This window comes from Phormidium sp. FACHB-1136, assembly GCF_014697375.1.
Classification (GTDB): domain Bacteria; phylum Cyanobacteriota; class Cyanobacteriia; order Phormidesmidales; family Phormidesmidaceae; genus Nodosilinea.
In genome coordinates this window covers 1-56505 of the sequence record NZ_JACJRS010000031.1, presented here as the reverse complement: position 1 = coordinate 56505, position 56505 = coordinate 1, and the positions used below count along the sequence as shown (strand labels likewise).

General features: G+C 57.8%; 56 protein-coding genes. 24 read left to right on the top strand and 32 right to left on the bottom strand.

The features are described 5' to 3' along the window. Nucleotides 1-184, top strand: a 184-nt coding sequence (locus H6G62_RS11580; protein WP_190492888.1) for a hypothetical protein, incomplete at its 5' end; no start/stop codon positions are given. Nucleotides 185-222: 38 nt separating this feature from the next. On the opposite strand, the gene nblB is transcribed toward H6G62_RS11580, so the two are convergent. Next, entirely contained in the window at nt 223-885 is a 663-nt protein-coding gene (gene nblB / locus H6G62_RS11575) for a phycobilisome degradation protein NblB (protein ID WP_190495209.1), read from the bottom strand. Between the two features lie 100 nt (nt 886-985). Beyond that, nucleotides 986-1552: a thioredoxin family protein gene (locus H6G62_RS11570; protein WP_190495207.1), complete on the bottom strand. Its 567-nt coding sequence runs from the start codon at nt 1550-1552 to the stop codon at nt 986-988. A 79-nt stretch (nt 1553-1631) separates the two neighbouring features. Between H6G62_RS11570 and H6G62_RS11565 the strand changes: the two genes are divergently transcribed. Next, nucleotides 1632-2036, top strand: a complete 405-nt coding sequence (locus tag H6G62_RS11565; RefSeq protein ID WP_190495206.1) for an NIL domain-containing protein — start codon at nt 1632-1634, stop codon at nt 2034-2036. A gap of 188 nt (nt 2037-2224) precedes the next feature. On the opposite strand, the gene H6G62_RS11560 is transcribed toward H6G62_RS11565, so the two are convergent. The 3 genes from H6G62_RS11560 to H6G62_RS11550 all read right to left on the bottom strand — a co-directional run bounded on the left by H6G62_RS11560 (nt 2225) and on the right by H6G62_RS11550 (nt 4046). After that, the gene (locus H6G62_RS11560; RefSeq protein ID WP_190495205.1) at nt 2225-2689 is read right to left on the bottom strand and encodes a hypothetical protein; all 465 of its coding nucleotides are present in this window, start codon (nt 2687-2689) and stop codon (nt 2225-2227) included. 112 nt (nt 2690-2801) lie between these two features. Continuing rightward, a complete protein-coding gene (locus tag H6G62_RS11555; RefSeq protein ID WP_190495203.1) occupies nt 2802-3158 on the bottom strand; it encodes a rhodanese-like domain-containing protein in 357 nt (118 codons plus the stop codon). Between the two features lie 6 nt (nt 3159-3164). Further along, a complete protein-coding gene (locus H6G62_RS11550; RefSeq protein WP_190495201.1) occupies nt 3165-4046 on the bottom strand; it encodes a 4-hydroxybenzoate solanesyltransferase in 882 nt (293 codons plus the stop codon). A 162-nt stretch (nt 4047-4208) separates the two neighbouring features. Between H6G62_RS11550 and H6G62_RS11545 the strand changes: the two genes are divergently transcribed. Next, complete coding sequence (locus H6G62_RS11545; RefSeq protein ID WP_347239340.1) at nt 4209-4967, top strand: Uma2 family endonuclease; 759 nt, start codon at nt 4209-4211, stop codon at nt 4965-4967. A 44-nt stretch (nt 4968-5011) separates the two neighbouring features. Here the strand turns inward: H6G62_RS11545 and H6G62_RS11540 are convergent, their stop codons facing one another. Then, complete coding sequence (locus tag H6G62_RS11540; protein WP_190495199.1) at nt 5012-6307, bottom strand: CO2 hydration protein; 1296 nt, start codon at nt 6305-6307, stop codon at nt 5012-5014. Between the two features lie 50 nt (nt 6308-6357). Further along, nucleotides 6358-6957 (bottom strand): hypothetical protein, encoded by a 600-nt coding sequence (locus tag H6G62_RS11535; protein WP_190495197.1) that lies wholly within the window; start codon nt 6955-6957, stop codon nt 6358-6360. Nucleotides 6958-7235: 278 nt separating this feature from the next. On the opposite strand from H6G62_RS11535, the gene H6G62_RS11530 reads away from it, so the two are divergent. Then, complete coding sequence (locus tag H6G62_RS11530; protein ID WP_190495196.1) at nt 7236-7661, top strand: NUDIX hydrolase; 426 nt, start codon at nt 7236-7238, stop codon at nt 7659-7661. Between the two features lie 83 nt (nt 7662-7744). Here H6G62_RS11530 and H6G62_RS11525 read toward each other — a convergent pair whose 3' ends face one another. Together H6G62_RS11525 and H6G62_RS11520 are read right to left on the bottom strand one after the other, a co-directional pair. After that, entirely contained in the window at nt 7745-9304 is a 1560-nt protein-coding gene (locus H6G62_RS11525; protein ID WP_190495223.1) for an NADH-quinone oxidoreductase subunit M, read from the bottom strand. A gap of 130 nt (nt 9305-9434) precedes the next feature. Then, entirely contained in the window at nt 9435-11303 is a 1869-nt protein-coding gene (locus H6G62_RS11520) for an NAD(P)H-quinone oxidoreductase subunit F (RefSeq protein ID WP_190495194.1), read from the bottom strand. A 372-nt stretch (nt 11304-11675) separates the two neighbouring features. Here H6G62_RS11520 and H6G62_RS11515 point away from each other — a divergent pair, with 372 nt between their 5' ends. Beyond that, complete coding sequence (locus tag H6G62_RS11515; RefSeq protein WP_190495192.1) at nt 11676-11948, top strand: hypothetical protein; 273 nt, start codon at nt 11676-11678, stop codon at nt 11946-11948. Nucleotides 11949-12184: 236 nt separating this feature from the next. Here the strand turns inward: H6G62_RS11515 and H6G62_RS11510 are convergent, their stop codons facing one another. Further along, entirely contained in the window at nt 12185-13891 is a 1707-nt protein-coding gene (locus tag H6G62_RS11510) for a bifunctional diguanylate cyclase/phosphodiesterase (RefSeq protein ID WP_190495190.1), read from the bottom strand. Between the two features lie 400 nt (nt 13892-14291). Here H6G62_RS11510 and H6G62_RS11505 point away from each other — a divergent pair, with 400 nt between their 5' ends. Beyond that, on the top strand, nt 14292-15485 hold the full coding sequence (locus H6G62_RS11505; protein ID WP_242051937.1) for a serine/threonine-protein kinase: 1194 nt from the start codon (nt 14292-14294) through the stop codon (nt 15483-15485). A gap of 59 nt (nt 15486-15544) precedes the next feature. On the opposite strand, the gene H6G62_RS11500 is transcribed toward H6G62_RS11505, so the two are convergent. After that, on the bottom strand, nt 15545-16372 hold the full coding sequence (locus tag H6G62_RS11500; RefSeq protein WP_347239339.1) for an ABC transporter permease: 828 nt from the start codon (nt 16370-16372) through the stop codon (nt 15545-15547). Between the two features lie 129 nt (nt 16373-16501). Here H6G62_RS11500 and H6G62_RS11495 point away from each other — a divergent pair, with 129 nt between their 5' ends. Both H6G62_RS11495 and rimK read left to right on the top strand, forming a co-directional pair. Further along, entirely contained in the window at nt 16502-16927 is a 426-nt protein-coding gene (locus tag H6G62_RS11495; RefSeq protein WP_347239338.1) for a RimK/LysX family protein, read from the top strand. Nucleotides 16928-17058: 131 nt separating this feature from the next. Then, entirely contained in the window at nt 17059-17976 is a 918-nt protein-coding gene (rimK, locus tag H6G62_RS11490) for a 30S ribosomal protein S6--L-glutamate ligase (protein ID WP_190495186.1), read from the top strand. Here the strand turns inward: rimK and H6G62_RS11485 are convergent. After that, complete coding sequence (locus H6G62_RS11485; protein WP_190495184.1) at nt 17966-18217, bottom strand: hypothetical protein; 252 nt, start codon at nt 18215-18217, stop codon at nt 17966-17968. The genes rimK and H6G62_RS11485 overlap by 11 nt on opposite strands. A gap of 158 nt (nt 18218-18375) precedes the next feature. On the opposite strand from H6G62_RS11485, the gene H6G62_RS11480 reads away from it, so the two are divergent. Next, nucleotides 18376-18582 carry a hypothetical protein gene (locus tag H6G62_RS11480; protein ID WP_190495182.1) on the top strand — a complete coding sequence of 69 codons (207 nt, stop codon included), beginning with the start codon at nt 18376-18378 and terminating at the stop codon, nt 18580-18582. A 52-nt stretch (nt 18583-18634) separates the two neighbouring features. Here the strand turns inward: H6G62_RS11480 and H6G62_RS11475 are convergent, their stop codons facing one another. After that, nucleotides 18635-19375, bottom strand: coding sequence for a PHP domain-containing protein (locus tag H6G62_RS11475; RefSeq protein ID WP_190495180.1), 741 nt, complete (start codon nt 19373-19375; stop codon nt 18635-18637). A 179-nt stretch (nt 19376-19554) separates the two neighbouring features. Continuing rightward, nucleotides 19555-21558: an excinuclease ABC subunit UvrB gene (gene uvrB, locus H6G62_RS11470; protein ID WP_190495178.1), complete on the bottom strand. Its 2004-nt coding sequence runs from the start codon at nt 21556-21558 to the stop codon at nt 19555-19557. Between the two features lie 269 nt (nt 21559-21827). Here uvrB and H6G62_RS11465 point away from each other — a divergent pair, with 269 nt between their 5' ends. Further along, on the top strand, nt 21828-22766 hold the full coding sequence (locus tag H6G62_RS11465) for a beta-1,6-N-acetylglucosaminyltransferase (RefSeq protein ID WP_190495176.1): 939 nt from the start codon (nt 21828-21830) through the stop codon (nt 22764-22766). 28 nt (nt 22767-22794) lie between these two features. On the opposite strand, the gene H6G62_RS11460 is transcribed toward H6G62_RS11465, so the two are convergent. Further along, nucleotides 22795-23709 carry an alpha/beta fold hydrolase gene (locus H6G62_RS11460; protein WP_347239337.1) on the bottom strand — a complete coding sequence of 305 codons (915 nt, stop codon included), beginning with the start codon at nt 23707-23709 and terminating at the stop codon, nt 22795-22797. A gap of 173 nt (nt 23710-23882) precedes the next feature. Here H6G62_RS11460 and H6G62_RS11455 point away from each other — a divergent pair, with 173 nt between their 5' ends. After that, entirely contained in the window at nt 23883-24092 is a 210-nt protein-coding gene (locus H6G62_RS11455) for a type II toxin-antitoxin system HicB family antitoxin (RefSeq protein WP_190495175.1), read from the top strand. Nucleotides 24093-24352: 260 nt separating this feature from the next. Here the strand turns inward: H6G62_RS11455 and H6G62_RS11445 are convergent, their stop codons facing one another. The 4 genes from H6G62_RS11445 to H6G62_RS11430 all read right to left on the bottom strand — a co-directional run bounded on the left by H6G62_RS11445 (nt 24353) and on the right by H6G62_RS11430 (nt 29514). After that, entirely contained in the window at nt 24353-25249 is an 897-nt protein-coding gene (locus H6G62_RS11445) for an ADP-ribosylglycohydrolase family protein (protein ID WP_190495173.1), read from the bottom strand. 95 nt (nt 25250-25344) lie between these two features. Then, a complete protein-coding gene (locus H6G62_RS11440; RefSeq protein ID WP_190495171.1) occupies nt 25345-27300 on the bottom strand; it encodes a M48 family metallopeptidase in 1956 nt (651 codons plus the stop codon). A 223-nt stretch (nt 27301-27523) separates the two neighbouring features. Then, nucleotides 27524-28114 carry a LemA family protein gene (locus tag H6G62_RS11435; RefSeq protein ID WP_190495169.1) on the bottom strand — a complete coding sequence of 197 codons (591 nt, stop codon included), beginning with the start codon at nt 28112-28114 and terminating at the stop codon, nt 27524-27526. 335 nt (nt 28115-28449) lie between these two features. After that, nucleotides 28450-29514, bottom strand: coding sequence for an ABC transporter permease (locus tag H6G62_RS11430; RefSeq protein ID WP_190495167.1), 1065 nt, complete (start codon nt 29512-29514; stop codon nt 28450-28452). A 513-nt stretch (nt 29515-30027) separates the two neighbouring features. On the opposite strand from H6G62_RS11430, the gene ptsP reads away from it, so the two are divergent. The 7 genes from ptsP to dapB all read left to right on the top strand — a co-directional run bounded on the left by ptsP (nt 30028) and on the right by dapB (nt 39014). After that, nucleotides 30028-32592: a phosphoenolpyruvate--protein phosphotransferase gene (gene ptsP / locus H6G62_RS11425; RefSeq protein WP_190495165.1), complete on the top strand. Its 2565-nt coding sequence runs from the start codon at nt 30028-30030 to the stop codon at nt 32590-32592. A gap of 140 nt (nt 32593-32732) precedes the next feature. Beyond that, nucleotides 32733-32954 carry a hypothetical protein gene (locus tag H6G62_RS11420; protein WP_190495164.1) on the top strand — a complete coding sequence of 74 codons (222 nt, stop codon included), beginning with the start codon at nt 32733-32735 and terminating at the stop codon, nt 32952-32954. Between the two features lie 231 nt (nt 32955-33185). Next, a complete protein-coding gene (ptsG, locus tag H6G62_RS11415) occupies nt 33186-35039 on the top strand; it encodes a glucose-specific PTS transporter subunit IIBC (protein WP_190495162.1) in 1854 nt (617 codons plus the stop codon). 190 nt (nt 35040-35229) lie between these two features. Continuing rightward, nucleotides 35230-35697: a hypothetical protein gene (locus tag H6G62_RS11410; RefSeq protein ID WP_190495160.1), complete on the top strand. Its 468-nt coding sequence runs from the start codon at nt 35230-35232 to the stop codon at nt 35695-35697. A 157-nt stretch (nt 35698-35854) separates the two neighbouring features. Next, the gene (locus tag H6G62_RS11405; protein ID WP_190495158.1) at nt 35855-37216 is read left to right on the top strand and encodes a radical SAM protein; all 1362 of its coding nucleotides are present in this window, start codon (nt 35855-35857) and stop codon (nt 37214-37216) included. Nucleotides 37217-37652: 436 nt separating this feature from the next. Further along, nucleotides 37653-38171, top strand: coding sequence for an acetolactate synthase small subunit (gene ilvN / locus H6G62_RS11400; protein ID WP_190495214.1), 519 nt, complete (start codon nt 37653-37655; stop codon nt 38169-38171). 18 nt (nt 38172-38189) lie between these two features. Further along, nucleotides 38190-39014 (top strand): 4-hydroxy-tetrahydrodipicolinate reductase, encoded by an 825-nt coding sequence (dapB, locus tag H6G62_RS11395; protein ID WP_190495156.1) that lies wholly within the window; start codon nt 38190-38192, stop codon nt 39012-39014. A gap of 143 nt (nt 39015-39157) precedes the next feature. Here the strand turns inward: dapB and H6G62_RS11390 are convergent, their stop codons facing one another. The 6 genes from H6G62_RS11390 to H6G62_RS11365 all read right to left on the bottom strand — a co-directional run bounded on the left by H6G62_RS11390 (nt 39158) and on the right by H6G62_RS11365 (nt 43888). Next, nucleotides 39158-39724 carry a cupin gene (locus tag H6G62_RS11390; protein ID WP_190495154.1) on the bottom strand — a complete coding sequence of 189 codons (567 nt, stop codon included), beginning with the start codon at nt 39722-39724 and terminating at the stop codon, nt 39158-39160. A 297-nt stretch (nt 39725-40021) separates the two neighbouring features. Beyond that, nucleotides 40022-41299 carry a PQQ-dependent sugar dehydrogenase gene (locus H6G62_RS11385; RefSeq protein ID WP_347239336.1) on the bottom strand — a complete coding sequence of 426 codons (1278 nt, stop codon included), beginning with the start codon at nt 41297-41299 and terminating at the stop codon, nt 40022-40024. A gap of 68 nt (nt 41300-41367) precedes the next feature. Beyond that, nucleotides 41368-42624, bottom strand: a complete 1257-nt coding sequence (gene glp / locus H6G62_RS11380) for a gephyrin-like molybdotransferase Glp (protein WP_190495152.1) — start codon at nt 42622-42624, stop codon at nt 41368-41370. A gap of 147 nt (nt 42625-42771) precedes the next feature. Further along, nucleotides 42772-43086 (bottom strand): hypothetical protein, encoded by a 315-nt coding sequence (locus H6G62_RS11375; RefSeq protein WP_190495150.1) that lies wholly within the window; start codon nt 43084-43086, stop codon nt 42772-42774. Nucleotides 43087-43110: 24 nt separating this feature from the next. Then, nucleotides 43111-43329 carry a hypothetical protein gene (locus tag H6G62_RS11370; protein ID WP_190495148.1) on the bottom strand — a complete coding sequence of 73 codons (219 nt, stop codon included), beginning with the start codon at nt 43327-43329 and terminating at the stop codon, nt 43111-43113. Between the two features lie 217 nt (nt 43330-43546). Continuing rightward, complete coding sequence (locus H6G62_RS11365; protein WP_190495146.1) at nt 43547-43888, bottom strand: hypothetical protein; 342 nt, start codon at nt 43886-43888, stop codon at nt 43547-43549. 179 nt (nt 43889-44067) lie between these two features. Between H6G62_RS11365 and H6G62_RS11360 the strand changes: the two genes are divergently transcribed. Both H6G62_RS11360 and H6G62_RS11355 read left to right on the top strand, forming a co-directional pair. After that, nucleotides 44068-45468 carry an aminopeptidase P family protein gene (locus H6G62_RS11360; RefSeq protein WP_190495144.1) on the top strand — a complete coding sequence of 467 codons (1401 nt, stop codon included), beginning with the start codon at nt 44068-44070 and terminating at the stop codon, nt 45466-45468. A 117-nt stretch (nt 45469-45585) separates the two neighbouring features. Further along, the gene (locus H6G62_RS11355; protein WP_199324911.1) at nt 45586-47220 is read left to right on the top strand and encodes an AarF/ABC1/UbiB kinase family protein; all 1635 of its coding nucleotides are present in this window, start codon (nt 45586-45588) and stop codon (nt 47218-47220) included. Nucleotides 47221-47352: 132 nt separating this feature from the next. Here the strand turns inward: H6G62_RS11355 and H6G62_RS11350 are convergent, their stop codons facing one another. After that, nucleotides 47353-48126, bottom strand: a complete 774-nt coding sequence (locus H6G62_RS11350) for an ABC transporter permease (RefSeq protein ID WP_190495142.1) — start codon at nt 48124-48126, stop codon at nt 47353-47355. A gap of 235 nt (nt 48127-48361) precedes the next feature. Between H6G62_RS11350 and H6G62_RS11345 the strand changes: the two genes are divergently transcribed. Then, nucleotides 48362-50317 (top strand): FAD-dependent oxidoreductase, encoded by a 1956-nt coding sequence (locus tag H6G62_RS11345; RefSeq protein ID WP_190495141.1) that lies wholly within the window; start codon nt 48362-48364, stop codon nt 50315-50317. 527 nt (nt 50318-50844) lie between these two features. On the opposite strand, the gene H6G62_RS11340 is transcribed toward H6G62_RS11345, so the two are convergent. Next, nucleotides 50845-51150, bottom strand: a complete 306-nt coding sequence (locus tag H6G62_RS11340) for a hypothetical protein (RefSeq protein WP_190495139.1) — start codon at nt 51148-51150, stop codon at nt 50845-50847. On the opposite strand from H6G62_RS11340, the gene H6G62_RS11335 reads away from it, so the two are divergent. Further along, nucleotides 51139-51474: a hypothetical protein gene (locus tag H6G62_RS11335; RefSeq protein WP_190495137.1), complete on the top strand. Its 336-nt coding sequence runs from the start codon at nt 51139-51141 to the stop codon at nt 51472-51474. The genes H6G62_RS11340 and H6G62_RS11335 overlap by 12 nt on opposite strands. A 153-nt stretch (nt 51475-51627) precedes the next feature. Here H6G62_RS11335 and H6G62_RS11330 read toward each other — a convergent pair whose 3' ends face one another. The 4 genes from H6G62_RS11330 to H6G62_RS11315 all read right to left on the bottom strand — a co-directional run bounded on the left by H6G62_RS11330 (nt 51628) and on the right by H6G62_RS11315 (nt 54183). Next, complete coding sequence (locus H6G62_RS11330; RefSeq protein ID WP_190495135.1) at nt 51628-52314, bottom strand: urease accessory protein UreF; 687 nt, start codon at nt 52312-52314, stop codon at nt 51628-51630. Next, on the bottom strand, nt 52304-52849 hold the full coding sequence (gene ureE, locus H6G62_RS11325; protein ID WP_190495133.1) for an urease accessory protein UreE: 546 nt from the start codon (nt 52847-52849) through the stop codon (nt 52304-52306). Before ureE ends, H6G62_RS11330 begins: the two co-directional genes overlap by 11 nt. 106 nt (nt 52850-52955) lie before the next feature. Then, nucleotides 52956-53789, bottom strand: coding sequence for an ion transporter (locus H6G62_RS11320; protein WP_190495131.1), 834 nt, complete (start codon nt 53787-53789; stop codon nt 52956-52958). 109 nt (nt 53790-53898) lie between these two features. Continuing rightward, nucleotides 53899-54183: a YggT family protein gene (locus tag H6G62_RS11315; RefSeq protein WP_190495128.1), complete on the bottom strand. Its 285-nt coding sequence runs from the start codon at nt 54181-54183 to the stop codon at nt 53899-53901. A 197-nt stretch (nt 54184-54380) separates the two neighbouring features. Here H6G62_RS11315 and H6G62_RS11310 point away from each other — a divergent pair, with 197 nt between their 5' ends. Both H6G62_RS11310 and H6G62_RS11305 read left to right on the top strand, forming a co-directional pair. Then, nucleotides 54381-54500, top strand: coding sequence for a photosystem II reaction center X protein (locus H6G62_RS11310; protein ID WP_190495126.1), 120 nt, complete (start codon nt 54381-54383; stop codon nt 54498-54500). Nucleotides 54501-54800: 300 nt separating this feature from the next. Continuing rightward, entirely contained in the window at nt 54801-55610 is an 810-nt protein-coding gene (locus H6G62_RS11305; protein ID WP_190495124.1) for a Ycf66 family protein, read from the top strand. A gap of 711 nt (nt 55611-56321) precedes the next feature. Here the strand turns inward: H6G62_RS11305 and H6G62_RS11300 are convergent. Then, on the bottom strand, nt 56322-56505 hold a 184-nt coding region (locus tag H6G62_RS11300; protein WP_190492888.1), incomplete at its 5' end, for a hypothetical protein.

Sequence of the window (56505 nt, the reverse complement as noted above, 5' to 3'; positions counted from 1 at the left end):
CCTCCGCTGGCTCAAGGGTGCCGTCAACAAAGGGCGTCCGTTGCTCCAACCCATCCCCCTGCTCACCGTTGACCCTGAACCCTGCTTTGCCTCTAAAAACGCCGAAGACCAGTACTATGACCGCATCTGGTTCTCTAGGATCCAGTCCATACGATGTCAATTGCCCCCCTGGGAGGCGGCATAAAGATGTGTCAGGCAGTCAGGCGGTGTCCACTGTGGGGATTAGGGACGGCGGTGCTGTGCAGCGGCCTCTGCCACAATGGCTGAACTGTCTTGGGTAAGGCTATTGAGGGCGGTCTGGGCCTCGGGTTGGGGAAATTGGGCGAGAGCTTGCACCAGGCGATGGCGCACCTGCCAATCGGGGTGGCTGGTAAAGGAAAGTAGGAGGGGAATGGCCCGCTCGTCTTGGAGTTCGCCTAGGGCACCGATGGCGGCGGTGACGACGAGGTCGTTGTCTGACTGAATGGCCTCTTGCAGTAGGGCAAAGGCTTGGGGGTCGCCCAGTTCGCCCAGGGCCGCGATGATACTGAATTGCACCAGCCACTCTCCGGTGCTGTGATACACCGCTGCCAGGTCGGCATAGGCGCTGCGGAGTTGCAGTCCGCCAATGGCGTCGGCGGCAGCGGCCTGTACGTCTGGTTCGGGATCGTTGGTGAGGGCGCGGCGCAGCAGGGGTTCCACGGTGGCAAGGTCTTGTTGCCCCAGACTAGCAAGCTGGCTGATGGCGGCATAGCGGACGCGGGCGTTGCCATCGTTGGCAGCAAGTTGGGCCAAGTCAAAGGCAACGGCGGGGTCGAGATCGCGCATTTGGTTCACGGCCCGCAGACGATCACCATAGTCTTCAGAATGCAGTAGTTCGCGTACAGAATCGGGGGTAATCGCCATTTCGTAGCCTCCAGCACATAACTCCTCCCTACTACTATCGGCTATTTCGAGGCCGTTAGGGTAGGGGGGCGCTGGTTGGCGCAGTCCTTCCTGGCGAGGTTTAGTTGACGACTTGGCTACCGTGGGCACGGGGATCATCAATCACCGCACGGCGGCTGAGGGGATCGGTGGGAATTTCGGAGGCGCGGCCTAGGGTTTGGACGTGGGGCAGGGGGGCCGAGGCGATGAGGGCATCGAGGTTGTCGGCCAGGATGGTGCGAGGTTGTTCGCCAATGGCGGTGGCGATGGGGGTATGGCCCTGGTCAAAATAGACAAAGTGGGGGATGCCATCCACCCGGTATTCCAGCATTTCCGGTAGCCATTTGTCGTTGTCGATGTTGAGCATGACAAAATTCACCCGGTCGCCGTAGGTTTGGCGCAGGTCAGCCATCTCTGGGGCCATGGCCTGACAACTGGTACACCAATCGGCGTAGAACTCTAGTAGGGTGGGCTTGTCGTTAGTTTGGGCCAGTTCGTAGGGGGTGGCGGTTTGGGCCAGGGAGGCCAGGGACGGAGTGGCCGATTGGGTACGCAGACCAAAGAAAACCGCGACAGTGAGGGCAATGGCTACCACGGCCACCACCAGATTACGCAGGATATTGCCAGAGGAAGGAAGGTTTGCGGCCATGGGGAGGTGAGGGAAACTAGCGGTACAGTGAAGACACGGTAGCAGCCTCAAGGCCGTACCCTTATTTAGTCTACCAGCCATGAAAAAACGGGTTAAACTCACCTTCCCCAAGCGGTCGATTCACATGCCGATCACCTATCGGCTGGCCAAGGATTTCAATATTGCGGCCAACATCATTCGCGCCCAGGTGGCCCCCAACCAGGTAGGGACTCTGGTGGTAGAGCTGTCGGGGGATATCGACCAGCTTAACGACGGTATCGACTGGCTAGAGGCCCAGGATATTCAGGTCTCGGTGGCCAGCGGCGAGATTGTGATTAACGAGGATCTCTGTGTCCATTGTGGGCTGTGTACCGGGGTGTGCCCCACCCGCGCCCTCACCCTCGATCCCACCAGCTTTCAGCTCGTCTTCAACCGCAGCCGCTGCATTGTCTGTGAGCAGTGTATCCCTACCTGCCCGGTGCAGGCGATTTCTACGAATCTGTAGCCCTCACCCCCAGCATCTTTCCCAGAGACCTTTCATCCCAAACCCACTTGGCTATCCCCAAGCCCTCAGTGGTGCATGGCGGCTCATCAAAGCGATCAAATCCTTGCCAGATCGGGGTGCAGCCACAAATGCACCCTAGGGTTCTGCCTTTTGAGAATCGAGGCTATGGGGTTTGGGTTGGGTTAAGGCTAACGAATGCCTGCTTTTTCAAGCTGTTGGCGCAGGCGGCGGAGGTGGCTGGCGCGGCTACCCAGGTTCGCGATTTTTCCGGCAATCAGCACGTAGATTTTGCCAGAGAAACGGCCCGATAGCCCCGTGCGTTGGTAGACCAGAATGCCGTCTTCGCGGGCATCGGGCACTTCGCTATAGCCCATCTCGGCCAGAATATTGGTGAGCTGTTGCTTAAAGGTTTTTTGATTGGGGCAGGTGAGGGTGAGGGTGCTGCTGCGGTTGAGGCTGGCTCCTACGAGGCCACCAATCACCCCAAACAGCAGACCAAACGGGTTAGCTCGGCCCGTTTCTAGACCGATCCCCAGGGTTTGCGTGGCCATCAGCGTGGTGACTAAGGCCGAGCCCACAAAGTAGTAGAGAAACGTGACCCCAAAGCCTGGGCCTTGGGGCAGGGTGGGGGTCTCATCGGGGGAAGGGGACATGGTGGGAAAGCGAGGAGAAATTCAACAGGTTGGAAGCCTTGGTGCGGTCGGGGCGGCTATCTGTAGGGTAGGCACAGTTCACCCCTGGAAAGTCGCTTGCCGAGAAAATGCCCTAGTACCTGGGGACGGAGCGATCCACCACCGTGGAGTAGGCGTCGATGCCGCCGCTGATGTTGTGGAGATGGGTGAACCCCTGCTGAGCCAGCCACGCGCACATTTGGGCGGAACGCATCCCGTGGTGGCAAAGGACGGCGGTTTCCTTGTCGGCCTCTAGCTGGCTGTGGATGGTGTCGCCCCAGAGACCAAATTGGCTGAGGGGCAGGTTTACAAATCCGGGTAGACTCGCTAGGGCCAGTTCGTCGGGTTCTCGCACGTCGATCAGTTGCAGATCATCCCCTGCCGCTAGCCGTTGGGCCAGGGTTTCTACGGACATGGACTGGAAGGGAGGGGTTTCAGGTGACATCGCCATGGTGAATTACAAACTTCCAAAGATCATCCCCAACAGCACCATAAAGCCTAGTTGCACATTCTGTCGAAAAATTTTGCCGTAGATTCGAGGGGGCGGGTTGTAGCGGCTGAGCAAGTAGGACTGGCGCGACCACAGAATAAGGGAAAGGGCCAGACTCACCCAGTAGGGCCAAGCTAGAAAGAGAACAACGCCCAGCCACACCAGCAAAAACCAGGTGCCCAAAAAGCAGAAGCCTACCACTTGGGGGGTGTAGTCGCCAAAAAACAGCGCCGCTGAGTTGACCCCAATCCGCCGATCATCCTCCCGGTCGGGAATGGCGTAGACGGTGTCAAAGCCCAGCGTCCACAGCACCACCGCCAGCCAGAGAATCCAGGCCGGAAGTTCTAAGCTGCCTGTCACCGCTGCCCAGGGGATCAACACCGCAAAGCCCCAGGCCAAGGACAGCACCAGTTGCGGCACCGGAAACACCCGCTTGGCCGCCGGATACAGCAAAATGAACGGCACCGCCAGCACAGAGATCCAAAAACTGAGCCGATTCAGATACAGCGACAGACCATAGGCACAGATCAGCGACACCACTAGCACCACCACAGCCACCGCTACCGAGAGTTCGCGAGACGCCAAGGGCCGTTTTTTCGTGCGCTGCACCTGGGGATCAATATTGCGATCCCAGAGGTCGTTAACCACACAACCCGCCGCACTGGTGGCCAGGGTGCCCAACACGATGATCCCCACCAGGGGCCAGGGGGGCTGCCCCGCCGCCGCCAAAAACACCGACCACAGGGCTGGGATCATCAAAATGAGGCGACCTGTGGGCTTATCCCACCGCAGCAGGCGCAAAATGGCTCCTATCGTGGACGGGGCAGATTGGGATGGAGAACTGGCCATAGGTTCAGGGCAACAACGGACTGAGGCAGGACGGACTGAGGCAACGTCTGGAAGGCGGCGGCGGAAAAACGTTACCTAACGTTACTAAATTGTAGGCACTTTCGCCCCCAGTCCCCTAGGGCTGGCCTACCATAAAATCACTGTTGCTTTTCCCATCCTGCCGTGACTGCCGCTCTCCCCCGTCCTACGGATGTGGCCCTAGTGCTGAATCCTGACCCCATCGACTACCCCAGTTCAGACGGTGAACCCGTGGCCGAAACCTATACCCATTTCTATGCCCTGCTGGTGACCCTGGAGGTGCTGCGGCAATATATGGAGGGCCAACGGGCCACGGTGCTGGCCAACCAGTTTCTCTACTACTCCGAGGGGATGCCCCGGCTGCGGGTGGCCCCGGATGTGATGGTGATTTTTGATGTGGAACCCGGTGGCCGCGACAACTACAAAATTTGGCAAGAGGGCCAGGTACCCAGCGTCATTTTTGAGATGACCTCCGCCAGCACCCAAGACCAAGACAAAACCTTCAAGAAAACCCTCTACGAACAAATGGGCGTGGCGGAATACTGGCTATTCGACCCCCGTGGCGAATGGGTGGAGGATCAACTGCAAGGCTATCGACTGGAACACGAAATCTACCACCCGATCACCGATGGCCGCAGTGCCCCCCTCAATCTACGGTTGCAGGTGGAGGGCGATCTGATTGGATTTTACCGAGAAGATACGGGGGAAAAACTGCTGATCCCCAGCGAACTCTCCCAAGCCCTGCGGCAGGAGGCCATCGCTCGCCAACAAGCCGAACAACGGGCCGACCAGGAACGTCAGCGGGCCGACCAGGAACGCCAGCGGGCCGAACAAGCCGAAGCCCGCCTCGCCGCCCTAGAAGCCCGTCTAAAAGCCCAGGGCATTGACCTAGAGGGAGAGTAGCCCTTAGAACCTCGGTCTCCTCAAGAAACCGAGGTTTTGCTGACCTAGCGGTACTCCTGGCGCTGGATATCGCGCAGGCGAGCTTCGGGGCGCAGGAAGCGATCCATTTGGGCCTCGAAGAATTTGCGGTTAGCGGCGAGGTGACGGGGGTTGGGGTCATCTAGGGGATAGAGCAACGCCGTCCGCAGGGCTTGAATCACCGCAGAAGTCACGTTATACATCGACCGCTGGAAGGTGATACCGAGCTGAATTAGCATGTCGTCTTCGCCGCGACAGTGTTGATGGTAATAGTCGAGCAAATACTGGGGCAAAAAGTGCAGCATATCCTGCATCAGCAGCGTGGGAGGAATGCCCGCACTGCCCACCGGAAACACATCGGCGTAGAGAATGCCATAGTGGAAGTCGTTTTGATCCATAGGCACCTGACCTGCCTGGGCGTTGTAGGATTTGGTGCCTCGGAAGGGGGCGGTGCGGTAGAAGACGGCCTCCACATAGGGCAATGCCGCTTCATAGAGCCAGGTGAAACCGCAGGATTTGGGAATCAGTTCAAAGCATTCGTCGCCAATATAAACATGGTGATAAATGGGCCGCCCTGCCACCGCAAAAATTCCGTTCACCAGGAAATTCATGGCGTCGGGAACACCCTTAAAGCCGCCTTCATCAAAGATATCCGACATCTCGAAAAACACCGGAGCCATGACTTCCCAAAATAGGCCCAGGTTGGAATAGTAGGACAGCTCGCGGCACTTTTCGTAGAACATTTCCGGGAACAGCTTGTGCAGCCCCAGCATCACCGGATTGCCTTTGAAATAGGCTTTAATGGCCCGATCACAGGCCGCTTTGTATTCGTCGGTATAGAGGTAGTCGTTAAACCGTCCGCCCATATCCTGATGCCACAGCATCGCTGTCATACAGGCTTCGGCAAATTCCATATTCACCCGGTCGTGCCAGAGGTGATGGAAAAGTTTGGGCAGCTTGCGCTTCATTTCGCCCTTTTCCATAAATTCCAGCAGTTCAGGGTGAGCGGTAGCTTCCCCTCGCCAAATGCGGAGGTCAGCGGTGTCGCCAGCGTAGTGATTGTGGAGGTCTAAATAGTCCTGGGGCAAGAAGTATTTAAAGGCCGGAATTGGGTTCAAAAACACCCGCTCGGCAATGTAGAGCAAATCCCGCCAGTAGAAATCCATCGGCACTGCATAGGCTTTGTAGATGCCGATAATTTGCATCAAATTTTCCGGCGTATCCGGCAGCATCGAGCCACCCGCTTCTAGGCGGTGAATCACATCCGCATGGGGATGGGTGGACGGGGGGATTAGGGTGGGGGTTTCGGTGAGGGTAGGCATGGTGGTTTTGGGGTGAGAGTATTGGGGTATGGGGTATGGGATATGGATAATTAGAAATCCGGGTCGATGAAAATTTGTGTGCCGTCGGCGCGGATAATGGTGATGACATCAAATTCGCCCTCATCCCAGCGACCGATCAGGGTGATGACTTCTCCCTGGGGGATGTCAATCACCTGATTCTCCCGAGAGCCTGCATCCGCCAAAATCACCCCGGTGGCCGTTTGGACAAACCATTCGTTTTCGTCGTCCTCCCCGTAGCCCACCACGGTTCCCGTTAGGGTTTGGCCCGGTTGAGGTCTGTTACCTTGGGACCGCATATCGTTCTGAAATGGGTCTTGATGCTGTCCTCGGGTAGAAGATGGCCGATCTCGCCCACCAGCCCAAGGGGGTGGCCCTTGTAGAGGGCGGCCAGTGGCAATTTGAGTGCCGTCGGCGCGGGTAATGGTGATGACATCAAATTCCCCCTCATCCCAGCGACCGGTCAGGGTGATGGCCTCTCCTTGGGGAATGTCAATCACTTGAAACCAACGAGGGCCAGCATCAGCTACGACCACCCCAGTCGCTGTTTGGATCAGCCATTCGTTTTCGTCGCCTTCCCCATAGCCGATGACGGTACCCGTTAGGGTTTGCCCAGCAACGTTCGCGGGCAAATCACGGGCAAGGGTTGGAGCGGTCGGTAAGACTGTGAGTGGTTCTACTCGTCCAGCTAACCATCCACTTATTAGGGTCGATCCTAAAACTAAAAGCGTGTCAATCATAGGTTTCCAGAGTGAGGTAGACGGGGGCAGAAGGAAGCATAGGCAAATGATTCAGGTGCGCAGGGTGCATTAGTGCATAGGGTGCATTAGGCCGAAGATAAGTGCCGTAGGATGGGCATTGCGCATTATTTAAACGGTGGGACAACGTCGTTCGATGGGGAATGTCATCCATGGGCAAAAAGCGGATTCGGCCAACGGCGATTTGTGTGTTGCGACGGGGGGATGAGTTGCTGGTTCATGAGGGCTACGACCCGGTGCGGCAGTTTGGCTATGCCCGTCCGTTGGGGGGCGGCATTGACCTGGGGGAAACCAGCGCGGCGGCGGTGGTGCGGGAAATCCGCGAGGAATTGGGAGCCGAGATTACCGACATTGCCTTGCTGGGGGTGGTTGAAAACATCTTTGAGTTCCATGGCGAAACGGCTCACGAAATCCTGTTTGTCTACAGCGGGCGGTTTGTGGATGAGTCGCTTTATCAGCGGGATGTCCTGGATGGCTTGGAGGGTGATGAACCCTTCCCGGCGGTGTGGCGATCCCTAGCTGAGTTGCGCGATGGCCCTCATCAACTTGTGCCCCCCCAGCTTTGGGATTTGTTGTAACCCTCCGTCGGGCGTGTAGGTTGCATTAGACAGCCCTCACCCCCAGCCCCTCTCCCATGGGGAGAGGGGGGCCGGATCAGGGGTTAGGGCAGGAGGGTTGCGACGGGGAAGGAGATCACCTCGTCTGGGACAATCTCTGTCGGCGGTTGCTCGATCACCTCATCGGCGACGACCTCGGTTAGGGTCATCGGCAGATGGGCGACCATGGCGGTGGCGGTGGGTTCGCCCCATTTCACTAGCCAGTTGGGCTGAATGCCGAGGAAGAGAATGAGGCCAGCCAGGATGTAGGCCGGGAGCTTTTCGGAGAAGGTGACCTTGGGGAAGTAGGCGATTGCGTTATCGAGCTTGCCGAAGCAGGTGCGGTTCAGCAAAATCACGAAGTACACCGCCGTTAACCCGGTGCCCACCACGCCCAGCAGGGTTTGGATGGGGTAGACCGCATAGCTGCCCTGGAACACCAGAAATTCCGTCACAAAGCCCACCAGACCGGGGATGCCAGCGCTGGCCATGCCGCCCAACACCAGCAGAGCGCTGATCATAGGCAGGCCGCGCACGGGGTTCATCAGGCCGTTGAGGACATCCAGTTCACGGGTGCCCACCTTGGTTTCGATCACGCCGACTAGGTGGAAGAGGATAGCCAAAATCAAACCGTGGGAGACCATTTGGCTGACGGCTCCGGTGAGGGCCAAGTCGGTCATGGCTGCGCCGCCCAGCAGCACGTAGCCCATGTGGCCAATGGAGCTATAGGCCACCATGCGCTTGATGTCCTTTTGGGCAATGGCCGTTACTGCGCCATACATCAGGCTCACCGCTGCCCATACGGCCAGGTAGGGAGAAAGCTCTGCCCAGGCATCGGGGAATAGACCCAGGCCAAAGCGAAACAGGCCGTAGGTGCCCAGTTTGGCTAGCACGCCCCCCAGCATCATCGCTACCGGGGTACTGGCGGAAACGTAGGTATCGGGCAGCCAGGTATGGAAGGGCACCAGGGGAATTTTGATGCCAAAGGCCACCAGCAACAGCCCCAGCAGAATCAGTTGCCACGTCATCGGCAACCCGTGACCCATCACCGCCTGGTAGGTGAAGTTCTCGGCCCCGCTGAGCCACACCACACCCAAAAATCCCGCCAGCATCAGCGCCCCAGAGAGGGCCGTATAGAGCAGAAACTTCGTGGCTGCGTAAGTCTTTTGGCCCCCGCCCCAGATGGCAATCAGCAGGTACAGGGGCACCAGCTCAATTTCATAGAGCAGGAAGAACAGCAGCAGGTTATCGGCCAAAAACGCCCCCGCCACGCCGCTACTTACCAGCAGCAGCAGACTATAGAACAGCCGAGGCCGCTCGGTTTCGGGGGAACTGCTCCAGATGGCAATCCAGGTGATCAGGCTGTTTAGACCTACCATCAACAGGGACAAGCCATCCAAACTGAGTTCGTAGTTCAGCCCTAGGAACGGCAGCCAGGGAACAAACTCACGGAACTGGAAGCCGCCGAAGGAGAGGTCAAACTGGGTGAACAGCCACAGCGTCCACAGCAGCGCTGCCCCCGATACCACCAGGGCACCCTGGCGCGACCGCTGACTAGACAGCCCTGGCCAACAGCCAATGGCCACCGCGCCAACCAAGGGAATTAGGAGAAGGGGAGTGAGCAACATAGCGAGAATCGTATAGGGATTTGTGATGGAGAAGACTGGCCCTCTCTCCTAGGGGAGAGGGATTTAGGGTGTAGCTTGCTTCCCGTAGGGTGGGCGGCTCGGCCTCTAGGTGAGGGGGAAACTCGGCCTAAAACAGCGCGGTCAACGACGACCAGCCCAGCAGAATACCAATCACCGCCACGCCGACCGCAATGGTGAGCACGTAGAACTGAAGCCGTCCGCTGTTGCCGTATTTGAGGGTTTCGCCGCCAAAGAGGGAGGCCAGCCCGATGGCGTTGACCAGGCCATCCACCACGTAGCGATCTAGCCAGTCTGTTGCCCGCGAGAGCAGATCCACGCCCAGAACAAAGGTGTTGCGGTAGATCTTGGGGGTATAGAAATCGTAGGCCAGCAGGTTTTGCAGGGGTTTTTGCACCAGTTTGGCGGGGCTTTCTAGCACTCGGTTGACGTAAAGCAGCGTCCCCACGGCAGCGCCCAGAATGCTCGACCAGGTGAGCAACAGCGCCATGTCTTGGCTGACCTCGGCCCAGTTGGGCAGTAGATTCAACTGCGCCATCACCAGGGGCAAATGCAGGGTAAAGCCCGCCACCAGGGTCATGGGGATGGTCATCAGCCAGATGGGTTCTGGGGCGCGGATGGTCATCTGTTGGGTGTTGCCTGCAAAAATCAGGCCAATCATCCGAGCGAGGCTAAAGGCCACCAGCCAGTTCACAATCAGCACAATCGCCACCAGCAGTCCCCGCTGTTCCGCCCACAGACCCGACACCAGGGACAGCATCGCCCAAAAACCACCCAAGGGAGGGAGCGCCACCAGGCCAGCCGCTCCAGCCAGCATCGACATGGCCGTTACCGGACGCCGACCCCACAGCCCACCCATCTGGGTCAAATCTTGGGTGATGACGCTGAGAACAATCGACCCCGAACCCATCACCAGCGTGGCCATGCCCAGAGCGTAGATCAGGGCCAGCAGCAGGGCCACATTGGGCAGGTGGGCACCCACGGCAATGAACATCAGCCCCATGTAGGCACTGCTGAGGTAGGACAGCACCCGTTTAATGTCGATCTGGGCGGCGGAAATCAACGTCGCCCCTATGGCCGTTACCGTGCCTACCGCAATGGCAAAGGCGCTAGCGGTGGAAGACAGGGCAATCACAGGTTCCAGTTTCACCAGAATCCACACCCCGGTTGTCACCACCACGGCATTCCGCAGAATGGTGCTGGGTAGGGGGCCTTCCATGGCCTCATCCAACCACAGGTGCAGCGGAAACTGGGCGCACTTACTCATGGGTCCAGCAATCAGGCCAATGCCGATCAGCGTCAGCAAACTCGGTTCAATCCCGGTTGCCGTCTGTGCCCAGGCCGCTAGTTCCCGAAAGTCCCAAGTATGGGTGAGGGGATAGATGGCGAGCACCCCCATCAGCAGCACCAGGTCGCCGACGCGCTTGGTCAAAAAGGCATCCCGCGCCCCCGTCACCACCAGGGATTGGTTGTACCAAAAGCCCACCAGCAGGTAGGTGCCCAGGGTGAGGATCTCCAGCAGCATGTAGGAAAATAGCAGGGAGTTACACAACACCAGGCCACACATGCCCGCCTCGAACAGGGCCATCATGGCGAAGAACCGTCCCCAGCCCCAATCCATCTCCAAATAACCCACCGCGTAGATTTGGGCCAGCAGATTGAGGCTGGTAATCAGCACACAGGCCCCTAGGGTAATGGCGTCGGCCTCCAGGGGAATGGTGAGATCCAGCCCCGCCACATTGAGCCAGGGGGCAAAGAAAAACTGGGGCGATGACTTGCCCCAAAAAGCCATAAACGCCAGCAGACTGTGAATCAAGGCAAAAGCCGTCGTCACAATATTGATATAACCCGCCGGACGTGGCCCCGTGCGGCGAATCATGGCAGGCGACCAGGGGATGGTGAGCAGCGCCCCCATCAGGGGATAGAGCGGGATCAGCCAGCTCGTTTCGGCCAAGAGCGGAGTGAGGAACAGGGTCATAGACAGGCTACTCTCTGGCAACGGGACAGCAAAGAAGGGCGTTAGGTCGTGGGTTGAAACCTGAAAAGATCTTAAAGTAAATTGACTTTAATCAATCAACTTTAGTTTTCGATAGACTTAATGCTATCTACATAGGATAGAGTTTAACCAATGACTGTCCCAAAAAGAAAGGTACAGATTGATTAGGGACAATTTGTTTTTTGGGTCTGATTGATAGCTTTCAATAATGTATGCCTGAGGCTAAATCCCCCGCCACGGAGGAATATGTCCAGGCGCTAGATCTAGGGCCATGGGGTGGTAGGGTAGCTCCCTTCATCCCAAGAATGCGGTAATATCAGCGGAACAAATTGACCCATTGGGAGGATACCCCCCATGTTTCAGGTTTACTTTGGGGCCTTTGACTTCGTGCTCTACCTTGGGGGCATCTACGCCGCCATGACCCTAGCCAAGGCCATTTGCGACCAGATGGATGCCGCTGAAGCCGCCCAGTCAGCAGGTCACCTCGAACAAGCGACGGAACAATCGGCCATGATGACCCCTGAGTCTGCCCGCACCGTGGCCCCCATGCAGCCCATTCCAGCCCACCTCTCCGCCCCAGTTGCCAAGCGGGAGGAAGTCGGGGTTAAGGTTTCCATCAACGGTTAAGGGCGGCCCTAGCGTTCCTCGGAGAACATGGCCACGATCTGACCTCCCATGGGCCTTCTATCGGTTGTCCCCGGTGATCTTGCTTCGCCCCTAATCCATCTTTACTTTGCTTCTAATACCAAATCCTCATTGGATAACCCCGATTCCCAGCCCATCAAACCCTAGGGGCGAGATCTCCTCGTCCGCTGATACCGGGGGCAGGCAAGCTGGATTGAGTGTAAGCCGTCGCGTTCGTCTTAGCTACGGCTAGTTTCTTGTTGAAGCACCTGTTCCACGGCATCGGGGGGCAACGGTTTGGAGAACAAATAGCCCTGACCCGACTCGCAGCGGAGGGCTTTGAGTTGGGCATAGTGGCGGTGGGTTTCCACCCCTTCAGCCACCACATCTAGGCCCAGGTTCCAGGCGAGGCGCACCACAGACTGAAGGATTTCCAGCTTTTCAAAGTCTTGGTCGGCGTTTTCGATGAAGGATCGGTCAATCTTGAGGCAGTCGAAGGGGAAGCGGTGCAGGTAACTGAGGGAGGAATAGCCCGTGCCAAAGTCGTCTACGGCAAGACGAATGCCTATGGCCCGCAGTTGTTCGAGGGTGGCGATGATGGAATCAGAGTGGTCGATGAGCACGCCTTCGGTGATTTCCAACTTCAGCCGATGGGGATCAAAGCCTGTTTTGGTGAGGATAGCCTGCACTTTTTCCACCAGATCTTTCTGGAAAAACTGCTTGCTAGACATATTCACGCTGACGGTGAAATGGGCTATGCCGGGGTAAGCCTCTGTCCAAGCCTGCATTTGGCGGCAGGCTTCCTCCAACACCCACCAACTGAGGGGAATAATCAGGCCGCTGGCCTCGGCAATGGCAATAAATTCCCCTGGCATCAGCAGTCCCCGGTCTGGGTGTTGCCAGCGCACTAGGGCTTCAAAGCCGATAATCGCCTGATTACTAATGGTGACGATGGGCTGATAGTGGAGCCGCAGTTCGTTCTGCTCTAGGGCTTGGCGTAGGGCCATTTCCGACTGAAGTCGATGGCTATCGAGGTTCTGCAACGATTTGTCGAACATGCACCAATGGCGATCCGCCAGATCCTTGACCTGATACATGGCGGTGTCGGCATCGCGCAGCCAGTCTTCGGCGTGGCGGTAGGGGCCGGGGCCGGGGGCAATGCCAATGCTAGCGTCAATATAGAGATCGTGGTTGGCGAGGTGGAAGGGTTGGGTAATCGTGTGGCGCAGCGCCTCCGCTAGGGCAATGGCCTCGTCTGAGCTGGTGAGGTGATCGACCACCAGGGCAAACTCGTCCCCCCCTAGGCGAGCCATCAGGGCATGATCGGGGAGGGTTTGCTGCAACCGCCGACCGAGATCGGCTAGCAGTTGGTTGCCCACCCAGTGCCCCAGGCTATCGTTCACCGCCTTAAAGCGGTCTAAGTCGATGAACAACAGCGCCATAGACTCCGCCTCCCGCCCCTGGGCCAGGAGGTCATTGACGTGGTCAATCAGGGCGGCCCGATTGGGTAATTGGGTGAGATCATCCTGGTAGGCTCGGCGGTGCAGTTGGCTCTCCCGTTGTTTGTAGGCCGAAATATTCCTCAGCGAGAGAATACCCGCCGCCGTGTCCCCCGACACCGGGCCACCGCTCACCGCCACCCAGAGCAAATGATCGGCACCGCGTCGGGCGAGAACCATCTCTTCATTTTCGAGGATCTCCCCCGCCACCACCCGCTTTAGGGGAAGTTGATCACGCCCTAGGGGGCAATGGTGACGATCTAACACCCGATGCTGATCGTTGCCATCGATCTCCCATAGGCTAGCCAAATGGCCCGCCAGCAAAACCTTGGCCTGGTGGTTACAAAAGAGAAGCTGGCCCTGGTGCCCCACCACGACAATGGCGTCGGGCAGGTGGTCTAGAATAGCCACATCCAAGGGGGTCTGGAGGTTAGCAAGGTCGAGCATAGCGACAAAAATCCTCAGTGGACAAAGCCAATAGACAGGGCCGGGATAGGCGACTGCGGATCGATGTCTGGAGGATTGCCCCAAGCTTTAACGGTGGGCGAGCCATCATGGTTCCCTGATTGTATCGATACTCTCCAGTATGCCCAACCCTAGGAGGCAAAATGAGATCGGTCTGTAGGTTTTCACACTTCCCCAGCCACGCTCGATACAAAACGCAGACTTTTGACACAGAGTGACACAGAGGACGAGGGCCAACGGTCGGTAAAATTAGGTTGGTGTACGGATGCCCCCTCCCCAGGATCAACTTGAGCTTCAGTACCGTTGGCGACGCCAACGGAATGGTTTTTTGAGGTAAAGTTCTGTCACGTTTCCCCATTAGATCGGCGCACATCTGCAATCCATGGGCCGCCCTGCCAACCACCTTGACCCTGGCTCCGCCTCGCTGGCCTGTGATCTGCCGCCGTGCCTCCCGGCCAGCGGTAGCGAGTTGTCTATGCCGGATGCTGAGATCCGAAGTGGCATGGTAGCGACACCCCTGGGCGGGCGCTACCAACTGCTGAGGCCGCTCGGCTCTGGTGGTTTTAGCCAAACGTTTCTGGCGGCGGATCTGCACCTGCCTACCCATCCCAGGTGCGTCCTGAAGCAGTTTAAGCTACAGAACCAAGACCCCGATACCTTCGCCCTGGCTCGTCGGCTGTTTGAGGCCGAGGCCCAGGTGCTCTACCAACTGGGCGGGCATCCCCAAATCCCCACGCTGCTGGCCCATTTTGAGGAAGGCGGCGAGGTCTATCTCGCCCAAGAATACGTTGAGGGTAGTCGCCTCAGCCGCCAAATGGAGGTGGGCAAGCCCTGGTCAGAAACACGGGTGGTCTTACTCTTGCAGGAGGTGCTGGAAATTCTGGCCTTCGTCCATCGCCACCAGGTAATTCATCGGGACGTGAAGCCCTCCAACCTGATTCGCCGCCACCGAGATGGCAAGGTGGTGCTGATTGATTTCGGGGCCGTCAAACAGGTACGGCCAACCACCCCGGCCACCTCTCCCCCCCAGGCTAGCCCCGAAACGACCCAGCCCACGGTGGCCGTTGGCACAAAGGGCTATATGCCCAACGAGCAGTGCGCTGGCAAACCTCGCTTCAGCAGCGATGTCTATGCCGTGGGCATTATGGGGATTCGGGCCTTGACCGGGCTGCAACCCCATCGCCTTGAGGAAGATCCTGAAACCTGCGAAATCCACTGGCGATCCTACGCCCCAGGGGTCTCCAGCGGCCTGTCAGAGGTGATTGACCGGATGGTGCGCTGCGATTTCCGCGACCGCTACCCCACCGCCCAGGACGCCCTAGAGGCCTTACAAAACCTGCCCAACGGGTTTAGTTCCTCCATTGCCCACCTCTACCAGACCTGGTACCGGGGGGTAGGGGGTCTAGTGCCCAGCCCCATTTCTGCTCCCGGAGAAACCCAATTGGTGCCCGCTGAAACCTCAGAAACAACGGCCATCGCCTCCGCCGAGGAAGACACGGCCCTCCTGACCGCCCCTCTCACACCGTCGTTAAATTCCCACCCCCCTGCATCGCCGTCACCTAGGGGAGGAGAATAGCCCCAAGCCTATCGCCGTCGAAGGATGACGCGTCTACCTCTACCTTCGGCCTGCCTAGCCTAGTCTTGCTGGCTAGAGAACTGCTGGGCCCCTACGAGGGCCAAGCCAATCGCAACCACCAGCAGAATGGGGATGGTATACCAAGGAAATTCCGCTAGGGGCTGGTAGGCGGCGGCGCGGAGGCCAATGGTGGTGTAGGTGAGGGGAAGTAAGTAGACAATCACCTTTAGGGCGGGGGGCAGCATGGTGGGGTCGAAAAAGGTGCCGCCTAGGAAGGACATGGGCACGATGAGGAAATTATTGAATAGGCCCACGCTTTCTAGGGATTTGACATTGAGGCCGACAATCACCCCTAACCCCGCAAACACGGCGCAGTTCAGCACCACCAGCAACAGAAACAGGGGATTGATGAAGCTCCAAACCCGTCCTGTGAACAGCACCGCCACCAGAATCACGGAACTCGCGGTCATCAGCCCCCGCACAATGCCCGCCAGCATTTTGCCCAGGTGCAGCGCCAGGGGATGTACCGGGTAGAGCAGCATTTCCTCGAAGGTTTTGGTGAACAGGCGATCCCCGCAGATGGAAAACGTGGTACCGCCAAAGCTAATCACCATGGAGGACAGGGCCACCATTCCCGGCAAAATGAATTCTAGGTAGGTATCCCCCGCTGGCGGCGTGGACACCTGGTCGATGGCACTGCCCAGCCCCAAGCCAAAGGCCAAAATATAGATCAACGGCGATACCAAGCCCGACGAAGCCACCTGGGGAATCCGCACCCGCAGATCGAGCCAATCGCCCCAAAAGACGGTGAGGGTATCAGCCCACAGGGTTTTGAGCGGCAACGAGCGGGCGGTCAGTGGGCGAGGGCGGGTGAGGGTATCGGTCACGGCAAGGTATTGAAATATTCCTTAATAGTGTAGGGCAAATCGCTAGGATAGAAAGGCGAGGTCTGAGGACGTGACTGGGTGAAGGCACTGGGGTGACGGATGGGGACTGTCAGGAGGACGTGGGATGGCGTGATTGGGTGGCGCGAATGGGTGGCCCTGCCCCATCTGGGGGTGCAGGCCATCAAGGCTAAGGTGGATACGGGAGCGCGATCCTCAGCCCTCCATGCCTTCGATCTAGAGCATTTTGACCGCCACGGCGTGGCCATGGTGCGGTTTCAGGCTCACCCCATCCAGCGCGATGACCGCCACATTGTGATCGCGGAGGCGGTGCTCCTAGAGGAGCGCTTGGTACGCAATTCGGGGGGACAGGAAGAACTGCGCCCGGTGATTCAAACCCCGGTGCAGGTGGGCGGACACATTTGGCCCATTGAACTGACCCTCACCAACCGCGATGTGATGGGATTTCGCCTGTTGCTAGGGCGGCAGGCGGTGCGGCGGCGGTACCTGGTTGATCCAGAACACTCCTACCTGCAACCATTACCCGAAAAGACCTGATATCCTTGCACACGAAGGGGGCGGGCCTGGGGTGGTTCAAGGGTTTTTGGCGGCTACAAGCCCCGGATTGTGAAATCACGAGGTCAGTCTAATTTTTTGTTATCTACCTGTTCATGCCCCTTAGGCTTGCTATGAAAATTGTGATTTTATCCAGGGATGCCTCCCTTTATTCCACTCGGCGGCTGAAGGAGGCTGGCGAAGCGCGGGGCCATGATATGCAAGTCATTGACCACATGCGCTGCTACATGAACATCACCTCCCACAAACCCACGGTGCTCTACCAAGGCAAGCCCCTGGAGGGCGTGGATGCGGTGATCCCCCGCATTGGAGCATCCAATACCTTCTATGGCACGGCGGTGGTGCGTCAGTTTGAAATCATGGGAGTGTTTACTGCCAACACCTCCATGGCCATCTCTCGTTCGCGGGACAAACTGCGATCCCTGCAAATCATGGCCCGCCGAGGCATTGGCCTGCCTGTCACGGGCTTTGCCCACTCCACCAAAGACATCGATGGCCTTGTGGACATTGTGGGCGGTGCTCCCCTGGTGATTAAGCTGCTGGAGGGCACCCAGGGCATTGGCGTGGTGCTGGCGGAAACCCAACAGGCCGCCAAGTCCGTCATCGAAGCCTTTCGCGGCCTGGATGCCAACATTCTGGTGCAGGAGTTCATCAAAGAAGCGGGGGGGATGGATATTCGCTGCTTCGTGATTGGCGATAAGGTCGTCGCCGCCATGAAACGCCAGGGCGCACCGGGGGAATTTCGATCCAACCTGCACCGGGGTGGATCCGCCAGTCGGGTGCGCCTCACCCCAGAGGAACGAAGCACCGCCATTCGTGCCGCCAGGGCCATGGGGCTCCGGGTGGCCGGGGTCGATCTGCTGCGATCTAACCACGGCCCCGTAGTGATGGAGGTGAACTCCTCCCCCGGTTTAGAGGGTATCGAACAAGCCACCGGGATTGATGTGGGGGGCAAAATTATCGACTTTGTGGTGAAACAAACCGCTCCCAAAAACACCCAACAATCCGACAACGACCGCATCAAATACTAGCCCGTCCCCAGTCTTGTCCTAAATCCGGCTGGCTGAGGAGTTCGAGGGTGTTGGCGCTGAGCAGGGGTTTCAGTTGGGCCTGGACGGTATCGGGCTGGTTCCCCCAGAGCATTTTGCAAAAGGATCCTTTTCCCTGATCCCCAGCGCGATTTAAGACGGTGGCCAGCTTTTCGCAATTGGTGGTGTCGTCCATGGCCTCTCCCGGCAACGGTGGAGCCATCATACCGAAGGACGGTTTCACCCTGCCACCATTGCAAAGTTCTGCTGAGAACTGCAAACAAGCATTTCAAGGCGTAAAGGTTCCCTAGGGAAATGGCGGATAGCGAGCCTTCTAGCTCACAATAAAAACCATGACCACAAGGCCATATTCATTGCCATAACGGACGCAAGGACAAAACGATGACGACCCCCAAAGAAGTTTTTTCCCATCTCCAGCACATTGAAGAGGTCGATACGGCGCAGGGAGCGGTTTACCGAGAAGAGGCCCAGGATGTACTCGCCGATGAGCAGGTCAGCCTCAAGTGGCGCAAGGCCATTGCCGACCGTCTGAACCAGGCCAACCACGATCTCGCCCTGCACACCGTGACCACCGACGAAAGCTACTAGGTCAGATCACGAATCCTACACCCCACGGATTTGACCTGGGCTTTGGCTTGGACTATAGCCGACGTAGCAGGTTGGATCCGTGGGTGTCGGTGCCGCAGGTGGTGAGTAGGCGGTGGCGACGGGCCAGGGCTTCAATCTGCGGCGTGTGGCGAGGGCAGGGTTCCCACTGGTCGGGGTTGCTGTAGGCGTAGTAGGCTTCTATCCCGTCGATATTGAGGGCGGCGGCGTGGGTGATCAGCACCTCGGCGGATACCCGATAGCGAGCCGGGTGGGCCAACACCGCCAATCCCCCAGCCGCTTGGATGGCCTGGATGACCGACGTGGCGGACTTCATCGGCCCCCGTGGGGCCGATCCTTGGAGGTAGGGAGCGATGGCTGCATGGTGAGGGGAAAAGCCGTAGCCCAGCAAATGCACTTCAGTATCGGCGAGGAGGGCGTTAATTTCTACCCCGGTGAAGAGACGAGGGGCGGATTCCCCCAGGTGGGGTGTTTTTCGCTGGCCGAGGGGGGTGGGATGTCGCCAGCGCCAATCCTCTAGCCAAGCTTTGGCCTGGTGGTAGCCGCGCAGGCTGTGGTGGTCGGTGATGGCCAGGGCTTGCAGCCCAATGGCAATCACTTGCTCCATGAGGGCAGCGGGGGTGAGCTTGCCGTCTGAGCACACCGTATGCATATGAAAATTGTAGGTGTGCGGGCAACTGGCAGCATCAACAGAGTCAAAAACTTGCCTCAGAATTTGAGCATCGCCTGTCAACCCACGCTGATTTAGGGAGGTGAGGTCTGACGCGACAACCATGAATTATTTTGCTCAGTGGGCTTGCTTAATTTAATATAACGCTTCCAGAAGCCTATTAAAAAATGCGGCTCTAAAGTGTTCGGTATAGACGAAATGGCGGATCGATTGCCGTTACAGATGCCCCATGGCTGGGATCGAAAAATTGCTCGGCTAGGGGGAGATCGCCCCCCAACGGTTTCCTAGGCCCGTTTGCCCAACAGTTGATCGCGCAGGGTTTTGATCCGGTCACGGTATTTGGCGGCTTCCTCAAACTCCAGATTTTTGGCGGCTTCCTTCATCTGTTTTTCGAGCTGGCCAATCAGTTCGGGGATGTCCTCTAGGGGTAGCTCTTCCTTGTGTTCGTAGGCTGTTTCGAGTTCTTGGGCATTGAGACGGCGGGAAATATCGAGGAACGAGAGGATGGAATTGCTCTTGCGGCGTTCGATGGGTTTAGGGGTGATGCCGTTGGCCTGGTTGTAGGCGGTTTGGATGGTGCGGCGGCGTTCGGTTTCGTCGATGGCTTTGGCCATGCTGTCGGTCAAATTGTCGGCGTAGAGGATGGCTTGCCCCCGCACGTGACGCGCCGCCCGCCCGATGGTTTGAATCAGGGAGCGCTCGGCCCGCAAAAAGCCCTCTTTGTCGGCATCTAAAATCGCGACTAGGGAGACTTCGGGCAGGTCTAGCCCCTCCCGCAGCAGGTTGACCCCCACCAGCACGTCATAGTTGCCGTCCCGCAGGTCTTGGATAATTTCAATCCGCTCGATGGAGTGGATTTCGGAGTGTAGATAGCGCACCCGCACGCCGTTTTCTTCCAGGTATTCGGTCAGGTCTTCGGCCATGCGTTTGGTCAGGGTGGTGACGAGGACGCGCTCCTGCCGTGCCGCCCGGTCGCGCACTTCCCCCAGCAGGTCGTCGATTTGGCCTTCGGTGGGGCGCACAAACAGTTCTGGATCCAGAACTCCGGTGGGGCGAATGATCTGTTCCACCACCTTGCCCTCGGAAATCTCCATTTCCCAATCCCCTGGTGTGGCGGAAACGAAGACGCACTGGTTCACCTTTTCCCAAAATTCCTCGGCCTTGAGGGGACGGTTGTCGGCGGCACTGGGCAAGCGAAAGCCGTGGTCGATCAGCACCATTTTGCGGCTGCGGTCGCCGTTATACATGCCGCGAATTTGGGGGATGGTGACGTGGGATTCGTCGATCACCAGCAGCCAGTCCTTCGGGAAGTAATCCAACAAACATTCCGGCGGCGATCCGGCGGGGCGTCCGGCTAGGTGACGGGCGTAGTTTTCCACGCCGTTGCAGTAGCCCACCTCTCGGATCATCTCTAGGTCGTAGCGGGTGCGCTGTTCGAGGCGCTGGGCTTCGAGTAACTTACCCTCTTTTTCCAGGGCTTCCAGCCGTTCCGCCAGTTCTTCTTGGATGGCTTTGCAGGCTTCATCCACCCGTTCTTCGGGGGTAACAAAGTGCTTGGCCGGGTAGATGCTCAGCCCCTCCATGCTTTGTAGGGTGGCCCCGGTGATGGGATCGACGTAGCGGATGGCGTCGATTTCGTCGCCAAAAAACTCTACTCGAATAATGCGGTCTTCGTAGGCGGGGCCGATTTCCAGCACATCGCCCTTCACCCGAAACCGCCCTCGACCCAGGTCTAAATCATTGCGCTCGTACTGAATTTGGGCCAAGTCGCGCAACACCTGACGCTGGTTTACCTCCATCCCCACCTGCAACGGAATCGAGGCCTTCAGGTATTCCGCAGGCATCCCCAGGCCGTAGATGCAGCTAATGGAGGCCACCACAATCACATCCCGCCGCTCGAACAGCGACCGGGTGGCCGAGTGCCGCAGCATGTCGATTTCTTCGTTAATCGAGGCGGTTTTGGCGATGTAGGTATCCGTCACCGGGATATAGGCTTCCGGCTGGTAGTAGTCGTAGTAGCTGATGAAGTATTCCACGGCGTTGTCCGGGAAAAACTCCCGCAGCTCATTGCAAAGCTGGGCCGCTAGGGTTTTGTTGTGGGCCAGCACCAGGGTCGGCTTGCCCAGATTGTCGATGACGCGGGCGATGGTGTGGGTTTTGCCCGTGCCCGTGGCCCCCAACAGGGTTTGGTAGCGGGTGTTGTCCTTCAAAAACTGGGTGAGTCCGGCAATGGCCTTGGGCTGATCGCCCATCGGTTCAAAGGGGGCCTGAATGTTGAAGTCGCCCATCGCGGTTTCCCAAACGGTACAAAGATACAGGTTTACTGGCACTGTTCCTATGGTGACGGATTTTTGCCGATTGGGGGTGGCGTAGACTACCAGGCTCCTTTGGGGCATCAAAGGTTGGCTCAATGACAAGACCTCCTCACCTCGGTTTTGTGTTGATCGCTGGTGAGACTTCTACGGGCAAAGTTCAGACGACCGCTACTACCGAAGCATCAATCCTAGGAATGGGTAGCAATAGTATAATAGCTTCTAAGCCAAAATTGGACGCTTAAATGAGAGTAGCCTACCTCATCCTTGCCCATAATCATCCAAATCATTTACAACGACTGATCACAGCACTTTCATCGAACTTGTCTGCCTGCTTTATTCACATTGATCGCAAATCCGATCTAGATCTATTTTCAGGTATTCATGGCCATAATGTTTATTTTTCAGAGAAAAGAATACCTGTGTATTGGGGAGACTTTTCACAGGTCAAAGCCATCTTATCTCTATTAAAAATGGCGCTTAGTCAACGGCCCAAGTTTGATTACTTTGTTCTGATCAGCGGCACCGATTTCCCCCTCAAGTCTGCTGCGGGGATTGAAAACTTCTTTGATCGCAACCATGGCACAGAGTTTATCAACCTTGTTCAGATGCCCTGTGAAGCCATGGGGAAACCAATTTCCCGACTAACAACCTACAAAGTACGTCCCAGCAACTCAAGGTTGATTCGGATACTTAGAAAAGGCATGGTGAAGCTTGGCGCTACTCCAAAACAGCGCAACTATGACGCCTATCTTAGGGGTTTGATTCCCTACGGAGGCAGCACATGGTGGGCACTTTCTCGGCCAGCCTGCGAATATATCCAGAATTTTGTTAGTCGAGAGACTCGAATTGTGAATTTCTTTAAGAATACTATTTGTCCCGACGAATCATTTTTTCAAACCATCCTTGGCAACTCACCCTATAAAGCAAAGGTTGGCAGAAACCTAACTTATACGGACTGGAGCGAGGGGGGTGGTAGCCCAGTCTCTTTGACGGATAAGCATTTGCAATTCTTCGCCGCCAATCCGTCCATTGTCGTGAGCGATGGATATGGTACTGGAGAAGTTATCTTTGCCAGGAAATTTTCAGACGAGGCTCAGGATATCGTCGCAGAACTAGAACAACTGATCCGACAAAGAGAGGGGCTGATCGATAATTCTCCTCCCCAATCCTTGGATAGGTAATAGGAATTTGGTAAAGTCGGGAACGAGGTTAAACTGCCATCTGTCGCAAAAAGATGCTGAGGGCGTCTGCGACTTTTTCGGCCCAGTCTTCTTGGGCATAGTGGCCGACTTCTTCTAGGGTTTTGAGTTCGCCGTTGGGCAGGTCTTTCAGGCAGGTTTCGGCTAGGCTTAGGGGCAACCAAGGATCATTCATGCCCCACAGCAGCAGGGTAGGATGATCCCAGGTTTTCAGGCCCGTTTCGATGGTGGCGGTGGTGGCGGGTAAATCCATGCGGCGCACGGTGACTAGTAGGGCGCGGCCCACATCGGAGCTTTGCAGAAAGGGGCGACGGTAGATGTCTAAATCGTCGTCGTCGATTTGGTAGGGGCCACCACCTTCTAGGGTGCGGTCTACCAGGATGGGATCCTGGGTAATCATGTCTCCAGCTAGGGGAATGCCGAACTGGCGCATTTTCCAGGGCAGCTTGGCTTCGGCACGAATGGGCGCGTTGATAATGGCGAGGCGATCTACCCGGTCGGGGTTTTGTAGGGCAAACTGAATGCCCACATGGCCCAAAAATCCTTGGGCAACGAGGTGGACTTTGGGCACCTCCAGGGCATCTAAAAACTGGCCGAGGGCTTCTACCAGGGCGGCGGGGGTGTAGGCAAAGTCGCGTTTGTCGGGCTTTTCTGAAAAACCGTGGCCGATCCAGTCTGGGGCAATGGATCGAAAGCCCTGTTCTGCCAGGGTGGGCATAACACCGCGCCAGCTATAGCCCTGGGACACCAGCCCGTGGAGCAGCAGTACCGGAAGTTTGGGGCTTTCTCCCACGGGGGCCGCTTCCCTATAGAACCAGGTCAACCCATTAACAACGACGGTTTGCTCTGAAATCCCCACCACATCTCCCCAACTCGGTGGATTGAGCTTACCGCCCAGAGGCAACCCTGAGCAACCCTGGGGCAAGGGCTATGGCCAAGATTGGGAATCGTCAATTCTTCCAATTCGCGACTAGGGGAAGCCGTCAGGCAAGGAGACAACTCTGAATCCGCCTTCGGTTCGTTTGCCTAGCCTGAACATGGGGCCAAAAGCAGCGGAAATGCTATCCTCACGGTGAAAGGCTCAGAGGCAAGCGGGCTATGAAAAGTCGTAGTTTTACGGTCATTCTTCACAGAGAAGATGAGATGTATATTGCTGAATGTCCAGAGGTTGGTACGGTTGACCAAGGGGAAACTATTGAGGAAGCCATCGCAGGATTGAAGGAGGCAACGCGGCTCTATCTAGAGGAATTTCCCCACCCTGAAACGTCACCTAGACTGGTAACTAGCATCGAGGTTAGCTATGCCTAAGCTGCCCCGGATCTCTAGCAAAGAAGCGATTCGGCCTCTTGAACGCCTGGGCTTTGAGCAAGTTCGTCAAACGGGCAGTCACGTTGTGATGAAGAAGGTCACCGAAGATTGGTTTAGTGGGCTGCGTGATCCCAATGCATCGAGAATTAAAAGTGGGTACGCTGACTGGAATTCTTAAACAGGCACAAGTTACCGTCGAAGAATTTACCAACAACCTGTGAGGTATGGCCTTGCAAGGTAAGGTCGCTGACAACGGAGGGCTAAGCCTGGTATAGCCGACTGGCGAGGGTGAGGATGGCCTCTCGATCTGTGAGGCGATCTTGCCAAGGTTGGGGAATGCCGCTGAGGCCGTAGTAGGCTCCGGCCAGTTGGCCACAGATGGCGGCGGTGGTGTCGGCATCGTCCCCTAGGTTGGCGGCGGCGAGGATGGCTTCGGCGTAGGTGGTGGTATTCCAAAAGCACCAGAGGGCGGCGGTCAGGCTTTCGACGACGTAGCCACTGCCGCGAATGTGATCAATATCCAGGCTTTGGTACTCCCCTGCCGCGATGGACTGAAGGGTGGGGATTTCCAGATTCAGATCATCGTGATGGCTGAGAATGTCCTCCCGATTGGCTCCGGCCAAGGCCCGTACTAGCATGGCCCCAAACAGACGGCTGGCCTCAATACATTCCTGGGCGGCGTGGGTGGTGCGGGAGCTTTCCCCCGAAAACCAAACGGCCTGGGCCGCATCGGGATAGAAAAACATCGGCACCGGAGCCAGTCGCATCAAACAGCCGTTGCCCGCCGACCGAGGGTGGCTGGATCCGCTGAAGGGTTCCCCCGTTTGCCGAAACTGGCTCAGGGCTTGGCTGACGGTATTGCCAATATCGAAACAACGGCCTGTGCTGCTAAGGTAGCCTTCCTCGGCCCAGCGACCGTAGCGCTGCATTTGATCTAGGGGGTCGAAGCCACCGCACTCAACCAAGCTGGTGGCCAAGCACAATGCCATGGAGGTGTCGTCCGTCCACTGGCCTGGTTCGAGCCCAAAGGGGCCGCCGCCCACCATATCGGTCATGGGCGGAAAGCTGCCCCTGGGGCGGAATTCTACGGTGGTGCCCACGGCATCCCCCACCGCCAAACCGAGTAAACAGCCGTGAAAGCGTTCTAGGGAATCCATGGGGTGCCTCTCGTCGCATCAAACGGTCGAAGTAAACGCAGGTGTCTACCGAATTAGTAAGGTCTCTGGGTGGTGCAGGGTTTTGCGAAAGCACCCTAGGCCAAAAAAGGCGGGGCCGGACAGTCCAAAACCATCACCACGGCCCGCAGCAGTTCCGCTTCCTGGGGGGTGATGGTGTTATCGGCCAGCACCGTGTGGGCACAGGCGTCCACGATGGCCTGTTTGAGCTTGGGGGTGGCCTGTTCTAGGGTGGCCAAACTTTTGCCCAAATGGGTGAGCTTGACCGGGGCAAGGGCGGTCGGGAGGGTCTGTTTTTTGGCCCCTGGTAACTGGTATAGGCCCGATGTGAGGGCATAGAAGGCATCTTCTGTCTTACTGTGCCCCATGCGAGCCAGCACACTCAACAGGATGACGGCATCGGCCCAGAGCGCATCCAGGGTGGTGATGGCTGGTTTGGATTGGGTGGCCTTGGGATCGTGGGTCAACCGTTTTCGCAGAATGAGCTGAAGCACATACTCAGAAAGGGACAGACGGCCATCGGCTTTGATCAACCCTTGCAGGGTGCCAAAAAAGCGGTGACGATCCTCGGTAGAAAGGGTTCTTAGGGCAGGAATGGTCAACTCTAGCAGCGAGAGGGTATGGCGGCTGTCTAGGCTGTTCAGGGCTTGGTGATGGGCCATCACCCGCTGGGCGCAGGCGTCGCCATGGGCGGAAGTGAGGATTTGGATCTGCTGGTCTTGGACGGATGTTTGGCTATCGAACAGCAGGGCAAATACGAGATCCTGAGCGCTGTCGGGCCGATAGAGGGCGGTTTTTAGGGTAGGGTCTAGGGCTTGGAGAAACTGCTGTACCTGGGCGAGGCGGCGTCCGTCGATGGTGCCAATGGCGGCCATGAAGGTTTGGGGAGATGGGGTTTTGGGGGGTGGGGGTGAAGCGGAGACGGTTTGGGATGACCTTCCCTGAACCGAGACGGTCGAGGCGGCAGGGGCTTCGCCCAAGCCCATCATCAGCCCTTCCGCCAAGGTTGAGGGATGGCTGGAGGAGGTGACCGAGACAAAGGTGGGCACCTTACCCAGACGGCGAATGCGATCTTGCAGGGGAGGATGGGTGGAGAACAAACTGCCAAACATCGCCACACCAGGCAGGGCTTCCCCAAAAAACAGGTGGCTGGCTTCCTCGGCGGTAGGGGCCATAATTTTGGAACCGTTAGAAAGCTGCCCCAGCTTGGTCAAGGCTCCGGCGAGGCCATCGGGATTACGGGTAAACTGCACCGCCGAGGCATCCGCCAAAAATTCCCGCTGGCGAGAGACGGCACTTTTAATCAGCCGCCCGCAGAACAGCCCAACACTGCCAATCACCGCCATCGCGATTCCTGCAATCACGATGATGCCACCGATCTTATCGTTGTTGTTGCTGCTGCTACGGCTGCCAGAATCCATGCCGCGCAAAATGATGCGCCCCAAAATGTGGATCAGCAGCAGCCCCTGCAACACCCCAATTAGCTTCAGGTTTAGCCCCATATCGCCGTGGACGATGTGGCTAAATTCGTGGCCAATCACCCCTTGCAATTCGTCGCGGCTGAGCTGATCTAGACAACCCTGGGTAACGCCAATCACCGCTGTTTCGGCAGAAAAACCGGCGGCAAAGGCGTTGATACTGGCCTCGTGTTCTAGCAAATAAACTGCCGGAATGGGGGTGCCTGCCGCCAGGGCCATTTCAGCAACTACATTCAGCAACTGCATTTCCTTGAGATGTTGGGTTTGGGGCGTTACTTGCCGTCCGCCTAGGCTGCGGGCTAAGCCCGCTCCCCCTTCGCGCAGGGCCATCATCTTGCTAATGCTGCCTACACCAATGACAATCACCGTGGCTAGGGCAATCAACACCAGCAGACCCGGTTGCCACCAACTTACCTTACCCTCTGCGTTGGCCAAGATAGTCACAATCGCCACGAGATAGAAGGCCAGAATCATCAGCATGACCGACAGCCCAAACAGGAACACCAGGTAGGTGGTGTTGCGACGGGCCTGGTCTTGGTGTTCAAAGAAATTCATGGTGCCCCAAGGCAATTAGGAACGGCACTTCCCAAAACATCAACATGGACAGAGGACGGATCACTACAGACAGGCCGTAGCTTTCCCCTCAAAAGGCCTATGCCCTACACCCCAATCCTCCTTAGAGGATTTTTGCTCTGAGCCTTGGACTTTGAGTCCTTCGCGCTCTGTGCATAACCACCGGGGAGTGAACTCCCTGGCTCATCGCTGACGTCTGCTGACGTTAACTAAAGGACACCCTGGGTGCTTCTCTCACCTCTGGGGCCACTTCCTCCAGTAATTCCGCTGGGCCAAAGTTGAAGGAACTGGCGATCAGGTTGCTGGGGAAACTTTCGCGGGCCGTGTTGTAGAAGGTGACGGCGTCGTTAAAGGCTTGGCGGGCAAAGGAAATCCGGTTTTCCGTGGAGGAGAGTTCCTCCATCAGTTGGCCCATGTTTTGGTTGGCCTTGAGGTCGGGGTAGCTTTCTGAGAGGGCAAACAGCTTGCCCAGACTTCCGGTGAGGGCACCTTCCGCCGCCGCCAACTGCTGCATCGCCTGGGGATCGCCCGGAGCCTGGGACGCCGCCCGACTGGCGGTGAGGGCCGAATTGCGAGCATTGATTACCGCCGTGAGGGTGCCCTGTTCGTGGGCCATATAACCCTTGACGCTTTCCACCAAGTTAGGAATTAAGTCGTACCGTCGCTGCAATTGCACATCAATTTGGGCGTAGGCGTTTTTGTAGCGATTGCGTTTGGTCACCAATTGGTTGTATAGATTGGCGATCATAAACCCACCCGCCAGCACCAGCACCAGCAGAATTATCGTCAATGCCATGGGTCAGTTCTCCTGATTCATTCATTCAGGCCAAAGGAACGACGGTTCCATCATATTTTTCAGAACTATCTGACGCCACGATACGGAGGAGAACTTGGGAAAAGTTTACGTCCTGTAAAATAGTGTGGATCCATACTTCTCAACAAGCTGGCTTTTTGTCGCTATATATTGGCATATTGGCGATATTCGCAAGGCACAAGGATCGGGAAGGCCCCCCCCTCATTGTGGTGATTGGGGCTGATTCGGGTTAGAGGTCGTTTGAAACGGGATCCGATCTAGCTTTGGACACCTGGGATCTCCCCCTGCCCCCTGAGCCAGGAGGGTAAAAGTCCCCCTTAATTCATGGTCGAGAGGCGAATGCGGGGATCCACCACACTCAACACTAGGTCGGCCAGAAGGTTGCCGATGATCAGCATGACGGCCCCCATCATCAGGCTGGCCATCACCAGGTAAAGATCCTGGGCGGTGACGGCCTCTAGGATGAGCTTTCCCAAACCGGGCCAGTTGAAGTAGTTTTCGGTAATAAACGCGCCGCCTAGCAAACTAGCGAACTCGAATCCTAGCAGGGTAATCAGGGGGTTTACGGCATTGCGAAGGGCGTGGACGTAGATCACCCGATCCTCCGGCAACCCCTTGGCGCGGGCGGTTTGGATGTAGTTTTGGCGCATCACATCCAGCATTTGGCCACGGGTAATGCGTTGCAGCCCCGCAAATCCGGTAATGCTGAGGGCAATGGTGGGCAGAATCAGGTGCCACCCCACATCCAACATTTGGCCAAACCAATTGAGGTCGTCGTGGATGATGCTGGTGCGTCCGCCGATGGGAAACAGGGGCGCGGTGAGCTGGGCAAAAAATAGCAGCAACAGACCCGTGATGATGGTGGGCATCCCTTGGCCGATGTAGCTTAGCACTCGCAGGGCACGGTCTAGCCATTGGTTTTGCTTGACGGCTCCCACAATGCCGAGGGGAATGGCGATGGCCCAGGTCACCAAAAACGAGGCGAAGGACAGCAGCAGCGTGTTGGGCACCCGTTCCCAGAGAATATCAACCACCGGACGCTGGTAGGCAAAACTGAGGCCAAAGTTGCCGAAGAACACGACTTGGTACAGCCAGGTGAGGTATTGCCGCCAGACGGGTTGATTAAGGCCAAACTGGGCTTCGAGCTGGGCTAGGGTTTCTTCGGAAAACTGGGGGCTTTGGCGGTACTGATCCAAAAAGTTGCCCGGTGCCAGTTGAATCACAAAAAAGCTCAGGGCCGAGGCTAGGAGCAAGGTCAACAACGCCTGCAAAATGCGCTTGACCACGTAAAGCGTGGTGTCGCTGGTGGCCCAGTTCACCAGTTTATCCCAGGGGGAGGGGCCGGGGGCGGTGGGGCGCAGGGAAGAGGTGGAGGGGGCCATGGGCAACGATGAAAATCTAGGTCGGGAGCCAAAGGGGGGAGTCCGGGTTAGATGATTCTAAAACACCGGGACGAGAGTTGCAGAGGCGGCGACCATCCGGCAATTGCAACATTAGATTGCTAAGGCGACATTTTTAAGACCTGGATAACTTTAGATAGTTAAACTCCCTATTCAGAACTGGCCTGTACCCTAACGCCTTCTCCCTTGGGGCTACTGCTTATACATAAGTCTCTATGCGGACTGGTTCTTTGTGTGGATCCCCCCTAGCCCCCCTTAAAAAGGGGGGAACCGGAATCAAAGTCCCCCTTGAGTAAGGGGGGAACCGGAATCAAAGTCCCCCTTTTCAAGGGGGATTGAGGGGGATCTCCAAGGACTTACGGCATGAAAACAGGATGTGTATGAGCGGTCGCTATTGGGGAGACGAATTTTGAACAACCTTCCGGCCCCCCTCTCCCCGTGGGAGAGGGGCTGGGGGTGAGGGCCATCCACCGAAACTCCCTACTCAAATCCGCTATGACCACTGTGCAAGCCCCTCCTGCCAAAACGAAAACCCTGGTTTTGGTGGCTCCTTTGTCTGGGCAGTTGGTGCCCATCGAGACCGTGCCCGACCCCGTTTTTGCCCAAAAGATGGTGGGCGACGGCATTTCCATCGACCCCACCAGTCAGGCGTTGTTGGCCCCCTGCGATGGGGAAATTGTGCAAATCCACAGCGCTAACCATGCGGCCACGGTGAAGACTGCCGAGGGCATCGAAATCCTCATGCACATTGGCCTGGATACGGTGGCCCTGAAGGGGGAGGGCTTTACTCCCAAGGTGAAGGTGGGCGACCAGGTGAAAACTGGGGACATCCTAATCGAGTTTGATGCCGACTTTGTAGCCCAGAAGGCCCGTAGTCTACTGACCCAAATTGTGGTGACGAATGGGGAGCGGGTGGCGGAATTTCGGCCCAATGTGGGGTTTGCCAATGCCGCTAGGGATACGGTGCTGACCCTGGTTTTGGCTGAGGTCGCGGCTACCGAAGACGAGGCCGCTGGGTTGACGATTCGGTCGAAGGGCATCATCATTCCCAATCCGTCTGGGCTTCACGCCAGACCTTCGGCGGTGCTGGCCCAACTGGCGAAGAAGTACCAGTCCACCATCCGCATTCACCGGGGCAGCGACAGCGCCAATGTTCGCAGCGTGGTGGGGCTGATGGGGATGGAGATTGCGCGAGGCGATACCGTCACCCTAGAGGCCAGCGGGGCCGATGCCGAGGAAGCCATTGCCGAACTGGAGGAAGCCGTCCGCACTGGGTTAGGGGAAGAGGGGGCCACGCCGATTATGTCGGCCCCCGCCAGCATTGCCCAGTCCGAAGTGTCTGCCCCGGCACCCCGGCCCAAGAGCGATGACCCGAACATCATTTTGGGGGTCGCCGCGTCCTCAGGCTTAGCGGTGGGCAACACCCTCCGCGCCCGTCGCCAGGAACTCAACGTGCCCGAAACCGGAGATAGCCCCAACGCCGAGCGCCGCAAGCTGGAGAAGGCCATGGCCCAGGCGGAGCTAGAAATTGAAAGCCTACGGGCTAAGGTGCACGGCCAGGGCGATCCCGGCAAGGCCGCAATTTTCTCGGCCCACCAGGAATTGCTGGACGACCCGGAACTGGCGGACATCGCCACCAGCGCCATCGACAAGGGCAAAAGTGCCGCCTTTGCTTGGCAGCAAACCTACACCACCCAGGCCAACCAGCTTGCCCAGCTTAAAAACGACCTCCTGGCAGAACGAGCCAACGACCTGCGGGACGTGGGGGATCGCGTCCTTCGTATCCTCCTCGGCGTGAAGGAAGAAACCCAGCTCTTCCCCGAAAACACCATCCTGCTGGCGGAAGACCTCACCCCTTCGGATATGGCCACCATCGACCCCAGCCGCGTCAAAGGGTTCTGCACCGTCGCCGGAGGGGCCACCTCCCACGTGGCGATTTTGGCACGTTCCATGGGTATCCCTGCCATTGCTGGCATCGAGGCCCGCACCCTGGATCTGCCCGACGGCACCCCGGTGATTTTGGACGGCACCAGGGGCAAGCTGCGCCTCAATGCCACCGCCACTGAAATCGAGGCCATCCAAACCCGCATCGCCCGCCAAAAGGCCAAGCAGGAGGAAGACCTACGCCACGCCTTTGACCTGGCCCACACTCAGGATGGACGGCACATCGAAGTGGTGGCCAACATCGGCGGTTTAGAAGATGCCGAAGCCGCCCTCAAGGTCGGCACCGAAGGGGTCGGGCTACTGCGGACGGAATTTGTCTTTATGGAGGCCAGTTCCGCCCCTAGCGAAGACGAGCAGGAGGTGATCTACGCCAGCATCCTCAAGACCCTGGGGCCAGATAAGCCCATGATCATCCGCACCTTGGATGTGGGGGGCGACAAACCCCTACCCTATCTGCCCATGGCCCACGAGGAAAATCCCTTCCTAGGGGAACGGGGCATTCGCCTGGGGTTCGACCGTCCCGAACTGCTGCGAACTCAGTTTCGCGCCATCCTCAAAGCTTCTACGGCAGGTAAGGCACGGGTGATGTTCCCGATGATTGCCCGTCTAGAAGAACTCCACATGGCCAAGGCAGTGATGGAAGAGGAGCGCCAAAAGCTGGGTGTGCCCCCCATCGAAATCGGTATCATGATCGAGGTGCCCTCGGCGGCGGTGATGGCCGAACGCTTCGCCGAACAGGTGGATTTCTTCTCCATCGGCACCAACGACCTCACCCAATACACCCTGGCCATGGATCGCGGCCACCCCAAATTGGCCCCCTTCGTCGATGCCCTCGACCCCAGCGTGCTACGGATGATTGACATCACCGTGCGCGGAGCCGACAAACACGGCAAATGGGTGGGGGTATGCGGCGGCGTGGCGGGCGATCCCCAGGCGGTGCCGATCCTGGTTGGCCTAGGAGTCAAAGAACTCAGTGTCAGCATCCCGGTGATTCCCTCGGTGAAAGCCCAGGTGAGAACCCTCAGCTACACCCACTGTCAGGAACTCGCCCAACAAGCCCTGAATCTCGATTCCGCCGCCCAAGTCCGCGACCTGGTGCCCTTGGATGATGCGTAATCCTCGAAGCCCTCACCCCCGGCCCCTCTCCCAGGGAGGAGAGGGGAGTCGGACAACACAACATCTACGTTTGCTGGTGAAACCTGTGTCCACAATGTCCCTGTTGAAGAGTTCATAGAAGAACGTTTGGAGGTAGAAGCATGAAGCAGCGGCACTATGTCCATGGCGACCAGGTTGAGGGCCAACCCGACCATTACTACTGTGATTTCTGTGACCTATTCGATGGCCGCGACCACTTCTACAGAGTCTGCTCAGGTCGCAACGATTATCAGCGGTACCAGCAGACGCTAAAAACATTCAAGTCTGCCTACCACGAAGACCGCTGGTATCGTCCACCCAATCCCCCTAACCTTTTTGCCTAATTAAGTGATTGCGTAGGTTGGGTGCCGCGATGGCAGAACCCAACAAACCCCGATGTTGGGTTTCGCCCCGTTCCACCCAACCTACTCACCCAAGTCCCCTATTTCCAAAGCTCTCGCCCTCAGAATCCTTCTTGCATTAGGAAAAACCGAACCACCTTCCGGCCCCCCTCGCCCTTGGGGAGAGGGGTTGGGGGTGAGGGCCACCCACCTATCCACCTGTCGATTAAACCCATGGACCTCAAACAAACCTGGAATAAAGCCTTTGGGCTGCTGCAAAAGATGGGCAAGTCGCTGATGCTGCCCGTGTCGGTGTTGCCCGTGGCAGGGTTGCTGCTGGGCCTGGGCAGCGCCCGTCTGATTGAGCTTCAGCAGATTGAACAAGGGCTGCTGACGGACTCTAAATTTTGGTGGTTGCCGGAGTGGCTGGCGGCCATTATGCGGAACTCTGGCGACGCGATTTTTGCCAGTATGCCGTTGATTTTTGCCATTGCGGTGGCCATTGGCTACACGGGCAACGATGGCGTTTCGGCCCTGGCGGCCACGGTGGGCCTGATGGTGTTTTTGGCCACCCTGGGCACCGTGGCTATCGGCATGGGCCTAGAAACCACCTCGGTGCTGGGCATTCCTACCCTAGATACGGGGGTGTTTGGCGGCCTGATTATGGGCTGCATCGCCGCCTATATGTTCAACAAGTTTTTTAGGATTACCCTGCCGCCCTACCTGGGCTTCTTTGCCGGGAAGCGCTCGGTGCCCATCATTACCGCCTTTGCCGCCATTTTGATGGGCCTGGTGATGAGCGTGATTTGGCCCCCCATCGGTGCCCTGATTGACAGCTTTGCCTCCACCGCCGCCGAGGGGGACAACGTCGCCATCACCGTCGCCATCTACGGCTTCATCGAGCGCCTGCTGCTGCCCTTTGGTCTGCACCACGTTTGGAACGTGCCCTTCTTCTTTGAAATCGGCTCCTTCACCGACCCGATTACCGGGCAACAGGTGACGGGGGACATTGCCCGCTTCTTTGCCGGAGACCCCACCGCTGGCATCATCGGCGGAGCCTACTGGTTCAAGATGTTTGGCCTGCCCGCCGCCGCCCTAGCCATTTGGCAAAGCGCCAAGCCCAAAAACCGCAAGCAGGTGGGGGGTCTGATGATTTCCGCTGCCCTCACCTCCTTCCTGACGGGCATCACCGAGCCAATTGAGTTCTCTTTCCTCTTTGTCGCGCCGCCCCTGTTTGCCGTCCATGCGGTGATTGCCGGGTTTGGCAACTGGCTGTTTGTCACCCTGGGCGGGCGGATGGGCTTCACCTTCTCCCACGGGCTGATTGACTTTGTGCTGTTCAGCAGCTTGGGCACCCGAACCTGGCTGATTTTGGCCCTAGCGCCCCTGTTTGCGGCAGTGTACTATTTCACCTTCCGCTTCATGATCTACCACTTCAACCTCAAAACCCCCGGTCGTGAGGAAGACACGGGCACCGATGATGTCTCTGCGGCGATTACGGGCGACAAAGCCGAAATGGCGAAGGCTCTGGTGCTGGCCTTTGGCGGACGCAGCAACATCAAAAATCTCGATGCCTGCATTACCCGCCTGCGGATTGAAGTCGCCGATATGGCCAAGGTCAACGTGCCCCGGCTGAAGGCATTGGGCGCGTCTGGAGTCGTGCAAGTGGGCAACAACGCCCAGGCCATCTTCGGCCCCCGCTCCGACAACCTGAAAACCGACATGGGCGACTATTTGAAAGTGGCTGGCCCCGAAGCGGACATGGTGGAAGCCCCCGCCGAAGGCTTTGTGGATGAAACTGCCCCCGATCTAGCCAAAATTCCCCCCGATCCCCAGGCGGGCGAAAAGGCCGAGGCTATGATCGCCGCCCTCGGTGGAGCCGACAACCTCCGTACCGTCGATGCCGTGGCCCTGACTCGTCTCCGGGTGGAAGTCACCGATCCGGTTTCCGTAAATGAAACCGCGCTCCAAGCCGCCGGAGTGCAGGGGATGATGAGGGTGCAGGAAAACGTGCTGCACCTGGTAGTGGGCCTCAATGCCGAACAATACGCCGGAGAAATCACCCAGCGCCTCGGCACCAAGGTTTAGAGCTAGAACGGCTAGATCCCAGGGTTCTTGAAGAACCCTGGGATCTGGAATCCAGGACTCTCCCACCGCCCCATCTCCCTGGCACACGTCCCTCACACACACCCTCGCTCCTCACACACCTTTCGTTTATTCATCGCCTTGATGAATCCCGGCAATACATTCCACTGATGACCCAGGACAATCCATAACCATGACTGCCCCTATCTCCAAAGCCGCCCGCAAAACCGCCTTCGCCATCGGTGCTGGTCTGCTCAGCTTTAGCACCCTCGCCATGGCCCTGCCTTCCCGCGCCGTTACGACCGAGTCCACGGTGATTGCCCAGGTAGAACCCAACCAAGACAACCTACAAATGCAGTGCCCCGGATCCATTGGGGTCAACGACGTTAACTTCCGGGTGCTCTATACCCGTGAGGCTGGATTCTCCCGCATTATCCTCACCCGTCGCAGTACGGGGCAAACTATCGCCGAAACCACCCTCAGCTACGACCGCAAAAACGACAAAGGCCAAGCCATCTGGCGCGGTTCGGTGAATGGTGCCGCCGATGTCACCCTGGTACATCTCTCAACCCGTGCTCCCCAGGTAGGCGACCAAGTCTCCGTCGGCTACGACATGCAGTGGGGCCGGGGCACCTGCGCCCGTTCCACCACCCCGTTGTAGGGTTTGCGTTCCCTGATGTCATAGAAGATCGCAGTATGTGGAGATCCCAGAGTTCTTTCGTCTAGCCGCCACAATTGTAGAGGCAGCCCAAGGCAGAATTCTGGGATTCGCGGCAGAGCAGGTTAGGGGGTAAGGGTCATTTATCTGAGTAAACCCCATGAAAATTGACATTATTATTGTCTACATTCAGCGGTATCAAAAGGGGCATGAACTTCATTTTGTGCCGCCCCTAACGGGCATTCATCTAGCGGCCCTGACTCCCGCCAAACATCAGGTACGGGTTATCCATCAGCAGGTAGAACCCGTGAACTTAGACACCGATGCCGATGTGGTCGTCCTCTCCTTTTTTAGCGGTTTTGCTCCTGAAGCCTATCGCTTAGCCAAAGCCTATCGTCAACGGGGGAAAATGACCATTGCTGGAGGGCCGCATGTCACCTTTGCCCCAGAGGAAGCCCTGCGGTTTGTGGATGCGGTGGTGATTGGGGAAGGGGAATCAGTTTGGGCACAAATTTTTGAGGACATTGAACAAAATCAGCTTCAGTTGAGATATGTGGGTGAATCTCTACCACTGACGGAAATTCCAACGCCAAGATACGATTTACTCCCCAGCAAATATATGGTTCGGCGGGTGGTGCAGGCTACCCGTGGCTGTCCGTTTAGCTGTTCCTTTTGCACGGTGCCTATGCTCAACCCTGGCTTTCGCACTCGGCCCATTGAAGCGGTTCTAAACGACATTCGTTACAACGATTTCCCTCACTGGTGGCAGCGCAAGCTCGTGTGGTTTTGGGACGATAACCTCACCGCCAACCGTCCCTATATTAAAGAGCTGTTGCGTCAAATGATTCCCCTCAAAAAGTGGTGGCTAACCCAGGCCAGCATGGATATCACTCAGGATGAGGAACTGCTAGATTTAATGCGTGATTCCGGCTGTATTGGTGTATTCTTTGGCATAGAATCCTTTGGGACAGAATCGCTAATTGATGCAGGCAAACGCCAAAATAAAGTGGCTGAATACCAAAGTAAAATCAAGAAGCTTCATGACCGAGGTATTGGTGTGATGGCGGGGTTTATTTCGGGTCTCGATGGCGATACTCCAGATAGCATTCGAGATACGGCGAATCAGCTTGAGGAAATTGGTGTTGATGTGCCATTTCTTAGTGTTCTCACCCCCTTTAAGGGAACCCGTGCCTATGCCAAAATGGAAGATCAAGGTCGCCTAATTCCTGGCCTAGGGTGGGAATTTTACAACGGCTATAATGTTGCCTTTCAGCCCGCTAAAATGATGCCCCAAGAGCTACTAAATGCCCATCGTGAACTATGGCGTTTGGCTTTTAGTATAACGATGGTTGTCCGGCGGCTTTTCCGCTCACTCTTTACCCTACGCCTTGGGGCATTCATGTTGTGTGGAATCATGAATCTTTTTTATAGCCTTAAAGTCCTAAGACATAACGAACCGATTTGCTTTAACGGCACAGACAACTATGCAACCATCCGAGACACTATTGCTGGCCCAATTTAGCTGAGCAAGTGCCTGCTTTCCTGGATTTCCAACGGCATGGGTAGTGCAGCTAATACTCGTTGTGGTTGTGAATCGCCCAGGGTAAACCCCGCATGGTATCGGCGACGACAACGGTTCTAAATCTCAGGCACGGGGGCACATCGGCCTTCTCACCCTGAGATCTCGTTGGCCCTGTCTTGCCGTTCCTTCGTTCTTCTGCCATTGTTTAAGCCATTGTTGCGGTTGCCGATGGGGTTAGGGTTTAGGAGTATGATGATGATTTGTGGACGATGCCCGTCGTCGTCCTTATGGTGGCCCTTGAGGAGAGGTTTATGCCCCCTGAAGTCGCCATCGAACCGCAAAACTCCCGTTCCCAACCCTAGCAAATTCCCTTCCCTGTCCTATGGTGAACACTGCCACCCTGCCCACCACTGCCGCTACCCCCGTCCCCCAGGCCATCAAGCACACCATTTCCGTGCTGGTGGAAGATGAGGCCGGAGTCCTCACCCGCATTGCGGGGTTGTTTGCCCGCCGGGGGTTCAATATTGAAAGTCTGGCGGTTGGCCCTGCCGAGAAGTCTGGCGTGTCGCGCATTACCATGGTGGTTCCGGGCGACGAGCAGGTAATTGAACAGTTGACCAAGCAGCTCTACAAACTGGTCAATGTGATCAAGGTCAACGATGTCACCTATACCCCCTGTGTGGAGCGGGAATTGATGCTGCTGAAGGTGAACGCCACCAGCGTCAACCGTTCCGAGGTGATCGAACTGGCTCAGATTTTCCGGGCTAGGGTGGTGGATGTGTCAGAAGACTCCCTCACCCTAGAGGTGGTGGGCGATCCGGGCAAAATGGTGGCCATTGTGCAGGTGCTCAACCGCTTTGGCCTACGCGAAGTGGCCCGCACCGGGAAAATCGCCCTTCCCCGCGAGTCCGGCGTGAATACCGAATACCTCAAGTCTTTGGCTGAAAAAATTTAGTTTGTTATCCCCATCCCCATGACTACCCAAACCACCATTCCCGTTGTTGTCAACGGTGCCTGCGGCAAAATGGGCCGTGAGGTGATCAAAGCCGTGGCCCAGGCCGAAGACATGACCCTGGTGGGGGCCATCGACAAAAAGCCCGATCTGCTGGGCCAAGACATTGGCGAGGTAATCGGCTTTCGGCCCCTGGAAGTGCCCATTATGAACGACCTGGAAGCCACTCTGGTTGCCGCCCAAAGCGAAGGGCAGGCGGTGATGGTGGACTTCACCCACCCCGATACCGTATATGAATCGGTGCGGGCGGCGATTGCCTACGGAGTGCGGCCCGTGGTGGGCACCACGGGGCTAAGTTCCGAGCAAATCCGTGACCTGGCGGAATTTGCCGACAAAGCCAGCACTGGCTGTTTGATCATCCCCAACTTCTCCATTGGCGTAGTGCTGATGCAGCAGGCGGCCCAGCAGGCGGCCCAGTATTTCGACCATGTGGAAATTATCGAACTCCACCACAACCAAAAGGCCGATGCCCCCAGCGGCACCGCCGTGCAAACCGCCCAAATGCTGGCCGAGGCCCAAAAGTCCTTTAATGCCTCCCTGGTGAAGGAAACCGAAACCCTACCCGGATCCAGGGGCGGATCGACCCCAGAGGGTATCCACATCCACAGCGTGCGCCTGCCGGGACTGATTGCCCACCAGGAAATCCTGTTTGGGGCACCGGGCCAACTCTACACCCTCCGCCACGACACCAGCGACCGAGCCAGCTTTATGCCGGGGGTGCTGCTCTGCGTGCGTCGGGTAATGGCGCTCAAGTCCCTAATCTACGGCATGGACAAGATCCTCTAGGCACAGGCAACCCAATATTCTGCGACCAGGCGTCTCGCCTGCAACAACAAGTCTGAGACTGGCACGATGGCAGACCACCCTAGGCCGCAAATAGCCCGTCGATCTGTCCTTGGCAACCACCCGCCAGATCCACTTCCGGTTCGCTACCCCATGGTGATCATCGGCGCACCGTAGAGGCCCAGGGCTACGGTGGGCACCTCTCCTTGGGGGCCAACCCGGTGGCTACTGTGGCGGGTAAAGGCCAACACATCACCGGGGTTGAGCAGAAGGTCTTGCCGGGGTTCGAGGGCCTGGGGCGACTGGGCCTGGGGGCTGTGGTGCCAGAGTTCATGGCAGTCTTGACCGCTGACGAGGGCCAGAATGCCCCAGGTATCGTGGGTTTGCAACTTGGCTTGATAGCCCGGTCGCCAACACACCATATGCAGGGTGAGGGGAAAGTCCTGTTCTTGGTAGAGACTATGGGTAGCCCAACCCTGGTCTGGGTGGGGCAGTTGGTAGGTGGTTCGCAGCCAATAGGAACTGGTCAACAACTTGCGCACCAAAGGCGTGATCGCCTCCAATCGGCTGATGTCGTCGTGGAAGGTGGCCAGGATGTCTTCTAGATCCGTTAAAAAACGGTAGAGGCGGTAGTATTGCCCCGGTTCTGAGACATGGGGATGACCAAAGGGATGGTATTGGCCGTCATCGGTGACTAACCAGTTGTGGTTCATAGGGTGGGCGACAAAAATAGATAAGTGGATTTGAATGGATTTCTGGGCGGATCTCTGGACGGATTTCTGGACGGTTATGTCTACCTTAACCAATGGTCGTGGTGGTTATAGCGACCTTAACCAATGGCAACAGTGAGGGTTCACCCTAAGTCTGGTGGGATCCCAGTATCAGCGGGCGAGGGGATCTTGCCCCTACGGCCTATCGGGCTCGGAATCGGGGCTTTCCCGTTCGGATTGGGGGGATAGAGCGTTCCCTAGGGTTGACAACGTTGTCTAGGATGTTGGGCAAACCTTGGGTTAGGGGTTGGGGTCGAGGCGAATGAGGCGACCGTTGGGGGCATCGGTGAGGACGTAGAGGAGGCCATCTGGGCCTTGGCGCACATCCCGCACCCGCTGGCCGATGGGGATGCGGGCCTCATTGACCAATTGCCCCTGATCGTCCAATTCCAGACGCAGCAACGCTTGGGCCACCAAGCCACCTGCGAACAACTGCCCCTGCCACTGGGGATAGCGGTCGCCGCGATACACCGCCAACCCCGACGGCGCAATGGCGGGCGTCCAGTATAGAATCGGGTCTACCAAGCCAGGGCGAGACACCGCATCGGAGATGGGGCCACCAGAATATTCTTCGCTGTAGGTGACCAGGGGCCAGCCGTAGTTTGCCCCCGCTTTGAGCCGATTCAGTTCGTCGCCCCCCCGCGAGCCATGTTCCGTAGACCAGATCTGCCCCGTAGCGGCATCCAGGGCCAAGGCTTGGATATTGCGGTGGCCGTAGCTCCAGATTGCCGGGTCGGTGTCGGCCTCGCCTACAAAGGGATTGTCACTGGGGATGGTTCCATCGTCCTTCAGCCGCACAATGGAGCCTAGGTGGCTCTGGCGATTTTGGGCCTGGTGCCGAATCAACTCCCCATCCAGCCGCAGAGGCGGGTTGCCGCCATCCCCCACCGCCACCAGCAGGGTGCCATCGGGCAACCACAGCAGCCGTGAGCCAAAGTGTTGCCCCTGGGGTTTGTCGCGGTTGGTTTCAAAGATCACCGTCCAGTCCACGAACCCCTGATCCTCTAGTCTGGCCCGTGCCACCCGTAGCCGATTCGCCGCAGCGGTGCCGTGGGCATAGGCCAAATAAACCCAGCGATTGTCCTCAAATTGAGGGTGCAGAGCAATGTCCAACAGCCCGCCCTGGCGCTCAGCCAATACCGGAGCCACTCCCGCCAACGGCTCTGGATCCAGCACCCCATCCCGCACCCGCCGCACTCGGCCCGGACGCTCGGTAATCAGCATCGTGCCATCGGGCAACCAGGCCATGCCCCAGGGGTGTTCTAGCCCCTCCAGCACCGTCACCACCTGCACCGACGAATCCACCGGAGCATCGGGATTGGCCGCCACGGTTATCGGTGTAACGGCCCTCGTTTCCGTATTCCCTACCTCACCGTTCGCCCCCACCGAGGCATTATCCGTGTTCGTCGAATCTGTGGTCGCTGAATGGGTGGCGGTCGAATCCATAACCGCCTTCCCACCGTTCGGCTCCGGCGCAGCACACCCCATCAGCACCAGCACCACCGCCAGAGATCTCACTGTCCACCCCTGACCTACCATACGCCTCCCCCAATTCCTAATCACGAATAACGAACAACTAACCCCCATTACCGCACTATCATCACTCGCACCACCTCTCCCGCTGGTAAGAGTTCCGTCCCTACGGGAATCACCACCAGGGCATTGGCCCCCGCTAGATTGACCAAATTGCCGGAACTGTGGCTCCCTCCAGCCAGGGCGAAGTCGTAACGGCTAGGGTTTGCGGAATTTGGAGACAGACGCCCCCAGAGGTAGATTTCCCTGGGGCCACCGCCCTTGAGGGGGTGCTGGGTCACGGCTTCCACAAACTGGGGAGACCAGCCCTCCCTTAGTCCCGACAATTTCCGTAGGGCAGGTTCCACAAAGCGCCAAAAGCTGACCAGGGCAGACGCAGGATTTCCCGGTAAGCCAAAGTACAGGATGGGGGAATGCTGGGCATTCACCGAGGGAAACGTCGCCACGGTCAAGGGCTTACCCGGTCGAACGGCTACGGATCGGATACGGAGCGTAGCCCCCAGGTCGGCCAGGATGCGATCTACATAGTCAAAATCCCCCACGGAAACGCCGCCGGAGGAGAGGATCACATCCGCCTGGGCCAGGGCTGACTGAATCGCCGCTGCTAGGGCTTTGGGCTGGTCGGGCACAATGCCGAGGGGAATAGCTTCGGCCCCCGCCGCTTGCACCAAGGCCGCTAGGGCGTACTGGTTAGAGTCCACAATTTGTCCCGCCTGGAGGGGCGTTTCTGGGTTCACCAACTCATCCCCAGTGGAGAGAATCGCCACCCGCAGCCGTCGAAACACAGGCACATTCACGCATTGCGCCGCCGCCAACACCGCCAATTCTGGCCCGCCCAACCGGGTTCCCACCGCCATCAGGGGTTGACCTGCCTGGTAAAAACTGCCGCGATGGCGTACAAACTGACCGGGCTGGGGCGCGTCTAAAATCAGCACCCGGTTGTCCTGAAGCTGGGTATTTTCCTGCATCACCACCGTATCCGCCCCGGTGGGCATCATCGATCCGGTGAGGATGCGGGCCGCTTGCCCTGGGGCCACGGGCTGGGTGGGGGGCTTTCCGGCGGGGATGGTTTCGGTGAGGGTCAGGGCCACGGGGTGATCGGCGCTGGCCTGAGCGACATCCGCGTACCGCACCGCATAGCCATCCATGGCCGAATTGTCCCAGTGGGGCATATCCAAGGCTCCGGTGACGGGCTGAGCCAAAATTCGCCCTGCTGCGGCCCCCAAGGCCACCGCTTCCAGGGCATCCGACCCATCAAGGGGGGTGATCAGAGATAAGATTAAAGCCTCCGCCTCTGCCGCTGGCACCATGGGCCTGTCCTGGGTTAACGCTACGTTTTGAGCCTACCCCTCCAGGCTAACCACAGCAAGCCAGAGGCAGAGACGCCGGGGCACAGACCTATTCTATGATTTCGTGATTTCTATTCTGGGATTGCTGATTCTATCGTCGCGGCAGGGCTAGGCCGACAGCCAAAGCCGGACTAAAAATGCCGTAGCATTCACCACCAAGGCCACCGTCGCCGAAATCAACAGGGCAAAGGCCAACTGCACCACCCAGCGCATCCCCTGCTCGTAGTTGTCTAGACGCTGATTAAACCGCCCCAGGTCATCGGTCAGCTTATCAACCGCTTTCGCGTTGCGATCAATCGCTTCCGCGTTGCGATCAATCGCTTCCGCGTTGCGATCAATGGCCGCTGCACTGTGCTGCACCGTCTGCATGGTTTGCTCGATCAGGGCTTCGATGCGGTCTAAGCGATTGTCACTGGTGGTCATAGGCTTAAGTTAGGTTAGGTTAGGTTAGTTTCGGGGGCGGGTGAGCAAGCAACTGAAGCCCAAGGCCACGGATCCGGCCAGGGTTGCCGCTGTGGAGGCATCGCTACCGAAGGTGAGCAAACCTCCGTAGAGTAAGACCCCCAGGCTGGCGATTTGCCCTACGGGGGTGGCCAAAATGTCTAGAAACGCTAGCAATTCCTCAAGGAATCGCAAAAGCTGAAGCAATCGGGCTAGAAGCGCCATAGTCGTTCGTCAGCGAGATAAAACAGCATTGCCCTACCCCGTTGTTTTAGGTAGTCTGACGTCAGCTTTGACCTTGGTCGGGGTGGTGAGTATTTTAACTTACTCCTAGCCAACGGTGGGGCTCTGTGCCCCCAGCTACACCTCGCCCTCAGTTCCAAAGGATTGCGACAATCAGATTGCGGCAATCCGTCCGGCAATGCCACGACCTAGGACAACCCTAACGGGCTTTGCGGCGGCGGTAGGCGGCCATATCAATCACATTGTCGGGGAGGCGCTGGGGCAATGCTTGCACCTCCGCCGAAGCCACAGCGGGGGCGACGGGGACTAAGGGCGGCAGAGCCAGGGCCGATCCTCCCACAGCAGCGGCGGGGGCCACCGAGGAAAGGTCAGGAATGAACAACTGGGAAAAGCGGACGTTAATCGCGGTGTCTGGGCTCCAATTTTGCTGCCGCACCCAGCATTGGTCGTATTCGCAGCAAACGACGTAGAAATCTGGAACGTGGGCATCTTGGCCTTTTAGGCGAACCCGTGCCCCTGGGCGAAGAGTTAAGGAAGCCATCACGCTAAACCTAAGCTAGGTGAATTATCATCCTGCTTAAAGTAGTATATTTGAACTGTGTTTGTAAAGGAGCTTATGAATTATAGAAGTATCCTACGCTATTAGCCCAGTCGATGGTGTAGCCCTACACTTAGCTTTAAGGTTTTAGCAAAAAAATGTATTTTGACGGAAAAACCTCTATGACTAGGGTCAATGCGATAGATACAGTCCAGGGCATCCGTTCCCCAAACGACCTTGAGGTCATCGGCTTCCCGCCAGGAGATGGACTATCGTCGTTGGCCTTGGCATGTTTAGCTCAGCGGCGGGCGGGGTTGTCTCAGCGGTTCCCAAATCCCGTGGTGCTATGGGCCGGAACGCCTCCATCGCGAAACTTTCCGGCCAATACCTACCCCTTTCGGGCCAGCAGCCATTTCCTCTACTTTGCCGGACGACCCCTGCCCGGTGCGGCCTTAGTGCTGGAGTCGGGCGAGGCCACCTTGTTTATGGATGAACCCGGCCCCGGTGCGGCCCTGTGGCATGGCCCCACCCCTAGCCCAGCGGCCCAGGCCGAGGCCATCGGTGCCCAAGCGGTGTATCCCCTGGCGGAACTACCCCAGCGGGCGGTAGACGCCGTCGCCTTACCCGCCGATCTCACCCAGGCTACCGCTCAGGAAATAGCCCTGGTGCAAGCTATCGTAGATCTGCGGTTGAGCCACGACGACTGGGCCTTGGCGGAAATGCGTTTCGCCGCCCAGGTTTCGGTGCAAGCCCATCGGGCCGGAATGATGGCCACCCGCCCAGCCACCACCGAAGCCGAGGTTCGCGCCGCCATCGAGCAGGTGATGATGGCCCACCAGTGCCCCTGCGCCTACACCAGTATCGTCACCACCCACGGTGAGGTGCTGCATAACGATCAGTATCACCACCCCCTGCAACCGGGGGATTTGCTGTTGGTGGATGCCGGGGCCGAAACCCCCCAGGGCTGGTCGGCGGATATCACCCGCACCTGGCCTGTGTCGGGACAATTTTTGCCCCCCCAGCGGGAGGTCTATGACGTAGTGCTGGCGGCCCACGATGCCTGCATTGCGGCGGCCAAGCCGGGGGTGGAATACCGAGATCTCCACCTGCTGGCCTGCCGTACCCTGGCGGTGGGGCTGGTGGATTTGGGCATTTTGCGGGGTCAGCCCGATGATTTGGTAGAGCGCGATGTCCATGCGCTGTTTTTCCCCCATGGGGTGGGGCACCTGCTGGGGCTGGATGTGCATGACATGGAGGATCTGGGTGATAGGGCGGGCTATGCACTGGGTCGTCAGCGCAGCCAACGCTTTGGCCTAGGTTTTCTCCGGTTGGATCGGCCCCTCGCCCCCCGCATGGTGGTCACTATCGAACCAGGGTTTTATCAAGTGCCCGGTATTCTAGAGCCCACCCGTCAGTCTGGCCAATACGATGACGCCGTGAACTGGGAACGGCTGGAGGATTTTGCCAGCGTGCGCGGCATCCGCATCGAAGATGACGTGCTGATCACCGAGGAGGGTAGCGACGTTCTCACCGCTGCCCTGCCCACCACCGCCGATACCCTAGAAACCTTGGTGCGGGGGTAAGCTCAGGGGGCAGGATACTTACACCCCAGGTCGCCATATCGGGGATTGCCCTCAGCCCCAAGCTCTAGGCCGTAAGATAGGGGCGTGGTGGTTGAGCAAACGGGTAGCGGAAACTCTATGCAAGTCCCTCTGGTGTCTGCGTCTCGATTGGCCCGACAGCGGGAAATTGTGGAAATTGTGCTCGGCCACGGCTGGGACTATATGCGGCGGCTGTTGATGGGGGGCAAAACCGACGAGCCGGATATCCCGCCCCCGGAGGTCTTAGTCAATATCCTCACCGAATTGGGGCCTGTCTATGTGAAGCTGGGCCAGTTGCTCAGCACCCGCCCCGACCTGTTGCCCCCCCGCTACATCGAAGCCCTCAGCAGTTTGCAAAGCACCGTCCCCGCCGTCAGCGCATCGGAGGCCGAACGCCAAATTCGCGCCGCCCTGCCCCGCCCGCCAGAGGAAATCTTTACCGAGATTAACTACCGCGCCATTGCCGCCGGATCCATCGCCCAAACCCACCGTGCCCAGCTTAAGGATGGCCGCATCGTCGCCCTCAAGGTGCAGCGTCCCGGCATCGAACGCCAGGTAGATCAGGACATGGCCCTGATTCGCGATGTGGCGCGGCTGATGTCGGCCACCCAGTTCGGCCAGCGCTACAACGTGGTGGGCTTAGCCGAAGAATTTGCCGATGCCCTCAACGCCGAACTCGATTTCCTCACCGAGGCCCACTACACCGACCAACTGCGCCGCAACCTCTCCCAAAGCAGTTGGTACGACCCCAAACGCCTAGTGATCCCCGACATTGTGTGGGAACTCACCAATGCGCGGCTGATGGTGATGACCTGGCTGGAGGGAGTGCCGCTGCTGAAGGCCGACTTGCCTGTGGAACAGCGGGGACAGGTGACGACGCTGCTGTTTCGCACCTTCTTTCAGCAGTACTTCGTCGATGGCTTCTTCCATGCCGACCCCCACCCCGGCAACATGTTCTACCTGCAAGATGGCCGCGTCGCCCTGCTCGATTGCGGCATGATGGGCCACCTCGATCCCCGCACCCGATCTACCCTAACGGAGATGGTGCTGGCCATTGCCAGTTGCGATGCCCAGCGCTGCGCCCAGCTCACCCTGCAACTGGCGGAACCCCTCCAGCCCGTCAACCTGGCCCGATTAGAAAGCGACTACACCCGCCTGCTGGGGCGCTACTACGGCCTGAGTTTGGAGCAATTCAGTACCGCCGTGGTGTTTGGCGAAATTTTGGAAGCAGGCATCAGCAACCACCTACGCTGGCCCGCCAATGTGGGCCTATTTACCAAATCCCTAGCCAACCTAGAGGGAGCCTCCCGCCAGTTCAACCCTGGGGTGAACCTGATCGACGAAGTACGGCCCCTGATGGTGGATTTGTTTCGCCATCAACTGGTGGGCGACGATCCCCTGCAAGCTATCCTGCGTACCGGGCTAGAGTTTCGCAACCTGTCCCTCAGTTCCCCCCGGCAGTTCGGCTTTTTGCTGGATCGGCTCAGCTCCGAACAGCTTCAGTGGAATCTTAAAATCCAAGGTCTCGACGACCTGCGCCGCAGCATTGACGATGCCGCCAACCGCCGTTCCTTCAGCACCGTCGTCGCCGCCCTGATCATTGGGGCCGCCATTGTCTCCACCGGACGCCAATCCTCCCAGGTGCAACTGCTCACCATCGCTCTGTTCATCGCCGCCAGTTTGTTGGGGCTGTGGCTGGTCTACAGCATTTGGCGGTCTGGACGCTTACGTTAGCCCTGCATTCTACTCAATTAGTCTGGTTTACCCCCAGTATCAGCGGGCGAGGAGACCGTGCCCCTACGGTTTGGCGGGCTAGAAATCGGAGAATCCCAACTCGGATTTGGCCTTCCCCTGGGGCGGTCTCTCCTACAACTGCCGCTCCACCTGCACCATGCGCTGGTAAGAAAGCCAGCCCGTGCCCACCATGGCCACGGCAAAAATCCCCAGAAACCAGACATGTTCGCCCACTTCGGCCAGGGTGTTCCCTTCGGCGGCAATACCCACCATGGCCTCAATCATGTGAAAAATCGGGTTAAACCGGGTGAGATTGATCAGGGATTCTGGGAAAAAGTCTGTGGGCATGAAGGCTCCGCCCAAAATCATCAGCGGAATGCCAAAGGCAGCTACCAGAGAGTTCACGTCCTCGGTGCGGCGGGCCAACTGGGTACCCAACACAAAGCCCACCCCCACGTAGGCGGCCATGCTCAGCAGCACAATCAGCAGCCCAGCGGCGATGGAACCCTCAAAGGTGGCCCCCTGGGAGAAGGCAATACCGTACATCAGCACCGTTTGGCCTAGGCCGATCACCACGTAGGCCAAGCAAATCCCCAAAAAATAGGACACGCCGCTGAGGGGCGACAAAAACAGCCGCTTCAGGGTGTGTTGCTCCCGCTCGGAAACCACCGTGGCCAAGCTGCCCCCCAACCCGCTAAAAAACAGCGCCGCCCCCACCAAGGTAGACGGAGCCGCCAGGGTATACGCATCCGCCAGGGGAATTTGCACCCGTTCCTCCAGGATCAGGCTGTTGAGGATCAGCAGCAGCACCGGAAAAATCGCCCAAAAAATTAGGCTGCGCTTACGGCACCACAGCTCCGCCAAAATCCGCTGGGCGACGGCGATGGTCTCTCGCAGGTATTTCATGGATTCTTATAGACTGTAAAGGCAACTTAATACTACAGTCTTAAGAGGTTTCATCGGGGTCGGGCCGCATCGTCTGAATCGGCTGAGTCTAAGGCCGTTTCTGTCGAAACTGTCCACTCCCCCTCCTCTGGCCGGGAGGGTTGTGATACCGTTTGCCAAAAACTGCCGCTCTCCACACACCTCGCAGGAGTCTTTCCTGGGGGCTGAGTTTCATGTAAGCCAAAGCACACGTCTAATGAGTGAATCCCTTGAGGGGCTGTTTGCCCAAACCCTCGCCCGTCGTAACGTCCTCAAGCTCTTTGGAGTGGGGGGCATTGCGGCGCTGTTGAGCTATTCTCGTCTGAGCAAGCCTCAGCCCATCGTGTTCCAGCAGGATCGGCTGGAATTGCCGCTTCAGGTGGGGCGGGATTTAAAAGCCGTGGTGATTGGCGGTGGCTTGGCCGGATTGGCTGCCGCTTACGAACTCAGCCAGCGGGGCGTAGCGGTAACGTTGATTGAGCGATCCCCCCAGTTGGGCGGCAAAATCGCCAGTTGGCCGATCCAGGTGGGCGACGACCACTTCATGATGGAGCACGGCTTCCACGGCTTTTTCCCCCAGTATTACAACCTGTTCAGCTTGGTGAATGATCTGAACATTCGCCAGAATTTCAAATCCCTGGACTACTATTCCCTGGTCTATAAAGAGGGCTATGCGCCGGAGGTGTTTCGGCCCAGCAACTCGGCTTTTCCGTGGAATATCGTGGATTTGGCCATTTCCTCCTCCAATCGTCTCAAGTGGGGCATCAACCTCACCCACATGAAGCACCTGGAGGTGTTTCGGGAAATTACGGGCTTTCGCAACCCCCAGAGCTATAACCGTCTTGACCATCTTTCCATGGCGGAATGGGTCGGTGACGACTTCCCCAAGGGGCTGTATGACCTGTATTTCCTGCCCTTTGCCAAGTCCAGCCTGAACGCGCCGGATGTGCTCAGCGCTGGGGAACTGATGCAGTTCTTCCACTTCTATTTCTTTGGTAATCCAGAGGGACTGGCCTTCAACGGCACCTGTCAGGATATGGGCCGTTCCCTGGTTGATCCCATGGTGGAGGCGATCAAGGCCAACGGCGGCGAAGTGCTGACCGGGACGACCGTTAGCCAGGTGCGCTGGGAGGAGGGCAAAATTACCGGAATGTCCTACCAAAAGGGCAGCGTAGCCACTAACCCCGTGCCCTTCTGGGTGGAACGCAATCCCTTGCTCAGCAACGACACCCTGGAGTACTTCGGCGCAGGCGACCAGGTCTACTCCCTCGCACCGGGGGCCAAAACCGCCCTCTCCCTCACCTGCACCCACCAGGGCTGTAGCGTGCAGCGCCAGGTAGACACCACCAAAGACGGCTACCTCTGCCCCTGCCACGGTGCCGCCTACGCCAGCGATGGGGAAGTTCTGTCTGGCCCTGCCCAGGACAATCTCACAGCCTTCAAAGTGCTGCAACGGGAGGGAGACCGCATCCAACTGATCGCCGCCAATGCCGAATCCGGCGGCAACCCCAGCCACGATCTCACCGCCGACTACTACATCATGGCGGCGGATATTCCCGGCATCAAGGCTCTCTTTGCCCTGGCGGAGGGTACCGTGGAACCCGTCCTGGCCCAGCAGGTAGACGAACTCCAGGTCGCCGATCCCTTTGCGGTCGGGCGCTTCTGGCTAGATCGCGACTTCCCCTGGGAGCATAGCTGGTTTACCTCCCTCTCCGGCTATCGCCTCACCGACAGCATCACCCTCTACCATCGCATCCAGGAAGACTACATCAACTGGGCCGAACGCACCGGGGGCAGCGTCGTCGAACTCCACGCCTATTGCTACAAGGAAAAGGAATTCCCCACCCAGGCGGATATTTTGGATACCTTCGAGGCAGAACTCTACGAGATCGTACCCGAACTCAAAGGGGCTACCATTCTCCATCGGCAACTGGTGAACCAAAAGAACTTTGCCGGATTCCCGCCAGGAAGTTTTGCCAACCGTCCCCAAACCGCCACCACCGCCGATAACCTCCTCTTCGCAGGCGACTGGGTGCGGATGCCCTTCCCCTGCGGCCTGATGGAACGGGCGGTCAGCAGCGGTCTCCTTGCCGCCAATACCATCCTCCAGCGGGAAGGGGCCAAACGCCGCCCCATCCTCACTGTCAATCCAGAGGGGGTGCTGAAGATTTAAGATGTGCGGTACACCCGAAGTTGGGGAATCACCACATAGTGATCCTCCACAGTTTAGTAGCTAGGCGCAATTAAAGATAAAACGTTCCAGCGGGTAATCTCCGGCTTTGCTGCGCCTTTCCATGCCCTCAATGACGGTCATGGCGAGATCATATTCGTTGTCGAACATCTGGCCCGCAATCTCATGACACTTCAACTGCCGCCATTGGGTTTCAATCGGATACCCTTTGGGAAGCAAGCTACCTTTCGGAACAATAGGGCGGTAGGAAGAAGATGAACAAGCCTTGTTCCTGCCACCGAGGCCACTGTTGCTGCACCAGACGACTGGTGTGAAGCGAACCGTTATCCTGCACAACCACGGTCATGCGTCCCGTCTCCGACGACCATGGCGGGTCGGCGTTTGTGACCTCTGTTTCCGCTCGCCGATGGGATGATAGCTATCGCTGACCGGACTCCAGAGACAGAAGCCTGCTTCATCCAGGTATTGGATATCCGCCAAACCCTCCTCAGCCGCCAGCACCAGGGTCTCTAGGTCGGCCTGCTGACGCGCTTGCTGGACGGGGTCTTGCTTCCGTTTACGGCTGTGTCGAGTTCGTTTCCACCGATATCTTTTTGTTTGAGCAATCGGCGCAGTCGGTCACGGCTCAAGTCCACCAAACGCTCCTGGTTCAGCTTTTCAGCCAGTTGTCCGCTGGTGTAGGTGCGGGGGTCGTGATCTAAACATTCGGGCAAATACGCTAGGTCTGAGGGCTGCCCTTTCGGCTTCGCACCTCCCTGAAAAAGCGCCAAGAAGCCGGGAGAAAATTCACCGTTGACTGTGAATTGAGCGATCAAGAGGTTCCCATCGGCATCCTGCTCGATGGCTTTGACCTTCGGGCCATCCTAGACCGAGTTCCCGACAAAAAAGGCTCAGAACCGACCCCGCCCGATCCGATTGATAACCGCACCCACCTTGTCCTCGTCCAACGCTTATCCGACCTGCCCGATCCTCAATTTGAACAGGTTCTATTTGGGCTCAAACCATCCACTGGCCTCATTTCCTCAGAGGCTCAGGGGAAACGTGCCGTTGACCTCCTGACCTGGCTGGAAGGGCCGACGGGCAAGGGCTATCCGGCGTTGCTGGAGGTGTTGACGGATCTCGGTATACCCCGGCCTTGACCTACACCAACGCCAATCCCCATTAGCCATCCCCCCAAGAGCCAACCGCTACAAAACCTCAATCAGAACCATAGGGTGCATTCGTGGCACCGTCATGCTGGCAAACCTACGCTAAATCTCCTGGGCCGCAATGCACCCCTCCCTCTGTCACCTTTAACTGCGGAAAAGGCGACTGTAGAGGGCTTCGTGCTGCATACTGGCCAGGGATGCCCCCCACCCCCCAAGGGCAAGATGATCGGGGTTGACCGTAGCGCTTTGGGTAGCGGCCATCGCCAGGGCGGGGGTGAGGTCGAGTAGCATTTGTTGACCTTGGGTTTGGCCCAGGGGCACCAGTTTCACCGCAGCGGTGATCAAATTAGTGGCCCAACCCTGAAGGTAGCCCAGCACCGCCGCCGAGGCCGGGATCTCCCAATGGGCAGCGAGGACAGCAAACCCGACGGCAAAGTTGCAGGGTTGGCCGAGGGAGATGAGGGTAGCCGTCAGTTCTGGGTGGAGGTCATTGGCGAGGCGCACCAGCGCACGTCCAGTGGCCCAGCTTTGGTTACGGCTTTCTTCGCTGTCGCGTAGGGCCGAGAGCCAGCGGTTATCCTCGGCAATCTGTGACCATTGCCCTCCCTGGGCTAAGCCATAAACGCGATGAAGGTAGGCCGCTTCTATCCGCACCAATCCTAGGGCCAACTCCTGCTCCAGCCATTGCAGCACCGCTTCAGGGGTGGCCATGCCCTGCAAAATCAAGGCTTCTAGCCCTTCGGAATAGCTGTAGGCTCCCACGGGCAGGGCGGGATTGGCCAACTGCAATAGGCGCAGCAGGGCGACGGGAGATTCTGGTTTAGCGTCCATGGGGATGATCGTGGGAATGGGGGGTGGTCACCTGTGGCTTGGGGGTGGCGTGGGATCCGTGTGAGTCGTGCGAGTGACTGCTGGAGACATGGCCCCCGTGGTAAGCTCCGGCCTCTGGCTCGAAGGGCAGCACGAGGGATTCGACGGTCAGCCCGCCTAGTTGCAACAGCATGGCCTCTAGAACAGCATCGGGCTCTAGCATGAGGCTACCGGGGGTGATTTCGAGGGGAACATGGCGGTTACCCAAGTGGTAGGCGGCGCGGGTTAGGGCCAGGGGCGACTCTGCTGTCACCCTTAACACGGGTTCCGATTTGGCCACTACGCGCACCCGCAGACCGTCGGGGCTGGCAAGCAAGGTATTCCCCCGCACTAGGCTACCGCGAGGCAAGTTCAGTTGGATGGGGGTGCCATCGGTGGCCACAAAGCGATGGCGGGATCGGGTGCGGTCATGGGCGGTGAGGGCCAACTCAGCCACCACCGTCGCCATCGGATCCGCAGGTAAAATGTGAGTCACCGTCAGCACCGATCTACCCATCCTGGGCACCGAGCCCCTAAGACCTTCTCCGTTTTACCACGAGGCACCAGGGCCAAGGCACTCTTCCCAGGGCCAATCTTTGTGAAGGAAGGTCATCCCTATGCCTTCACTCCATCGGCCCCAAGGGATCCGTCGATCCTAGGGCAGTGCCGCAACGTTTGCAAAATCGGGCATCGTCGTCATGACTCGTCCAACCGCAACCCGGACAGGGATGATGGCGAGATTTGGTCACCTTAGCCCACTGTCGAATCAGGCGGCTCACTTGGGTCGGAATCAGCGCAACTCCGGTCAAAATCATGGCCACCGTTAGCCCTCGGCCTGCCTCGGAAATGGGGGTAACATCGCCATAGCCCACAGTGGTCATGGTGACGACCGCAAAATAAAGGGCGTCCACAAAGGTGTTAAAACTACCTGGGTTGCGGGGATGTTCGACCTGAAAAATGAGGCCAGAGTAGATAAAAATAATGGCTGCTAGGGTAAACAAAATTCGCAGAAGAATCAGGCTCTCGGCACTGGTAACTTGGCCAAACCAGAGGCGATCATTGAAAATTCGCACCAGCCGCAGGATGCGCAATGACCGAAAGAATCGCAAAAAGCGAATATCAAAGACCCCAATCCAGGAGGGCAAAATGGCCGCTAAATCCAGCAAGCCGTAAAGGCTGAAGGCATAGCGCCAGGGATTAGGAGCCACCCATAATCGCAGGCCATATTCCAGAGAGAAGGCCAGCACAATCAGCCAATCCAAAATGTTCAACCAGGCATCCAGGTCGGGCGAAATCGGATAGGTTTTAATGACAAAAATGGCAGCAGATAGAAAAATCAACCCCACAATTGCGCTATTGAGGATCTGCCCCGCCAGGGTGTCGGTGGTTTCCAGGTGACAGCGCAGGCGATCTCGGCGACTGCTAGGGGGGGACAAGGTAGAAGTTGAGTCGGCCATGACGTCATCCCAGACCGAAGGCTATCAACTTGGGTGTCATACGCCCGGACGTTGTACTCGGACGTTGCGCTCGGACGTTGTACACCCGGATTTTGGATCCACGGACTACCTAGCCCAGCATTCGCAGCAAGCCCTGTTGCCCCACCAAGATTTCCCGCAGCAGAGTGATGATGCCGACCCAAATGACCGGGGAAATATCGACGCCGCCGATGGGAGGCACCAGCTTACGCACGGGAGCCAGGAGCGGTTCGGTGGGCCGCACAACGAGGGCAACGGGCAGCTTGGTGAGGTCAACCTGGGGATACCAGGTGAGCACAATGCGGAAGATAAACAACAGGGTCATCAGGGCCAGCAAGAGCCCCACACCCCAATTCAACACTGCGGACATAGCCATAGTCACACCTGAACATTTAGACCATTATCCCCATTCTAAAGCTTTGTAAACACGGCATTATCCTCCCCCAACCCCAGAAACCCTAGGGATTTGACCGTTTGAGGCCGCATCCTAGACGGGCCGTTGTGTTCACGGTGTTAAGTTGATCCATAATATTGATTAACAATTTGTCGAAATCGTTATCAGGACAAACCCCTATGACACCTTCCCTCGCCAATTTTCTCCTCAGCATTCTGGCTGGAGCGTTGATCGTCGTCATCCCCGCCACCATTGCTCTGCTCTTCCTCAGCCAGCGGGATAAAATTCAGCGTCAGTAGTCGTTGCATTGTTCTAGGGCTAGCAGTGCAGAGGGTCGGTGACACAGTTACCGACCCTTCTTAGGTTTGAAGCGCCGAACCAATCCTCTGAGTCTGTATCCCCCTGCCCCCTAGCCTCCATAGAATCGTCGGAAGTCCGTTAGAATTGGTGAGGCTGCTGCTGGGGTTGCCTAGTGGCTACCATTGCCCTCGCCGCTCTATCTGGCTCCCTACGGATCCGGTTTTATCCATCCCTGGTATGCGCTCTGGCCCTTGGGGAACTCCTAGCCTTAGCGTTGCCATCCTATCGAGGAATCCGCTGTGAATTTTGGTACTCCCGTTCCCCTGCTGCTTGGTATTTTTTTGGTTCTCAGCGCCGTTGCGCTGTTTTTTTTAGAACGCTTTAGGCCGGGATATGGGCGTGATGCAGATCGGGTCTACGCCGTTCTGATGCTGATTTCTGGGGTGTTCCTGCTGGGGCATCTCACCATGGAGCTGATTCCTTCCTTCCAGCAAATGATCATGGTGGGGATGCTGACCGCCCTACTGATTCAAAATATCAACGCCCGCGAACCCTACCAGGGTCGTCCTACCCCCCAGGGGGATGGTCGGGATGGCTATGGCGGTGGTGGCTATCGGCCTCCATCTCGCCCCAGTCGCCCGATCTATGGTGAAGACAGCCGCGCCAATCTGCGGGCAGAACTGGATCGACGGGACTACGGGTTGGAAGATCCCTACGCTCGGCCTCGGCCCATGCTGGGGGGGCGTGATGAAGGCGGACGACCCTATTCTCAGCCCTCTGGGTATTCCCAAGATCCCTATTCCTCCCGCTACGACGACCGGGGTGGTCGGCCCCCGGCTCAGCGTCCCGATGGCGGTGGCGGGCAACCTGGGGACTGGCCCAACGACCGACCGGAGGAACGACCGGATCAGTCGGGCTATCCCGATGAATCGTCTGGCCCCATTTATTCCGAAGGATCCACCTACAGCAGCGCCCCCCGTGCCGATGAACGCCTGCGCCGCCGTCGCCCCAAAACCCGCAGCGACTACCAAGATCGCTACCGGATGGATTCTGGCAACCCTCCCCGGCCCGACTATCGGCCCGGTGGTCCCTCGGACGGATGGAGTTAGGGCCAAGGGTAGTTCTGTTTTGCCCTTTTCCCTAGGACTGGGAGCCATTGCCGGAACGGTGCTGTGGCCCTTGGGGGCTAGCAAGCCAATAAGGTCCCGTTCAGATCGGGGATCGTGGAGTCACGCGGACGGTGTCAGCTAGCTTAGCAAGTTTTGTATTCATGACATGGGCACCCTGGGTTAATCTACCCTTAGGATGCCCATGCCATTGCTTATCTAGACAACCGTGAAATCCAGAACGGACTAAATCTAGATCCTCGAGCCAGACTTAGAGTCATCCAATGAATAAAGCGTCCCGTCTTGGCCCTCATCCCCCAACTCCTTCTCCCTGAGGGGGAAGGGGAGCCAGATTCAGAACCCCTCTTCCTCAGGGAGAGGGGCAGGGGTGAGGGCCAAGAGCAATGGCAAAGGGATCGTTATTTTCATGGAGGACTCTTAGCGGCTAATGGCTGTGGATGTCTATTAAGGCTAGGATTTCCAGGCTCAGGGTATCCAATTCCCGCAGCAGATTGACAACTTCCCGTTGCATTTCTTGGGTAGCTTCTCTGGCGGTCTCTATTGAGTAGTCGCCACAAAACGAAGGACGATATAAATGCATTTCTAGAGACGACGTCAACCCTATCATGGCTAATAAAAAGTCCCGTCGAGTAACCAGGGCATCATCATCTCGCTCAATAACGGGTGCGGATGCCCTGACTGCCTGACACATCTTTATGCCGCCTCCCAGGGGGGCAATTGACATCGTATGGACTGGATCCTAGAGAACCAGATGCGGTCATAGTACTGGTCTTCGGCGTTTTTAGAGGCAAAGCAGGGTTCAGGGTCAACGGTGAGCAGGGGGATGGGTTGGAGCAACGGACGCCCTTTGTTGACGGCACCCTTGAGCCAGCGGAGG

Excerpts from the sequence above, each read along its gene's own strand:
- H6G62_RS11560 (WP_190495205.1), bottom strand. The coding sequence starts at position 2,689 with ATGTCCCCTTCCCCCGATGAGACCCCCACCCTGCCCCAAGGCCCAGGC.
- H6G62_RS11320 (WP_190495131.1), bottom strand. The coding sequence starts at position 53,789 with ATGGCCGACTCAACTTCTACCTTGTCCCCCCCTAGCAGTCGCCGAGAT.
- H6G62_RS11365 (WP_190495146.1), bottom strand. The coding sequence starts at position 43,888 with ATGGCTTCCTTAACTCTTCGCCCAGGGGCACGGGTTCGCCTAAAAGGC.
- H6G62_RS11330 (WP_190495135.1), bottom strand. The coding sequence starts at position 52,314 with ATGGACGCTAAACCAGAATCTCCCGTCGCCCTGCTGCGCCTATTGCAG.
- H6G62_RS11530 (WP_190495196.1), top strand. The coding sequence starts at position 7,236 with ATGGGCAAAAAGCGGATTCGGCCAACGGCGATTTGTGTGTTGCGACGG.
- H6G62_RS11390 (WP_190495154.1), bottom strand. The coding sequence starts at position 39,724 with ATGAACCACAACTGGTTAGTCACCGATGACGGCCAATACCATCCCTTT.
- H6G62_RS11540 (WP_190495199.1), bottom strand. The coding sequence starts at position 6,307 with ATGCCTACCCTCACCGAAACCCCCACCCTAATCCCCCCGTCCACCCAT.
- H6G62_RS11445 (WP_190495173.1), bottom strand. The coding sequence starts at position 25,249 with ATGGATTCCCTAGAACGCTTTCACGGCTGTTTACTCGGTTTGGCGGTG.
- H6G62_RS11345 (WP_190495141.1), top strand. The coding sequence starts at position 48,362 with ATGAGTGAATCCCTTGAGGGGCTGTTTGCCCAAACCCTCGCCCGTCGT.
- H6G62_RS11475 (WP_190495180.1), bottom strand. The coding sequence starts at position 19,375 with ATGGTTGTCGCGTCAGACCTCACCTCCCTAAATCAGCGTGGGTTGACA.
- H6G62_RS11405 (WP_190495158.1), top strand. The coding sequence starts at position 35,855 with ATGAAAATTGACATTATTATTGTCTACATTCAGCGGTATCAAAAGGGG.
- ureE (WP_190495133.1), bottom strand. The coding sequence starts at position 52,849 with ATGGGTAGATCGGTGCTGACGGTGACTCACATTTTACCTGCGGATCCG.
- H6G62_RS11360 (WP_190495144.1), top strand. The coding sequence starts at position 44,068 with ATGACTAGGGTCAATGCGATAGATACAGTCCAGGGCATCCGTTCCCCA.
- H6G62_RS11350 (WP_190495142.1), bottom strand. The coding sequence starts at position 48,126 with ATGAAATACCTGCGAGAGACCATCGCCGTCGCCCAGCGGATTTTGGCG.
- H6G62_RS11455 (WP_190495175.1), top strand. The coding sequence starts at position 23,883 with ATGAAAAGTCGTAGTTTTACGGTCATTCTTCACAGAGAAGATGAGATG.
- dapB (WP_190495156.1), top strand. The coding sequence starts at position 38,190 with ATGACTACCCAAACCACCATTCCCGTTGTTGTCAACGGTGCCTGCGGC.
- H6G62_RS11370 (WP_190495148.1), bottom strand. The coding sequence starts at position 43,329 with ATGGCGCTTCTAGCCCGATTGCTTCAGCTTTTGCGATTCCTTGAGGAA.
- H6G62_RS11355 (WP_199324911.1), top strand. The coding sequence starts at position 45,586 with ATGCAAGTCCCTCTGGTGTCTGCGTCTCGATTGGCCCGACAGCGGGAA.
- H6G62_RS11375 (WP_190495150.1), bottom strand. The coding sequence starts at position 43,086 with ATGACCACCAGTGACAATCGCTTAGACCGCATCGAAGCCCTGATCGAG.
- glp (WP_190495152.1), bottom strand. The coding sequence starts at position 42,624 with ATGGTGCCAGCGGCAGAGGCGGAGGCTTTAATCTTATCTCTGATCACC.
- H6G62_RS11480 (WP_190495182.1), top strand. The coding sequence starts at position 18,376 with ATGACGACCCCCAAAGAAGTTTTTTCCCATCTCCAGCACATTGAAGAG.
- ptsP (WP_190495165.1), top strand. The coding sequence starts at position 30,028 with ATGACCACTGTGCAAGCCCCTCCTGCCAAAACGAAAACCCTGGTTTTG.
- ptsG (WP_190495162.1), top strand. The coding sequence starts at position 33,186 with ATGGACCTCAAACAAACCTGGAATAAAGCCTTTGGGCTGCTGCAAAAG.
- H6G62_RS11310 (WP_190495126.1), top strand. The coding sequence starts at position 54,381 with ATGACACCTTCCCTCGCCAATTTTCTCCTCAGCATTCTGGCTGGAGCG.
- H6G62_RS11510 (WP_190495190.1), bottom strand. The coding sequence starts at position 13,891 with ATGCTCGACCTTGCTAACCTCCAGACCCCCTTGGATGTGGCTATTCTA.
- H6G62_RS11465 (WP_190495176.1), top strand. The coding sequence starts at position 21,828 with ATGAGAGTAGCCTACCTCATCCTTGCCCATAATCATCCAAATCATTTA.
- H6G62_RS11565 (WP_190495206.1), top strand. The coding sequence starts at position 1,632 with ATGAAAAAACGGGTTAAACTCACCTTCCCCAAGCGGTCGATTCACATG.
- H6G62_RS11440 (WP_190495171.1), bottom strand. The coding sequence starts at position 27,300 with ATGAATTTCTTTGAACACCAAGACCAGGCCCGTCGCAACACCACCTAC.
- H6G62_RS11550 (WP_190495201.1), bottom strand. The coding sequence starts at position 4,046 with ATGGCCAGTTCTCCATCCCAATCTGCCCCGTCCACGATAGGAGCCATT.
- H6G62_RS11420 (WP_190495164.1), top strand. The coding sequence starts at position 32,733 with ATGAAGCAGCGGCACTATGTCCATGGCGACCAGGTTGAGGGCCAACCC.
- uvrB (WP_190495178.1), bottom strand. The coding sequence starts at position 21,558 with ATGGGCGACTTCAACATTCAGGCCCCCTTTGAACCGATGGGCGATCAG.
- H6G62_RS11505 (WP_242051937.1), top strand. The coding sequence starts at position 14,292 with ATGGGCCGCCCTGCCAACCACCTTGACCCTGGCTCCGCCTCGCTGGCC.
- H6G62_RS11430 (WP_190495167.1), bottom strand. The coding sequence starts at position 29,514 with ATGGCCCCCTCCACCTCTTCCCTGCGCCCCACCGCCCCCGGCCCCTCC.
- H6G62_RS11555 (WP_190495203.1), bottom strand. The coding sequence starts at position 3,158 with ATGGCGATGTCACCTGAAACCCCTCCCTTCCAGTCCATGTCCGTAGAA.
- nblB (WP_190495209.1), bottom strand. The coding sequence starts at position 885 with ATGGCGATTACCCCCGATTCTGTACGCGAACTACTGCATTCTGAAGAC.
- H6G62_RS11435 (WP_190495169.1), bottom strand. The coding sequence starts at position 28,114 with ATGGCATTGACGATAATTCTGCTGGTGCTGGTGCTGGCGGGTGGGTTT.
- rimK (WP_190495186.1), top strand. The coding sequence starts at position 17,059 with ATGAAAATTGTGATTTTATCCAGGGATGCCTCCCTTTATTCCACTCGG.
- H6G62_RS11315 (WP_190495128.1), bottom strand. The coding sequence starts at position 54,183 with ATGGCTATGTCCGCAGTGTTGAATTGGGGTGTGGGGCTCTTGCTGGCC.
- H6G62_RS11570 (WP_190495207.1), bottom strand. The coding sequence starts at position 1,552 with ATGGCCGCAAACCTTCCTTCCTCTGGCAATATCCTGCGTAATCTGGTG.
- H6G62_RS11515 (WP_190495192.1), top strand. The coding sequence starts at position 11,676 with ATGTTTCAGGTTTACTTTGGGGCCTTTGACTTCGTGCTCTACCTTGGG.
- H6G62_RS11520 (WP_190495194.1), bottom strand. The coding sequence starts at position 11,303 with ATGACCCTGTTCCTCACTCCGCTCTTGGCCGAAACGAGCTGGCTGATC.
- H6G62_RS11410 (WP_190495160.1), top strand. The coding sequence starts at position 35,230 with ATGACTGCCCCTATCTCCAAAGCCGCCCGCAAAACCGCCTTCGCCATC.